Annotated in this window: 53 protein-coding genes, 1 tRNA gene, 1 pseudogene and 1 riboswitch (1 of these 56 running past the window's edge); of the genes and pseudogenes, 38 read left to right on the top strand and 17 right to left on the bottom strand. The window is 74.5% G+C overall.

Annotated elements, in window-relative coordinates; genetic code table 11:
- The 4 genes from KVS67_RS06535 to KVS67_RS06520 form a co-directional block, all read left to right on the top strand.
- On the top strand, positions 1-1430 hold the 3' end of the coding sequence (locus tag KVS67_RS06535; protein ID WP_217565141.1) for a bifunctional proline dehydrogenase/L-glutamate gamma-semialdehyde dehydrogenase. It extends 2221 nt beyond the left edge of the window; the window shows 1430 of its 3651 coding nt (coding positions 2222-3651); its start codon lies off the left edge, out of view; the stop codon is at positions 1428-1430.
- Positions 1431-1449: 19 nt separating this feature from the next.
- Entirely contained in the window at positions 1450-2031 is a 582-nt protein-coding gene (locus KVS67_RS06530) for a thioesterase family protein (protein ID WP_036316171.1), read from the top strand.
- Between the two features lie 31 nt (positions 2032-2062).
- Positions 2063-4057, top strand: coding sequence for an FMN-binding glutamate synthase family protein (locus tag KVS67_RS06525; protein ID WP_217565140.1), 1995 nt, complete (start codon positions 2063-2065; stop codon positions 4055-4057).
- A gap of 116 nt (positions 4058-4173) precedes the next feature.
- The gene (locus tag KVS67_RS06520) at positions 4174-5394 is read left to right on the top strand and encodes an MFS transporter (RefSeq protein ID WP_217565139.1); all 1221 of its coding nucleotides are present in this window, start codon (positions 4174-4176) and stop codon (positions 5392-5394) included.
- A gap of 210 nt (positions 5395-5604) precedes the next feature.
- Here KVS67_RS06520 and KVS67_RS06515 read toward each other — a convergent pair whose 3' ends face one another.
- Positions 5605-5808, bottom strand: a complete 204-nt coding sequence (locus KVS67_RS06515; protein ID WP_010080175.1) for a cold-shock protein — start codon at positions 5806-5808, stop codon at positions 5605-5607.
- Between the two features lie 238 nt (positions 5809-6046).
- On the bottom strand, positions 6047-6571 hold the full coding sequence (locus KVS67_RS06510; protein WP_217565138.1) for a flavin reductase family protein: 525 nt from the start codon (positions 6569-6571) through the stop codon (positions 6047-6049).
- Positions 6572-6644: 73 nt separating this feature from the next.
- Positions 6645-6764, bottom strand: a riboswitch (SAM riboswitch).
- A gap of 192 nt (positions 6765-6956) precedes the next feature.
- Here KVS67_RS06510 and KVS67_RS14030 point away from each other — a divergent pair.
- Positions 6957-7508 carry a hypothetical protein gene (locus KVS67_RS14030; protein WP_254629252.1) on the top strand — a complete coding sequence of 184 codons (552 nt, stop codon included), beginning with the start codon at positions 6957-6959 and terminating at the stop codon, positions 7506-7508.
- A 112-nt stretch (positions 7509-7620) separates the two neighbouring features.
- Here the strand turns inward: KVS67_RS14030 and KVS67_RS06500 are convergent, their stop codons facing one another.
- Both KVS67_RS06500 and hisD read right to left on the bottom strand, forming a co-directional pair.
- Entirely contained in the window at positions 7621-7989 is a 369-nt protein-coding gene (locus KVS67_RS06500; protein WP_002855797.1) for an RNA-binding S4 domain-containing protein, read from the bottom strand.
- Positions 7990-7999: 10 nt separating this feature from the next.
- Positions 8000-9316 (bottom strand): histidinol dehydrogenase, encoded by a 1317-nt coding sequence (hisD, locus tag KVS67_RS06495; RefSeq protein WP_217565137.1) that lies wholly within the window; start codon positions 9314-9316, stop codon positions 8000-8002.
- 134 nt (positions 9317-9450) lie between these two features.
- On the opposite strand from hisD, the gene KVS67_RS06490 reads away from it, so the two are divergent.
- Positions 9451-11028 (top strand): mechanosensitive ion channel family protein, encoded by a 1578-nt coding sequence (locus KVS67_RS06490; RefSeq protein WP_052001153.1) that lies wholly within the window; start codon positions 9451-9453, stop codon positions 11026-11028.
- A 16-nt stretch (positions 11029-11044) separates the two neighbouring features.
- On the opposite strand, the gene KVS67_RS06485 is transcribed toward KVS67_RS06490, so the two are convergent.
- The gene (locus KVS67_RS06485) at positions 11045-11581 is read right to left on the bottom strand and encodes a universal stress protein (RefSeq protein WP_036338766.1); all 537 of its coding nucleotides are present in this window, start codon (positions 11579-11581) and stop codon (positions 11045-11047) included.
- A 73-nt stretch (positions 11582-11654) separates the two neighbouring features.
- Positions 11655-12470 carry an MBL fold metallo-hydrolase gene (locus tag KVS67_RS06480; RefSeq protein WP_101967503.1) on the bottom strand — a complete coding sequence of 272 codons (816 nt, stop codon included), beginning with the start codon at positions 12468-12470 and terminating at the stop codon, positions 11655-11657.
- A gap of 12 nt (positions 12471-12482) precedes the next feature.
- On the opposite strand from KVS67_RS06480, the gene KVS67_RS06475 reads away from it, so the two are divergent.
- From KVS67_RS06475 to KVS67_RS06455, 5 genes are all read left to right on the top strand, one after another.
- A complete protein-coding gene (locus KVS67_RS06475) occupies positions 12483-13634 on the top strand; it encodes a glutathione S-transferase family protein (protein WP_217565136.1) in 1152 nt (383 codons plus the stop codon).
- Between the two features lie 200 nt (positions 13635-13834).
- Positions 13835-14602, top strand: coding sequence for a LamB/YcsF family protein (locus tag KVS67_RS06470; protein WP_217565135.1), 768 nt, complete (start codon positions 13835-13837; stop codon positions 14600-14602).
- Positions 14599-16359 (top strand): carboxyltransferase domain-containing protein, encoded by a 1761-nt coding sequence (locus KVS67_RS06465; protein ID WP_217565134.1) that lies wholly within the window; start codon positions 14599-14601, stop codon positions 16357-16359. The genes KVS67_RS06470 and KVS67_RS06465 overlap by 4 nt, the downstream gene beginning before the upstream one ends.
- Entirely contained in the window at positions 16356-18131 is a 1776-nt protein-coding gene (locus tag KVS67_RS06460) for a biotin carboxylase N-terminal domain-containing protein (protein ID WP_102708536.1), read from the top strand. Before KVS67_RS06465 ends, KVS67_RS06460 begins: the two co-directional genes overlap by 4 nt.
- Complete coding sequence (locus KVS67_RS06455; protein ID WP_036339766.1) at positions 18128-18835, top strand: GntR family transcriptional regulator; 708 nt, start codon at positions 18128-18130, stop codon at positions 18833-18835. The genes KVS67_RS06460 and KVS67_RS06455 overlap by 4 nt, the downstream gene beginning before the upstream one ends.
- Positions 18836-18857: 22 nt before the next feature.
- Here KVS67_RS06455 and KVS67_RS06450 read toward each other — a convergent pair whose 3' ends face one another.
- On the bottom strand, positions 18858-19670 hold the full coding sequence (locus KVS67_RS06450; protein ID WP_100058596.1) for a putative hydro-lyase: 813 nt from the start codon (positions 19668-19670) through the stop codon (positions 18858-18860).
- A complete protein-coding gene (locus tag KVS67_RS06445; RefSeq protein WP_217565133.1) occupies positions 19663-20946 on the bottom strand; it encodes an NRAMP family divalent metal transporter in 1284 nt (427 codons plus the stop codon). Before KVS67_RS06445 ends, KVS67_RS06450 begins: the two co-directional genes overlap by 8 nt.
- 168 nt (positions 20947-21114) lie before the next feature.
- Between KVS67_RS06445 and KVS67_RS06440 the strand changes: the two genes are divergently transcribed.
- The 15 genes from KVS67_RS06440 to KVS67_RS06370 all read left to right on the top strand — a co-directional run bounded on the left by KVS67_RS06440 (position 21115) and on the right by KVS67_RS06370 (position 34953).
- Positions 21115-21870 carry a VIT1/CCC1 transporter family protein gene (locus tag KVS67_RS06440; RefSeq protein WP_144918907.1) on the top strand — a complete coding sequence of 252 codons (756 nt, stop codon included), beginning with the start codon at positions 21115-21117 and terminating at the stop codon, positions 21868-21870.
- Positions 21871-22337: 467 nt separating this feature from the next.
- On the top strand, positions 22338-22574 hold the full coding sequence (gene rpmB, locus KVS67_RS06435) for a 50S ribosomal protein L28 (protein WP_002858335.1): 237 nt from the start codon (positions 22338-22340) through the stop codon (positions 22572-22574).
- A 1-nt stretch (position 22575) separates the two neighbouring features.
- Complete coding sequence (gene rpmG / locus KVS67_RS06430) at positions 22576-22743, top strand: 50S ribosomal protein L33 (RefSeq protein WP_002858336.1); 168 nt, start codon at positions 22576-22578, stop codon at positions 22741-22743.
- Between the two features lies 1 nt (position 22744).
- On the top strand, positions 22745-23050 hold the full coding sequence (gene rpsN / locus KVS67_RS06425; protein ID WP_002858338.1) for a 30S ribosomal protein S14: 306 nt from the start codon (positions 22745-22747) through the stop codon (positions 23048-23050).
- A 229-nt stretch (positions 23051-23279) separates the two neighbouring features.
- A complete protein-coding gene (locus KVS67_RS06420; protein WP_002858339.1) occupies positions 23280-23561 on the top strand; it encodes an HU family DNA-binding protein in 282 nt (93 codons plus the stop codon).
- 157 nt (positions 23562-23718) lie between these two features.
- Entirely contained in the window at positions 23719-24414 is a 696-nt protein-coding gene (locus tag KVS67_RS14280) for a hypothetical protein (protein WP_144861997.1), read from the top strand.
- 110 nt (positions 24415-24524) lie between these two features.
- Positions 24525-25208 carry a copper resistance CopC family protein gene (locus KVS67_RS06410; protein WP_063188853.1) on the top strand — a complete coding sequence of 228 codons (684 nt, stop codon included), beginning with the start codon at positions 24525-24527 and terminating at the stop codon, positions 25206-25208.
- 103 nt (positions 25209-25311) lie between these two features.
- A complete protein-coding gene (locus tag KVS67_RS06405) occupies positions 25312-25941 on the top strand; it encodes a copper chaperone PCu(A)C (RefSeq protein ID WP_036316813.1) in 630 nt (209 codons plus the stop codon).
- Positions 25928-27340 carry a Dyp-type peroxidase gene (locus KVS67_RS06400; protein WP_063188851.1) on the top strand — a complete coding sequence of 471 codons (1413 nt, stop codon included), beginning with the start codon at positions 25928-25930 and terminating at the stop codon, positions 27338-27340. Before KVS67_RS06405 ends, KVS67_RS06400 begins: the two co-directional genes overlap by 14 nt.
- A 73-nt stretch (positions 27341-27413) precedes the next feature.
- Positions 27414-29672, top strand: coding sequence for a cytochrome c oxidase assembly protein (locus KVS67_RS06395; protein ID WP_063188849.1), 2259 nt, complete (start codon positions 27414-27416; stop codon positions 29670-29672).
- Positions 29662-30516 carry a hypothetical protein gene (locus KVS67_RS06390; RefSeq protein ID WP_208011247.1) on the top strand — a complete coding sequence of 285 codons (855 nt, stop codon included), beginning with the start codon at positions 29662-29664 and terminating at the stop codon, positions 30514-30516. The genes KVS67_RS06395 and KVS67_RS06390 overlap by 11 nt, the downstream gene beginning before the upstream one ends.
- Before the next feature lie 95 nt (positions 30517-30611).
- Positions 30612-32711 carry an NHL domain-containing thioredoxin family protein gene (locus KVS67_RS06385; RefSeq protein WP_063188847.1) on the top strand — a complete coding sequence of 700 codons (2100 nt, stop codon included), beginning with the start codon at positions 30612-30614 and terminating at the stop codon, positions 32709-32711.
- Between the two features lie 40 nt (positions 32712-32751).
- A complete protein-coding gene (locus KVS67_RS06380; RefSeq protein WP_063188845.1) occupies positions 32752-33231 on the top strand; it encodes a flavodoxin domain-containing protein in 480 nt (159 codons plus the stop codon).
- Between the two features lie 124 nt (positions 33232-33355).
- Complete coding sequence (locus KVS67_RS06375; protein WP_063188843.1) at positions 33356-33949, top strand: hypothetical protein; 594 nt, start codon at positions 33356-33358, stop codon at positions 33947-33949.
- A 44-nt stretch (positions 33950-33993) separates the two neighbouring features.
- Positions 33994-34953: a diaminopimelate dehydrogenase gene (locus KVS67_RS06370; protein WP_036385002.1), complete on the top strand. Its 960-nt coding sequence runs from the start codon at positions 33994-33996 to the stop codon at positions 34951-34953.
- A gap of 55 nt (positions 34954-35008) precedes the next feature.
- Here the strand turns inward: KVS67_RS06370 and KVS67_RS06365 are convergent, their stop codons facing one another.
- Positions 35009-35989 carry an AEC family transporter gene (locus tag KVS67_RS06365; protein WP_060774885.1) on the bottom strand — a complete coding sequence of 327 codons (981 nt, stop codon included), beginning with the start codon at positions 35987-35989 and terminating at the stop codon, positions 35009-35011.
- A 259-nt stretch (positions 35990-36248) separates the two neighbouring features.
- Here KVS67_RS06365 and KVS67_RS06360 point away from each other — a divergent pair, with 259 nt between their 5' ends.
- Complete coding sequence (locus KVS67_RS06360; protein ID WP_036317141.1) at positions 36249-36695, top strand: DUF2087 domain-containing protein; 447 nt, start codon at positions 36249-36251, stop codon at positions 36693-36695.
- A gap of 167 nt (positions 36696-36862) precedes the next feature.
- Here KVS67_RS06360 and KVS67_RS06355 read toward each other — a convergent pair.
- A tRNA-Gly gene (locus KVS67_RS06355) sits at positions 36863-36936 on the bottom strand.
- 99 nt (positions 36937-37035) lie between these two features.
- Entirely contained in the window at positions 37036-37209 is a 174-nt protein-coding gene (locus KVS67_RS06350) for a hypothetical protein (protein ID WP_223247468.1), read from the bottom strand.
- Positions 37210-37345: 136 nt separating this feature from the next.
- Between KVS67_RS06350 and KVS67_RS06345 the strand changes: the two genes are divergently transcribed.
- The 10 genes and pseudogenes from KVS67_RS06345 (at position 37346) to mnhG (ending at position 47477) form a co-directional block, all read left to right on the top strand.
- On the top strand, positions 37346-38875 hold the full coding sequence (locus tag KVS67_RS06345) for a hypothetical protein (RefSeq protein ID WP_217565132.1): 1530 nt from the start codon (positions 37346-37348) through the stop codon (positions 38873-38875).
- A gap of 3 nt (positions 38876-38878) precedes the next feature.
- Positions 38879-39460: a dCTP deaminase gene (gene dcd / locus KVS67_RS06340; RefSeq protein ID WP_002858370.1), complete on the top strand. Its 582-nt coding sequence runs from the start codon at positions 38879-38881 to the stop codon at positions 39458-39460.
- Positions 39424-39894 (top strand): annotated as a pseudogene (locus KVS67_RS14400) (MFS transporter); the annotation flags it as partial. The gene dcd and the pseudogene KVS67_RS14400, both read left to right, overlap by 37 nt.
- Positions 39877-40779: an MFS transporter gene (locus KVS67_RS06335; protein ID WP_324287927.1), complete on the top strand. Its 903-nt coding sequence runs from the start codon at positions 39877-39879 to the stop codon at positions 40777-40779. The pseudogene KVS67_RS14400 and the gene KVS67_RS06335, both read left to right, overlap by 18 nt.
- A 68-nt stretch (positions 40780-40847) precedes the next feature.
- Positions 40848-43946, top strand: coding sequence for a Na+/H+ antiporter subunit A (locus KVS67_RS06330; protein ID WP_135040357.1), 3099 nt, complete (start codon positions 40848-40850; stop codon positions 43944-43946).
- Entirely contained in the window at positions 43943-44503 is a 561-nt protein-coding gene (locus KVS67_RS06325) for an NADH-quinone oxidoreductase subunit K (protein ID WP_078025521.1), read from the top strand. Before KVS67_RS06330 ends, KVS67_RS06325 begins: the two co-directional genes overlap by 4 nt.
- Positions 44500-46131: a Na+/H+ antiporter subunit D gene (locus tag KVS67_RS06320; RefSeq protein WP_036383641.1), complete on the top strand. Its 1632-nt coding sequence runs from the start codon at positions 44500-44502 to the stop codon at positions 46129-46131. Before KVS67_RS06325 ends, KVS67_RS06320 begins: the two co-directional genes overlap by 4 nt.
- On the top strand, positions 46118-46735 hold the full coding sequence (locus tag KVS67_RS06315) for a Na+/H+ antiporter subunit E (protein WP_036383643.1): 618 nt from the start codon (positions 46118-46120) through the stop codon (positions 46733-46735). Before KVS67_RS06320 ends, KVS67_RS06315 begins: the two co-directional genes overlap by 14 nt.
- Positions 46735-47073 (top strand): monovalent cation/H+ antiporter complex subunit F, encoded by a 339-nt coding sequence (locus KVS67_RS06310; protein ID WP_036383645.1) that lies wholly within the window; start codon positions 46735-46737, stop codon positions 47071-47073. Before KVS67_RS06315 ends, KVS67_RS06310 begins: the two co-directional genes overlap by 1 nt.
- Complete coding sequence (mnhG, locus tag KVS67_RS06305) at positions 47070-47477, top strand: monovalent cation/H(+) antiporter subunit G (RefSeq protein WP_036383647.1); 408 nt, start codon at positions 47070-47072, stop codon at positions 47475-47477. The genes KVS67_RS06310 and mnhG overlap by 4 nt, the downstream gene beginning before the upstream one ends.
- 78 nt (positions 47478-47555) lie before the next feature.
- On the opposite strand, the gene KVS67_RS06300 is transcribed toward mnhG, so the two are convergent.
- From KVS67_RS06300 to KVS67_RS06280, 5 genes are all read right to left on the bottom strand, one after another.
- Positions 47556-47834: a DUF4235 domain-containing protein gene (locus KVS67_RS06300; protein ID WP_036383649.1), complete on the bottom strand. Its 279-nt coding sequence runs from the start codon at positions 47832-47834 to the stop codon at positions 47556-47558.
- A gap of 77 nt (positions 47835-47911) precedes the next feature.
- Entirely contained in the window at positions 47912-48913 is a 1002-nt protein-coding gene (locus tag KVS67_RS06295; RefSeq protein WP_036383651.1) for an aminotransferase class IV, read from the bottom strand.
- A 64-nt stretch (positions 48914-48977) separates the two neighbouring features.
- Positions 48978-52259: an MMPL family transporter gene (locus KVS67_RS06290; RefSeq protein ID WP_041104530.1), complete on the bottom strand. Its 3282-nt coding sequence runs from the start codon at positions 52257-52259 to the stop codon at positions 48978-48980.
- Positions 52260-52369: 110 nt separating this feature from the next.
- Positions 52370-52882 carry a para-aminobenzoate synthase component I gene (locus KVS67_RS06285; protein ID WP_036383655.1) on the bottom strand — a complete coding sequence of 171 codons (513 nt, stop codon included), beginning with the start codon at positions 52880-52882 and terminating at the stop codon, positions 52370-52372.
- Complete coding sequence (locus KVS67_RS06280) at positions 52879-53355, bottom strand: MarR family winged helix-turn-helix transcriptional regulator (protein ID WP_036383657.1); 477 nt, start codon at positions 53353-53355, stop codon at positions 52879-52881. Before KVS67_RS06280 ends, KVS67_RS06285 begins: the two co-directional genes overlap by 4 nt.
- A 64-nt stretch (positions 53356-53419) precedes the next feature.
- Here KVS67_RS06280 and KVS67_RS06275 point away from each other — a divergent pair, with 64 nt between their 5' ends.
- Positions 53420-55711, top strand: a complete 2292-nt coding sequence (locus KVS67_RS06275) for an MMPL family transporter (protein ID WP_217565131.1) — start codon at positions 53420-53422, stop codon at positions 55709-55711.
- Positions 55712-55759: 48 nt separating this feature from the next.
- On the opposite strand, the gene KVS67_RS06270 is transcribed toward KVS67_RS06275, so the two are convergent.
- Positions 55760-56060 (bottom strand): hypothetical protein (locus KVS67_RS06270; protein WP_217565130.1); only part of this gene is annotated, 301 nt, incomplete at its 5' end.

Here is a 56060-nt window from a genome sequence, read left to right as displayed (position 1 = left end):
TCAAGGGGATGCGCCCCGACCTGCACCTGCTCGCCGAGACCTCCGGCAAGAACGCCGTGATCGTGACCCCGTCCGCGGATCTGGACCTGGCCACGAAGGACGTGGTCCAGTCCGCGTTCGGTCACGCCGGCCAGAAGTGCTCGGCGTCCTCCCTCGTGGTGCTCGTCGGCTCCGTGGCCACCTCCGAGCGCTTCCACCGGCAGCTGCTGGACGCCGCCTCGTCCCTGCACGTGGCGCACCCCGCGGACCCGCGCGCCGAGATGGGCCCCGTGATCGAGGCCCCCGGCGAGAAGCTGCGCCGCGGGCTCACCGAGCTCGGCCCGGGGGAGCGGTGGGCCCTGCGCCCGCGGCCGCTGGACGAGACGGGTCGCCTGTGGAGCCCGGGCATCCGCTCCGGCGTCCGCCCCGGCGCCGACGCCCACCTCACCGAGTACTTCGGCCCCGTGCTGGCCGTGATGACGGCCGAGACGCTCGAGGAGGCGATCGGGATCGTGAACGCCGTGGACTACGGCCTCACCTCCGGGCTGCACTCGCTGGACCGGGAGGAGATCGACGTGTGGCTGCGCGGCGTGCGCGCCGGCAACCTCTACGTGAACCGCGGCATCACCGGGGCCATCGTGCGCCGCCAGCCCTTCGGCGGCTGGAAGCGTTCCGTCGTCGGCCCCACCACGAAGGCCGGCGGGCCGCACTACCTGCACGGCCTCGTGGACTGGGAGGACGCGCCCACGTGGGCCGGGGGAGAGGGACGGCCCGGGGCCGAGGCCGACGGCGCGGGCGCATCCTGGCTCGAGACCGCCCGCGCCCTCGACACCCACGCGTGGACCACCGTGTTCGAGGTGGACACGGACGTCTCCGCGCTCGAGGCCGAGCGGAACGTGCTGCGTCACGTCCCCACCCCGGTCCTCGTGCGCCGGCACTCGGGGCCCGCCGACCACCTGCTGCGCATCGTCTCCGCCGGCCTGCGCGCCGGGGCGCCCATGACCGTGAGCCTGCGCCCGACCCCCACCGCGGAGGGGCCCGACGCGGACGGACTCTCGGCCGAGGCCGTGCGCGGCCGGGTGGAGGAGCTGGTCCGGTCCGCCCGCACGGAGGGTGCCGGCACGGCCGCGCCGGTGGACGTCGTCGTCGAGGACGACGCCGCGTTCCACGACCGCGCCCGGCGGCTGGCCCTCATCCCGCCCGCAGCGGAGGGCGGCGGCGACGCACGGATCCGGCTCGTCGCCGACTGGACCGGCGACCGGGAGGCGGCCGAGGCGGCGCGGAGCGCGCTCCACGCGGCGCTCGGCGACACCCCCGACGTGGCGGTCTACGCTGGCCCCGTGGTGAGCGCCGGCGAGGTGGAGCTGCTGCCGTTCCTGCACGAACAGGCCGTGTCCGTGACCGCCCACCGGTTCGGCACGCCGGACCATCTGACCGAGGGGGTCCTGTGACCCCGAGGAGGAACCTCCGATGCATCTGATCCCCCGCACGATCTGGGTCGTCGCCCGCGCCCGCCGCCGCCCGCGCGCCGGACTCTGGGAGCCGACGACGCTGCCGATGCGCGCCCTGCCCACGGACGTGGACATGGCCCTGCACGTCAACAACGGCCAGTACTTCGGGCTGTTCGACCTCGGCCGCTTCGACGCGATGGTCCGCACCGGCCTGTGGGACGAGATCCGCCGTCGCGGCTGGACGCCCGTGGTGCAGGCCGAGCAGATTGCGTTCCGCCGCTCGGTGACCCTGGGGCAGCGGTTCGACGTGGAGACGCGGATGATCGGCCTGGATGAGCGCGCGGTGTGGTTCGAGCAGCGCGTGGTGGTCGACGGCGACGTCGCGGTGCGCGCGTACATCTGCACGCGCCTGCGCAAGAAGGACGGCCGCCCCGTGGAGAACGACGAGGTCCGGGCGATCGCGGCGGCGGCCGGCCACGACCTCGCGGGGGAGCCGACGCTGCCGGAGTGGCTGCACGAGTGGCGGCGCAGCGTGGCCCTGCCGTCGGCCCGGACGCCCCTGCCCCACACGTGGGACCTCGACACAGTGCGGCGAGGATGAACGTTCGAGTGATATAGGGCACGATGGTCGGGTGAACAACAGACTCCTGATCGTCGCGACCCTCTCGCTGGCCGCGCTCGTCGTCGTGCTGGTGGCCGCCATCGGCGGCGGCGCGTGGTGGGTGCTGGCGGTGCTCCTGGTGGCGCTGCTCGTGCTCGCCGTGTGGGACATGACCCAGAAGCGGCACGCGATCCTCCGCAACTACCCCGTGCTCGGCCACATGCGGTATCTGCTGGAGTCGATCCGCCCCGAGATCCAGCAGTACTTCATCGAGCGCAACTTCGACGGCAAGCCGTTCGACCGGGACACCCGCTCGATCGTCTACGCCCGTGCGAAGGGCCTGGACAGCCACAAGGCGTTCGGCACCGAGCGGGACACCTCGGAGATCGGCTACGAGTTCCTGTTGCACTCCACCGCCCCGGTCAACCCGCCGGAGGAGCCCCCCACGGTGCGGATCGGCGGCCCGGACTGCCGCCGGCCCGTGGACATCTCGCTGATGAACATCTCGTCCATGTCCTTCGGCTCCCTCTCCGCCAACGCCGTGATCGCCATGAACAAGGGCGCCGGCCTGGGCGGGTTCATCCACGAGACCGGCGAGGGCGGCCTCACCAAGTACCACCGCGGCAACGGCGCGGACCTGTTCTGGGAGATCGGCTCCGGCTACTTCGGCTGCCGCAACGAGGACGGCACCTTCAGCCCGGAGAAGTTCGCCGAGAAGGCGCTGCTGCCCGAGGTCAAGGGCATCACCATCAAGATCTCCCAGGGCGCGAAGCCCGGCCTGGGCGGCATGCTGCCCAAGGAGAAGATCTCCCCCGAGATCGCCGAGGCCCGTGAGATCCCGATGGACAAGGACTGCCTGTCCCCGGCGTCCCACTCCGCGTTCCGCACCCCGCGCGAGATGGTCAAGTTCATCGAGCAGCTCCGTGAGCTCTCGGACGGCAAGCCGATCGGCATCAAGTTCTGCGTGGGCTCCCGCGTGGACGTGCTGGCCATGACCAAGGCCATCTGGGAGGAGCGGATCGCCCCCGACTTCATCATCGTGGACGGCTCCGAGGGCGGCACCGGCGCCGCCCCGCTCGAGTACTCGGACCGCGTGGGCACCCCGCTGACCGAGGGCCTCATGCTCGTGCACAACGCGCTCGTGGGCACCGGCCTGCGCCACATGATCAAGCTCGGCGCGGCCGGCAAGGTCGCCACCGGTTCGGACATCGTCAAGCGTCTGATCCAGGGCGCGGACTTCACCATGTCCGCCCGCGCGATGATGATGGCCACCGGGTGCATCCAGGCGCAGAAGTGCCACACGAACGAGTGCCCCGTGGGGGTGGCCACGCAGGACCCGCGTCTGATGCGCGCCCTCGACGTGGAGGACAAGGGCAACCGCGTCTTCAACTACCACCGCCTGACCGTGCGCGAGGCCGTGCAGATCATGGCGTCCATGGGCCTGACGCATCCGTCCCAGCTGAACACCCGCATGCTGCGCCGCCGCGTGGACCACCTGAGCACCCGCTCGTACGCGTCCATCTACCACTGGCTGCGCACGGACGAGCTGCTCAACGACCCGCCCGCCGGCTGGGCCATGGACTGGGAGGAGGCGGACGCGGACCACTTCGGCGAGCACGCCCGCGTGGACTACCTCACCGAGCGCGACCCCCAGTGGCGCTCCGAGCTGCTGATCCCGGGCCGCGCGGCGGCCGGCGCCCCCGTGCAGGGCTCCCCCATCTCCGGGACGGGCTCCACGCTCGTCGACGCCCGGCAGACCGAGTCCGTGCCGCTGACGACGTCGCCGATGCCGCGCGTCAGCTCGTTGGGTGAGGGTGAGTCGCTGTCCCCGCACGGCGGCCGTCGTCGGGCCCCGCAGGATCCGGCACCCGCCGCCACCGCCGGCGAGACGCCCACCGACGAGAACGAGGGCCTGCCGGCGGAGGCCGGCGAGCGGCCCGAGCGCCAGGACGGCGAGGAGGTCACCCAGCGGGGGACCACCGGCCGCGTCGAGGGCGAGCACCGCGGCGAGGGCCGCGTCGGCTGACCCGTCCCCGCAGTCACCACCGCTTTCGAGGCGGGAAATCCACCTCACGCGACGCCCCCGGGCGCCCATGAGAGAGATTTCCCGCCTCGTCGCGTGAGGGGTCGTAGCCTGGGGCCGTGACCCTGCCCGCCCCCGCCGCTCGCCGCCCCTCCACGGCCCTGCTGTGGGTGCTGCTGGCGGCCATGGGCGCCGGGCCCCTGTTCAACTACGGCGTCTCCGCCTCCTCCACGGTCGTGATGGAGCGGCTCGACGTCACCTCGGGCCAGCTCGGCACCGTGATGACGGTCGTGTTCGCGGCGGCCGCCGTCACCTCCCTCGGCCTCGGCCGGGCCGCCGACCGCCTGTCCGCCCGCGCGCAGCTGAGCATCATCTTCGGTGGCACCGCCGCGGCGCTCGTGCTCGGCGCCGTCGCCCCGTCCCTGCCCGTGCTGTACGCGGCGGCCGCCGTCGCGGGCGTCACGCAGGCCATCTCCAACCCCACCACGAACCGGATCATCCGGACCGTGGTGCCGCCGGAGAGGCGCATCGGGTGGGTCGGGGTGAAGCAGTCCGGCGTGCAGGCGGCCCAGCTGGTCGGCGGCCTGTTCTTCCCGGCCGCGTCCCTCGCCCTCGGCTGGACGGGCGCCGCGCTGGGGGCCGCGGTGCTCATCGGGGCGCTCTGGGTGCTCGCGCTGGTCGCCGCCCCGCCGCTGCCCGGGGCGCCGCCGCCGGCCACCGGCCCCGTCGGCGGGCGACGACGGCGGGACACCTCGCCCCTGCCGGCCACGGTCTGGTTCTTCGCGGCGATCGCGTTCCTCACCGGCCTGGGCATGCAGGCCACGAACACGTACCTGCCGCTGTTCGCCGTCGAGACGCTGGGGATGACGCTCGTGGCCGGCGGCGCCGCGGCGGCCGTGTCCGGGGTGGTGGGGGTGCTCTCCCGGATCGGGTGGAGCCGGCGGATGAGCTCCGGAGACCGGCCCACCACCCTGCTGGCCGTGATCTGCCTGGGTGCCGTGGCCGGCGTCGTGGTGTTCCTCGCCGCGGACCTGCTGGACCTGCCGGCCCTGCTGTGGGTGGGCGCCGCGGTGCACGGCCTGACGGTGCTGGGCGCCAACGTGGTGATCAACGCGGGCCTGCTGAGCGAGGTGCCGGCCGAGCGGCTCGGCCGTGCGACCGGGGCGAACTCGATGGGCATGTACGCCGGCTTCGCCCTGGGCCCGCTGCTGATGGGCCTGCTGCGCGACGTCACGGGCGACTTCCGGGCCGGCTTCGCGGTCGTCGCGGCCGGGTATCTGCTGGCCCTGGGCGTGGTGCTGCTGCTGCGTCGCCACGTGGGTCGGCGGGGCGCGGCCTGACGCGCAGGGCCAGGACGAGGCCCACCCCGGAGGACCGCGCCTCAGCGACATCACCGCAGTGCAGCCCTGCGGTGATGTCGCAGCGCCGCGGTCGAACGGGCGTACGGCGGAGTGCGGCGCAGTGCGCGGCGGGGCGTGGACGCCTGACACACGACGACGCCCCCGGTCCGTGTGGACCGGGGGCGTCGGAAGCCGTGCGTCAGGCGAAGATCAGAGCTTCGTCACGTTGGCGGCCTGGAGGCCCTTGGGGCCGTCCTGGGTCTCGAACTCGACGCGGTCGTTCTCCTGGAGCTCCTTGAAGCCGTTGCCCTGGATGGCGGAGAAGTGCACGAACACGTCCGCGGAGTTGTCCTCGGGGGCGATGAAGCCGTAGCCCTTCTCAGCGTTGAACCACTTGACAGTACCGACAGCCATGATGGTGTCCTTTCGATGTGCCCCCGCGGTGCGGTGGCGGTGTTGGACCGCGGCCCGGATGTGGGACGCGGGTGAAGCGGCGAGACTGAACCGCTTGCCCAACACTCATCGACGCCGGCGATGCCGGGCTGACGAGCAGTGAAGATGGCGGGATACAGCTTGATCAACTTCAGGCTCCATCATTGCACGGATCTCGCCGACCGGGAACCAGGGGCCTGATTGTTCACCTGGAGTTCGCTCAGAGCACGCGCAGGCCGTGGAAGAGGTTGCGGTGCAGGGCGGCCGGGGGAGCGGCGTCCGTGTGATCCGCGAAGGCCGTCACCTCCAGCAGCACCACCGTGTGGTCGCCCGCCGGGACCTCGGCGTGCACCCGCGTCTCGAGCCAGAGCGAGGAGCCCCCGATCAGCAGGGCGTCATGCGGGCTGCGGTGCACGTCCAGACCGGCGAAGCGGTCGCCCTCGCGGGAGGCCAGCTGACGGCACAGCGGCGTCTGGTCCGCCGCGAGCAGGGAGACGCCGATCGCCCCGGCCCGGCGCAGGCGCGGCCAGGTGCGGGAGCTGTTCTGTGCGGAGAAGGACACGAGGGCCGGCTCCCAGGAGATGCCCACGCCGAAGGACGAGGACACCATCACCTCGGGGACGTCGTCGGCGAGGCCCGCCAGCGCGACGACCCCGGTGGGGAATGCCGAGAGGCCGGAGCGGAGGTTGCCGAGGGACAGGTCGGTGTCCCACGCGGCGGTGTGGGGTTCGTGGGTCAGGGTCATGGCGCGCGTCCTCTTCCGATGACTGGCGCGGCTCCGCAGACGGCGGGAACGCGGATCGCCCGGATCCGCGGAGGCGCGGTACTTGCCCGTCGGGGTGTCCGAGGGGCCGAATCATCACCTGGAGCACCCCACTACTGCGTGAGAGGGTTGCCGTCCCGCCGGCCAGGGCCGTGAATGACGGGAACTCGTGATTCTGGGGATCAGCCTACGGAGGGGTCCGTGGGGTGGTCAAAGCGCGGCGGTCGCGCGGCGTCATCCGAGCTGCCCGATGTGATGCTTGACACACCGCGCATCGCCAGCCAGGATCAAGCCACTCGAGAGGGGGGCTCGAGACCGCAGCCCGCGGCCCCGCAATCGGTTCTCTGAGAGGGATCGGATCATGCGGATGGACATCGAGAAGAAGCGTGCGGCATTGTCGGCCGCCGTGGTCGTCGCGGCTCTCCTCGGTATCGCCATCTCGGGATGCTCCGCTTCCCCGGGCAGCGTCTCCTCCACCGCGAAGGCATCCACCGCTGCGGCGTCCTCCGTCACCGTGACGTCAGCGGCCCCCTCAGCAACCCGGTCGGCCTCCGCCACCGGTTCGTCCGCGTCGTCACCCGCCGGTGAAGAAGCACTCCCCGCCGCGCTGTTCGAGGAGGACGGGATGACGTTGGTCGAGTACACGCGCCGGCATCCGGATGCGGACCATCTCGACCCGGAGAAGGAGTCCGTCCTGGAGGAGGCGGTCGGGACGGGCACACAGCAGATCACCGTGGACGCCCAACAGGGTGCGGTCCTTCGGGTCATCGTGCTGTGTCCTTCGGATGCCACCGGTGAGACGGAGATCCTGACCTCACGGAGTGGCGGGGGAACGAAGACCTGGATGGCCGGGTCGGAGGCGCTGTGCGGCGGCTGGTCGGCGGCGACTCCCCCCCCGTGGATGAGGCGGGGCCGATGACGTTCACCGCCACGGTGGACAACGACAAGCCGTTCCGGATGGTGCTGACCGCACCCTCCGCATGAGGCCGCCATCACGACGGCGGATGACGGCGCGGGGAGGACTGAGTCGCTCAGCGTCGGTCGCGGCCGCGCAGCGCGTCCAGCTGCCGGCGGTCACGCTTGGTGGGCCGGCCCGCGCCGCGCTCGCGGTACGGCACCGCGAGCAGCTCACGCGGCACGGGCGGCGGGGAGTGGTCCACATACTGCTGCCGGGCCACGGGGGCACCCACCCGCTTGGCGATCAGCCCCGTGACCTCGAGGATCCGCTCACGTCCGTCCTGGCGCACCCGCACCCGGTTCCCGACGACGACGGGCGTCGCCGCCTTCACGGGCTCGCCGTCGATGCGCACGTGGCCCGCGCGCACGGCCGCCGTGGCCGCCGACCGGGTCTTGTACAGCCGCACGGCCCACAGCCACGCGTCGATGCGGACGCCGCTCACGCCCGCCCCCTCACGCGAAGCGGGCGCGGATCGCGGCGCCGTGCGCGGGCAGGCGCTCGTCCTCGGCCAGCACGCCGATCCCGTCCGCGACCTCCTCGAGCCCGGTCTCCGTGTAGCGGATGCGCTGCTGCAGGCGCAGGAACGTCACGGTGTTCAGACCGGAGGAGTGCCGGGCCGTCCCCGAGGTGGGGAGCACATGGTTGGACCCGGCCGAGTAGTCGCCCAGCGGCACGGGGGCGTACGGGCCCACGAACACGGCGCCAGCGTTGCGGATGCGCCCCACGAGGGCCTCGGGGTCGCGCGTCTGGATCTCGAGGTGTTCGGTGGCGTAGCGGTCGGAGACCTCCACGGCCTGGTCCATGTCCCGCACCAGCAGCACGCCGGACTGGGGGCCGGTGAGGGCCTCGCGGATCTGATCCTCGTGGAACGCCCCGGGCACCTGCGCCTCGATCGCCGCCTGCACGTCCCGGAGCAGGTCCTCGGAATCGGTGATGAGCACGGAGGCGGCCAGCGGGTCGTGCTCGGACTGGCTGATCAGGTCCGCGGCCACCCAGTCGGCGCGGGCGGTGCCGTCCGCGATCACGGCGATCTCGCTCGGCCCGGCCTCGGCGTCCACGCCGATCACGCCCTGCAGGGCGCGCTTCGCGGCGGCCACGTACACGTTGCCGGGCCCCGTCACCAGGTCGACGGGCGCGCAGAGCCACCCGCCGTCGTCGTCCTGGACGCCGTGCGCCAGCATGGCCACGGCCTGGGCGCCGCCGGCCGCGTAGACCTCGTCCACGCCGAGCAGCGCGCACGCGGCGAGCACGGTGGGGTGGGGCAGGCCGCCGTGGTCCCGCTGCGGGGGTGAGGTCACCGCGAGGCTCCCCACGCCGGCGGCCTGCGCGGGCACCACGTTCATCACCACCGAGGAGGGGTACACGGCGCGGCCGCCGGGCACGTACAGGCCCACGCGGCCCACGGGGATCCAGTGGTTCTCCACGACGGCGCCCGCGCCGAGCTCGACCGTGGAGTCCTGGGGGTGCTGGGCGGCGTGCACGAGCCGGGCCCGGCGGATCGACTCCTCCAGGGCGGCACGCACCCGCGGGTCGAGCCCGGCCAGGGCGGCCTCGAGCGCCTCCCCGGGCACGCGCAGGGCGGGCGGACGGACGCCGTCGAACCGCTCGGCCAGGTCCAGCAGGGTCTGCTCACCGCCGTGGCGGACCTGCTCGATGATCGGGGCGATCACCGGCACCACGGAGGACACGTCCACGTTCGCCCGCGGGATGATGCGGGACAGGTCCGCGGTGGCGGTGTCGAGCGGGCGCAGGTCGGTGACGGAGAGCACGGATTCCTCCAGAGGGGCGGTGGCGGGCCGGCGGGACGGGGCACGACGACGGCCGGGCCCGGACCGCGCGGACGGTCAGGCTCCATTGTGCTCTTCTCCGGGGTGCGTCCGGGGGCGGGTGTCAGACTGTCGTCATGGTCCTCCCCGTCCTGCCCGCCCTCGCGACCCCGCCCCTGCTGACCGCCCTGGACCGCCTCCTGGCGGGCGAGACCGTGCCGTCCGGGGTGGAGGGGGACATCCAGGACGGGGCGGCCGCCACCACCCGGGCCTTCGGCGTGGAATGGGGGACGCTGCTGACCGTGCTGATGGCGTTCGCGATCGGCGCGGCGGTCGTGTACCTGGCCCTGCAGGTGGCACGCGTCGTGCTCGTGCGCCGCCCCGCGTTCCAGCACGGCGCCGCACGGCTGAGCCTGCCGGCCGCCGTCGCCGCCGGCCTGCTGGCCTCCCGGATCTGGCTCGGGGTCATGGCCGAGGAGCAGGCCTGGTACCGGCCGGCGTCGTTCCTCTTGCTCATCGCCGTGGCCGCCGCGGGCGCGTGGGCCGCGTGGCGCCTGGTCGGCGTGATCGAGGCGGGGATCCTCGGCCGCTACCAGGAGACCGGCGTCGAGCACCGCCGCGAGCGACGCATCCGCACGCAGACCATCCTGATCCGGCGCATCCTCAACGCGGTGATCGTGGTGGTGGTCGTCGCCGTGGTCCTGCTGGGGGTGCCCGAGGTGCGCTCGCTCGGGGCCGGCCTGCTCGCCTCCGCCGGTGTGATCTCGGTGATCGCCGGCCTGGCCGTGCAGTCCACGCTGACCAACGTGTTCGCCGGCTTCCAGCTCGCCTTCACGGACGCGATCCGGGTGGGCGACGTGGTGGACATGGAGGGCGTGTTCGGCACCGTCGAGGAGATCACCCTGTCCAACGTGGTGCTCAAGCTCTGGGACGGCCGCCGCATGGTCTACCCGTCCTCGCACTTCACCACCCGGCCGTTCGAGAACTGGACGCGGGTGGGCGCCGAGGTCTCCGGCGTCGTGGAGCTGGACGTGGACTGGCGCGTGCCCATGGACGCGCTGCGCGCACGACTCACCCAGCTGCTCGAGTCCACGGACCTGTGGGACGGACGCGAGCACGCGCTGCAGGTGACCGACGCGACCGGCGGCATCGTGCGCATCCGCGCCGTGGTCTCCGCCCGCAACTCCGGCGACCTCTGGGACCTGCGCTGCCTCGTGCGCGAGGACCTCGTGTCCTTCCTGCGCCACGAGCACCCCGAGGGCATCGTGGTGCAGCGCATGGTGGTCCGGCACCCCGCCCACGGCGACGCGTCACCCGCCTCCGAAGGCTCCGACGCGGAGGCCCGCGGTGGCGACCGGACGGGTGAGCCGGGCCCGGACGGCTCCGGGGTGGCGGCCCGCGAGCCGCGCCCGCGCACCGCGCCGCTGCCGCGCGTCGACGGCGCCGATCCGCGCCCGGACACCCTCACCACACCGCTGACCCGCGTGGGCGACCACTCCGGCCTGTACACCGGCTCGATGACGGCGGTGCAGCGCAACCGCGAACTCGCCGGCCCGGGCGAGGAGGCGTTCGCCGAGCGGCGCGCGCAGCAGGCCAAGCAGGCGGCGGAGGCCGCGGCGGCGGACGAGGCCGGACGGCGCAGCGGCGCCGGCTCCCACACGGACGGCCTCCTCGACGACGCCGTCACGCGCCGCCGTCAGGACGACGAGGACTGAGGCCCGGCGGGAGCGCTCAGCGCTCGAGCGTCGGGTCCCCGGGATCGACGGGCGTGAGCCGACGCCGCTCGGCCATCGGCTCGGACGCGGGCAGGCCGTGGGTGGCCGGGTCCGTCTCGGCGACGTGGCTCACGGCCTCGGGCGTGTGGTCCCCGTACTGCCGGTACTCCTTCACGCACAGCACGGGCTGATCGATCTCCTGCAGCAGCTCGTCCGAGACCGATCCCATGACGAACCGGCCGAAGCCGCCGCGGCGGCGCACGCCGATGACCACGATGGACGGGTCCAGCTCCGCGGCCACGTCCTTCATCTCCTCCACCGTGGACCGGCCGCGCGCGTACTGGCGGAACTCGGCCGTCACGCCGGAGGCGTCCAACCGGGCCTGCACGCCGCGCTGCTGCTCCTCCGTGACGAGGGACTTGGTGCGGTGCTCGCCGCCGGGGCCCGCATTGACCACCACCACGTGCTCGCCGGTGGAGCGGGCGATGTCCAGGGCGGTGTCCAGAGCGGCGTCCGCGGACTTCGAGGGGGCGTAGCCGACGAGGATGGTCATGGGGTGCCTCCGCGGGGTCGAGGGGACGGGTCTGAGGTCAGCGTAGTGCGGGCCGGGCCCGCGGCGGAGGGGCTCAGCCCTCGCGCAGGTGGCGCAGGTGCGCGGCCACCGTCTGGACGGCCACGCGGGCCACGGTGCCGGTGAGGCCGGGGTAGATGCGCGGGGCCAGGTCCTCGGGCGTGATCGTCGCCGCCTCGGTCTCGGGCAGCGCGGCCAGGGCGGCGCGGATCTGCTCCAGGCGGCCCTCGCGGTGGTGCCGGTAGTCGCGGGCGACGACGTCCAGCGGCTCCGGCACGGGCCCGTGCGCGGGCAGCACCGTGAGCGGGCCCGCCGCCTCGAGGCGGCGCAGGCTGGCCAGATAGTCGGTGAGAGTGCCGTCCGGGTGGTCGAGCATGGTGGTGCCCGAGCCGAGGATGGTGTCGCCCGTGATGACCGCGCCGTGCGCGCCCGCGTCCGGGACGGCGAACGAGTAGGAGTCTGAGGTGTGGCCCGGGGTGTGCCACGCCAGCACCGGGGTGCCGGCGACGTCGATCCGCTCGTCCGGCGTCAGGACGGCGGCCCCGCCGCGGCACCAGTCCGGGTCCGCGGCGCGCACGGGCGCGCCCGTGGCCGCGTGGAACGCGTCCACCCCGCCGGTGTGGTCGGCGTGCCGGTGCGTCACCAGGATGAGCGCGATCCGGCGCCCCTCGGCCGCCGCACGCACGCGCTCGAGGTGGGCGGCGACGTCGTCCTCCGGGCCCGGGTCCACCACGACGGCCGCGTCCGAGTCCGGTGCGGCGACCACGTACGTGTTGGTGCCCGCGAGGGTCATCGGGGAGGGGTTCTGGGCGGTCACGCAGCGCACCAGCGGGGCGGGCGTGGGGCCGGGCGTGGCGGTGGTCGTCGTCATAGGCTCGAGTGTATGGAGAACCAGCAGACCGGCCAGGCCGCGGACCGCGGCACCATCGACACGCGCGAGGGGCTCACGGGCAACTACGTGCAGTCCGGGGCGGAGTTCACGCGGGACACGAACTACATCGCGGACCGGATCGTGGCGGATCCGGAGGCCGTGCGGGCCCTGCCCGTGGCCGAGCCGTCCACGGTCGGCCGCGTGGGCGGCGGGCTCACCGAGGGGGCCGAGGCGTGGCCCGTCGAGGCGGGCCGCTACCGGCTCGTGGCGGCGCGGGCGTGCCCGTGGGCGAACCGGACGATCATCGTGCGGCGCCTGCTCGGCCTGGAGGACGCGATCTCGCTGGGCACCCCGGGGCCGACCCACGACGAGCGGTCCTGGACCTTCGACCTCGACGAGGGCGGGAAGGACCCCGTGCTGGGCACCGAGCGGCTCCAGGAGAACTACTTCACGCGGTTCCCGGACTACCCGCGGGGCATCACGGTGCCGGCGATCGTGGACGTGCCGACGGGCGGCGTCGTGACCAACGACTACCCGCAGATCACCCTCGACCTCTCGACGGAGTGGACCGCGTTCCACCGCGACGGCGCCCCGCAGCTGATCCCCGACGCCGGGCCGGAGCGGGACGAGATGTTCGAGGTGATCGAGCGCGTGTTCACCGAGGTGAACAACGGCGTGTACCGGTGCGGCTTCGCGGGGTCCCAGGAGGCGTACGACGCCGCGTACGAGCGGCTGTGGACCGCGATGGACTGGCTCGAGGAGCGCCTGACGACGCGCCGCTTTCTGATGGGGGAGCGGATCACCGAGGCCGACGTGCGGCTGTTCACCACGCTGGTGCGGTTCGACCCCGTGTACCACGGGCACTTCAAGTGCAACCGGAACAAGCTGACCGAGATGCCGGCGCTGTGGGGCTACGCGCGCGACCTGTTCCAGACCCCGGGCTTCGGCGACACGATCGACTTCGCGCAGATCAAGGAGCACTACTACGTGGTCCACGAGGACATCAACCCGACGGGCATCGTGCCCGCGGGCCCGGAGCTGGCGAGCTGGCTGAGCGAGCACGGGCGCGAGGAGTTCGGCGGTGACCCGTGGGGTGGCGGCACCGCACCCGGGCCCGTGCGCGAGGACGAGCGCGTGGACCCGGAGCACACGCCGCTGCGGTGAGGTCGCCCGGCCCGGCCCGCAACGCGGGTTGAGTTGTCGCGGGTTCTGGGCCGGGACACCCGTGAGAACTCAACCCGCGTTGGCGTGCGGACCGGGTGAGCGCCAGGGAGGCGCGCCGGGGATTGTTGAACAATCATCCTTCATGCCTCAAGATTGTGTGACCGGCACCTCAGCCGGGCCCGATCCGAGAGGACTGCACCGTGTCTCACGCGCCGCAGATCGACCTGAACTCCGACGTCGGCGAGTCCTTCGGCTCGTGGACGATGGGGGACGACGCCGCCATCATGCCCTCCGTCTCCTCCGCCAACGTCGCGTGCGGCTTCCACGCGGGCGATCCCTCGGGGATCGCCCAGACCTGCCGTGACGCGGTCGCCGCCGGCGTCACGATCGGCGCGCACGTCGGCTACCGCGACCTCGCCGGCTTCGGCCGCCGCTTCCTGGACTGCACGCCCACCGAGCTGGCCGATGACGTCCTCTACCAGATCGGCGCCCTCGACGCGCTCGCCCGCGCGGCCGGCGGCCAGGTCCGCTACGTGAAGCCGCACGGCGCCCTCTACAACACGATCGTCCGTCACGAGGCGCACGCCCAGGCCGTCGTCGACGGCGTCAGGGCGTTCGGCTCCGACCTCCCGCTGCTGCTCCTGCCCGGCTCCGTCGCCCTGGACAAGGCGGCCGCCGCGGGGTTGCGCGGCGTCGCCGAGGCCTTCGCGGACCGCGGCTACAACCCGGACGGCACGCTCGTCTCCCGCCGCGAGCCCGGCGCGGTCCTCCACGACGAGGACGCCGTCGCCGCCCGCATGGTGCGCCTGGCCACCGAGGGCGTCGTCGCAGCGGTGGACGGCACGGACGTGCGCGTCGACGCCGAGAGCATCTGCCTGCACGGCGACACGCCCGGCGCCGTGGCCATGGCCGCGGCCGTGCGCCGTGCGCTCGAGGGCGCGGGCGTGTCCATCAAGGCCTTCGCATGAGCGCCCCACATCACCCCGCCGCCACACCGCCGGCCCGCCCGATCCGCTGGGTCGGCACCCAGGGCTTCCTCGTCGAGTGCGCCTCGCTCGAGGACGTCATGGCCGTCCACGCCCACCTCACGGCCCACCCGGAGCGCGGCCAGCGCCAGGTCATGGCCGCCGCCGCGACCGTCCTGGTGACCTTCACCTCGCAGGCCGCCGCCGAGCACGCCGCACCGCGGGTCAGCACTCTCACCCCCGACGCCGGTGAGGTGACGGGGGGTCGGATCGTCGAGATCCCCGTGGTCTACGACGGCGAAGACCTCGCCGAGGTCGGTCGGCTCACCGGGCTCGGCGTCGACGGCGTCATCCGGGCCCACAGCGAGGCCGACTGGTTCGCCGCGTTCGGCGGCTTCGCGCCGGGGTTCATGTACTGCGCCTCCGAGGCGGCCCCGTTCGAGGCGCCCCGCCGCAGCTCGCCCCGCACGGCCGTCCCCGCGGGCGCCGTCGCCGTCGCCGGGGCCTTCTCCGCCGTCTACCCGCGCACCTCGCCCGGCGGCTGGCAGCTGCTCGGGCACACCACCGCGGCCCTGTGGGACCTCGGCCGCGAGCAGCCCGCCCTGCTGCAGCCCGGCGACCGTGTCCGCTACGTCCCCGTGCGCCCGACGGCGTCCGTCACCTCCGGCACGGACGCGGCGGTCGACGCCACCCCGCCCGCCGACGCCGCGGCCGGCCTCCCGTCCGTGGCCGGCCGCCGCGGCGTCACCGTCGTGGACCCGGGGCTCCTGACCCTGGTCCAGGACCTGGGCCGCCCGGGCCTGGGCGACCTCGGCGTCGTCGTGTCCGGCGCGGCCGATCGGGACGCGGCGCGCCAGGCGAACCGGCTCGTGGGCAACCGCTCACGCGAGGCGGTGCTGGAGACCGCCCTGGGCGGCCTCACCCTCACCGCGCACGGCCACCAGGTGATGGCCCTGGCCGGCGCCGAGGCCGGCGGGACGATCACCGCGGCCGACGGCGCCACGCGCCGGGTGCCCGCCCGCACGCCGTTCGTCGTGCTGGACGGCCAGACGCTGACGGTGGACGAGCCGGTCGGCGGCCTGCGCGTGTACGTGGGCCTCCGGGGCGGGCTCGACGTGCCGCCCGTGCTCGGCAGCCGCTCGACCGACACCCTGTCCGGGCTCGGCCCCGCCCCGCTGACGGCGGGGGACCGCCTCGCCCGCCGCGTCGGCCCGGATGCGAGGGGCGCCGCCGGCGCCTCCGCCGCGAGACCGACCGCCGCCGGCGCCCCCGCCTCGGCGGAGGCCGGCGTCGTGATGGTGGGGGACCCGGAGACCGCGCTGCGCCCCATGCCCGCGCCCGGCCAGGTGGCCGTGCTGCGCGTGGTCCCCGGCCCCCGCGACGACTGGTTCGGCGAGGCGGGCCTGGAGCGCCTGTTCACGCAGGACTGGGACGTGAGCCAGCAGACCGACCGGATCGGGGTGCGCCTCACGGCCCCCGACGACGGCGCGCCGCTCGAGCGCGTGCGGGAGGGCGAGCTGAAGTCCGAGGGCGCCGTGCGCGGCGCGCTGCAGGTGCCGCCCTCGGGTGAGCCCGTCCTGTTCCTCTCCGACCATCCGGTCACCGGCGGCTACCCGGTGATCGGCGTCGTGGCCCGCGCGGACCTCAGCCTGGCGGCCCAGCTGCCGCCGGGCGCCCGCGTCCGCTTCGTCCCCCATCCCCGCCCCGGCGCCGAGACCGTCGTCGACTCCGCATCGCCCTCCGAGGAGACCCCCGCATGACCACCACCCCCGCCGCCCGCCCCGTCACGCGGGTGCTCATCGCCAACCGCGGCGAGATCGCCGTGCGCGTGGCCCGCGCCGCCCGCGACCACGGCATCGCCTCGATCGCCGTCTACTCGGATCCGGACGCCGACGCCCTGCACGTGGCCGTCGCGGACGAGGCCTTCCACCTGCCGGGCGCGTCCTCGGCGGACACCTACCTGAAGATCGACGCGGTCCTCGACGTCGCCCGCCGCGCCGGCGCCGACGCCGTGCACCCGGGCTACGGCTTCCTCTCCGAGAACGCCGACTTCGCGCAGGCCGTGATCGACGCCGGGATGACCTGGATCGGCCCGTCGCCGGACGCCATCCGCGCCCTCGGCGACAAGATCACCGCCCGCTCCCTCGCCCAGCAGGCGGGCGCCCCGCTCGTGCCGGGTTCGGACGGCCCCGTGCCGGACGCCGCCGCCGCGCGCGCGTTCGCCGAGGAGCACGGCCTGCCGATCGCCATCAAGGCGGCCTTCGGCGGCGGCGGCCGCGGCATCCGCGTGGTGCGCGAGCTCGGCGACGTCGAGGACGCGTTCGAGGCGACCGTCCGCGAGGCCGTCGCCGCGTTCGGCCGCGGCGAGTGCTTCGTGGAGCGCTTCCTGGACCGCCCCCGCCACGTGGAGGCCCAGGTCCTCGCCGACGAGCACGGCCACGTGGCCGTGCTCGGCACCCGCGACTGCTCCCTGCAGCGCCGCAACCAGAAGCTCGTGGAGGAGGCCCCGGCGCCGTTCCTCACGGACAAGCAGCGCGAGCGCATCCACACCTCCGCCCGCGAGATCTGCCGCGCCGCCGGGTACACCGGGGCCGGCACGGTCGAGTACCTCGTGGCCCCGGACGGCCTCATCAGCTTCCTGGAGGTGAACACCCGCCTGCAGGTGGAGCATCCGGTCACCGAGGAGGTCTTCGGCGTGGACCTGGTGCGCGAGCAGTTCCGCGTCGCCGCCGGCGAGCCGCTGAGCATCCCCGAGGACCCGACGCCGCGCGGCCACGCCCTCGAGTTCCGCCTCAACGCCGAGGACCCGGCGTACGGCTTCCTGCCCGTGCCCGGCCCGATCGACGCGTTCGAGGCCCCCACCGGCCCCGGGGTCCGCATGGACTCCGGCGTCCGCACCGGCTCCGTGGTGCCGGGCGAGTACGACTCCCTGCTCGCCAAGCTCATCGTGTGGGGCGAGGACCGCGCCCAGGCCGTCGCCCGCGCCCGCGACGCCCTGGCCGAGCTGCGCATCGACGGCGTGCCCACCGTGGTGCCGTTCCACCGCGCCGTGCTCGAGCAGGACGCCTTCACCTCGGGGGACCGCCTCGGCGTCTACACCACGTGGATCGAGTCCGAGTTCGCCGAGCCGCTGGCCGAGTCCCCCTACCTGAGCGCCGAGGTGCCCGCCGGCGGCCGCACCGCCGTCACCGTCGAGCTGGACGGCCGCGCCGTGCGCCTGGGCCTGCCCGCCGATCTCTACGCGGCCCTCCTCGGAGGCGGCGGCGCGGGTGCCGCGGCCCCGGCCGGCGCTGCCGGCGCCGGGAAGCCCGACGACGACGGCGCCGTGGCCTCGCCGGTCACCGGCACCCTGGCCTCGTGGAAGGTCGAGGACGGCGCCGAGGTGGTCGAGGGTGACACGGTCGCGATCGTCGAGGCGATGAAGATGGAGACGCCGATCCGTGCCCCGCGTGCGGGCCGGATCCAGCTCCTCGTGGCCGAGACCCCGGCCTCGGTGACGCGCGGCCAGGCGATCGCCCGGCTGGGGGCGTGAGGGTGCCGGCGCGCGGCGGTGTCACCGGGGAAGGCCTCGCGCCCGGCGTCGGCGGCGGCGAGTCCGCCCCGGCTCCGGCTCCCGTGGCCGCGGCCGCACAGCTGCGGCAGCGGATCGCGGCGGCCGGGCTCGTGCCGGGGGAGCGACTGGGAGAGGTGGCGCTGGCCGCCGAGCTCCAGGTCAGCCGCAACAGCCTGCGCGAGGCGTTCACCATGCTGGCCTCGGAGGGCCTCGTGGAGCGCCGGCCGCACCGCGGGGTGTTCGTGGCGGCGCCGGGTCCGGAGGACGTGCGTGGGCTGTACCGCACGCGTCGGGTGATCCAGCTCGGCGCCCTCGAACACGGCGAGCTCACCCCCGGTGCGGCGCGCCAGCTGCGCTGTGCCCAGGACCTGCTCTCGGGCGGCCCGGACACCCCCGCGCGGGTCCTGGGCGACGCCAACCATCGCGTCCACGTCGGCATCGTGGACCTGGCCGGCGCCCCCGAGCTCACGCGGCTCATGGCGTCGGTGCAGGCCCGCGTGCGCCTGGCGTTCCACCCCATGGACGAGCAGACGCGCCTGCACGTGCAGTTCGCGGACCGCAACCGGTGGATCGTGGAGCGGCTGCTGGCCGGCGACCTCCCCGCGGTGCACGCCATGTTCGGCGACTACCTGGACGAGGCGGAGCAGTTCGTCCTGGCGCACCTCGCCGCCGTGGGGGACTGACCGCCTCCCCGGGCCCCGACGGTCACGGGACCTGGAACATCCGGTCCGGCAGGTCCGTGATGAGCATGTGCCCGGGCGCGTGCGTGATGGCCAGCGGCGGGCGGGACTCCATGATCGCCGCCTGCGGCGTCACCCCGCACGCCCAGAACACGGGCAGGTGGCCCTGCGGGACCTCGACGGCGTCGCCGAAGTCCGGTGCCGCCAGGTCCGTGATCCCGAGGCCGGCCGGGTCGCCCACGTGCACGGGCGCGCCGTGCACCGCGGGGTAGCGGGAGGTGATGCGCACGGCGTCGGCCACGCGGTCGGCGGGGATGGGGCGCATCGAGACCACGAGCGGGCCCGAGAGGCGGCCCGCCGAGGCGCAACGCCGCGTGGTGCGGTACATCGGCACGTTCACGCCGGCGTCCTGGTGGGCCATCCGGATGCCCTCGGCCACCAGGGCGGACTCGAAGGTGAACGAGCAGCCGATCACGAACGTCACGAGGTCGTCCCGCCACACGTCGAGCAGATCCGTGGGGCGGTCCGTCTCGACGCCGTCGCGGTACACCACGTACTGCGGCACGTCCGTGCGGACGTCGCCGTCCAGCGCGGGGCCGTTGACCTCGCCGGCCTCGAAGACGCCGAGCAGCGGCACGGCCTGGGGGTTGCGCTGGGCGAAGAGCAGGACGTCGTAGGCGTGGTCCTGCGGGATCGAGACGAGGTTCGCCTGCGCGTAGCCGTCGGCGATCCCCGAGGTCGGCCGCACGAGCCCCGCGCGGAAGCGCTCGCGGGCCTGCGCGGGGGTCGTGGCGCCGTCCAGCGGCGGCAGCGGTTTCGTCGTGGTCATCTCAGGCACCGGTGATCATCTCGACCATGGGGATGAACCCGCGCACCGCGATGAACACGGAGACGATCCACGCGAGCGCGCCGATCACGAGCAGCCACCCGGGGTAGCGGTAGCCGTGCAGCAGGTCGCGGCGGCGCCAGGCCACGTACAGGAGGGCGGCGAAGCCGACCGGCAGGATCATGCCGTTGAACGCGCCGGCGAACACGAGCAGCGTCTGCGGTGCCTGGCGCAGCGCCAGGTAGAGGGCGGTGCAGACCACGATGAAGGCGACCGTCAGCAGGTTGCGGGTGCGGGCGCTGGTGGTGGAGCGGGTGACGAAGCTGATCGAGGTGTACGACGCACCGATCACGGAGGTGACGGCGGCGGCCCACAGGACGATGCCGAACATGCGCAGGCCGATGTCGCCGGCGGCGGCCTGGAAGGCGGAGGCGGCCAGGTTGTCCTTGGACAGCACCGCCCCCGAGGCGACGACGCCGAGGATCGCCAGGAACAGGAGGGCACGCATCAGGCCGGTCACGAGGATCGAGGCCACGGAGCTGCGGGTGATGTCCTGGACGTCGTCCACGCCCTTCACTCCGGAGTCGATCATGCGGTGGGCGCCCGCGTAGGTGATGTACCCGCCGATGGTGCCGCCCACGAGGGTGACGATCACGAAGAAGTCGACCTCCTCCGGCATCACGGACTGGCGCAGGGCCTCGCCCACGGGCGGGGCGGAGGTGATGGCCACGTACAGCATCAGCAGGATCATGACGGCGCCGAGCACCACCACGATCCGGTCCAGGGCCACACCGGCGCGCTTGGAGAGGAAGATCAGCAGCGCGATGAGGGCGGAGACGGCGCCGCCGATCAGGGGGTCGACGCCGAGCATGGCGTTCGCGCCGAGGCCGGTGCCGGCGATGTTGCCGATGTTGAAGACCATGCCGCCGAGGAACACGAGCGCGGCGAGGACCCAGCCGAGGCCAGGCAGGACGCTGTTGGCCAGCTCCTGGGCGCGCATGCCGGAGACGCCGATGACGCGCCACACGTTCATCTGGACGGCGACGTCGATGAGGATCGAGACCAGGATGGCGAACGCGAACGCGGCGCCCATCTGGACGGTGAACGTGGCGGTCTGCGTGATGAAGCCGGGGCCGATGGCCGAGGTGGCCATGAGGAACATGGCGCCGAGCAGTGCGGTGCGCCGGGTGGCGCTCGCGGCGCGGGAGTCGGTCTTCGGCGCGGTGCCCGAGGGGGTCGAGCCGTCCGGTCCGGCGTGGGGGATGTCTGCGTGGGACACGGTGGTCACCTTCGTCGAGGGCGCCAGGCGAGGTGACGGGCGTCACGAGGCGCTGGGGAGACGGTAGCTGTTGTTGAACAATCCTGGCAACAGCACCAGCGAGTCTCGTGGCATCCCCGTCCGAAGGAACGCCTCACCTGCCTGGCGCACCCCGCCCCGCGCCGCGACCATGGAGACATGTCGCACACGTCTGAACAGTCCTCGCCCCTCGCCGATCAGGTCCCGCCGGGCGGTCCCGACGAACCGCACGCCGCCGAAGGCGTGCATGCCCGCCTCAACTGGCTCCGCGCGGGCGTGCTCGGCGCCAACGACGGCATCGTGTCCGTCGCCGCCACCGTCGTCGGAGTCGCCGGTGCGACGACGGCGCTCACCCCGGTCCTGCTGGCCGGTGCCGCCGCCGTGGTCGGCGGCGCCTTCTCCATGGCGCTGGGCGAGTACGTGTCCGTCTCCTCGTCCTCCGACTCGCAGAAGTCGCTGATCGCCAAGGAGCGCCGCGAGCTCGAGGAGGATCCCGAGGGCGAGCTGGAGGAGCTCGTGCAGCTCTACGAGGCGGACGGCCTGAGCCGGGCCACGGCCGAGGCCGCTGCGCGGGAGCTCACCGAGAAGGACGCGCTCGCCGCGCATCTGCGCATGGAGCTGGGCATGGCGGAGGAGGACGTCGTCAGCCCCTGGGCTGCCGCCGGGGCCTCCTTCCTCGCGTTCCTCGTGGGCGCGCTGCTGCCCTTCCTGACGGTCGTCCTGGCGCCGGTGGACTTCCGTATCCCGCTCACGTTCGGGGTCACCCTCGTGGCCCTCGCTGTGACCGGCTGGGTCGGGGCCCGGCTCGGCGACGCGCCCGCGCTGCGGGCGGCCGTGCGCGTCGTCCTCGGCGGTGCCCTGGCGCTCGGCCTGACCTTGGCGGTGGGCTCGCTGCTGGGGGCGTCGGTCGCCTGATCCGCGCCGCAGGGGTGGGCCGGCCCAGCGCCCGTGGCCGCGCCGAGCCGTGGCGAGCGGAGCGGCCCTGGGGGCCGAGGACCGTGCGCATACCACAGGCGCCCCCCGTCGAGTTGAAGCGACGCCCACGGTTCGCGTAAGGTGGGACGGCGCACGCCGCGTTGTTCTCGTCGTTCCATCGGTCAGGTGACCGGGGGGCGGCGGGTCGGAAAAGCAACGCGCTCCCGCAGACCGGATCCCGGGACGTCCTCAGGGCGGACCGGGGCTCACCGTCCACACCAGCGATCCCATAAGGAACTTCGGTTGGCTCTCACCCAGCCTGGTCCCCCTTTTCGAGAAGTCGCAGTAAGAGTGCGGTGTCCACACCCGGGGCGGGGCTCACAACAGGTGTCCGCGGACAGGTCCGCGGCTCGCCGCCATGCGGGTTCCGCCCGTCCTTTTACTACTACTTGCCACGAGGAGTGATCATGGCAGCTCACTGCCAGGTAACCGGGGCTGGGCCGGGATTCGGCCACAGCATCTCCCACTCGCACCGTCGCACCAAGCGCCGGTTCGACCCGAACATCCAGAAGAAGACCTACTGGGTCCCCTCCCTGCGCCGCAACGTCACCCTGACGCTGTCCGCCAAGGGCATCAAGACCATCGACGTGCGCGGTATCGACGCCGTCGTGGCGGACCTGATCGCGAAGGGAGTGAAGCTCTGACATGGCCAAGGACAAGGACGTTCGTCCGATCATCAAGCTGAAGTCCACCGCCGGCACCGGGTTCACCTACGTGACCCGCAAGAACCGCCGGAACAACCCGGACCGCATCACCCTGAAGAAGTACGACCCGGTGGTCCGCAAGCACGTCGACTTCCGAGAGGAGCGCTGAGATGGCCAAGAAGTCCAAGATCGCCAAGAACGAGCAGCGCAAGGCCATCGTGGCCCGTTACGCCGAGAAGCGTCTCGAGCTGCGCAAGACCCTCGTGGACCCGAACGCGTCGGACGAGGCCCGCGAGGCCGCCCGCCTGGGCCTGCAGAAGCTGCCCCGCGACGCCTCCCCGGTCCGCGTGCGCAACCGCGACGCCATCGACGGTCGCCCCCGCGGCACCTTCCAGCGCTTCGGCATCTCCCGCGTGCGCTTCCGCGACATGGCGCACCGTGGCGAGCTGCCCGGCGTGACCAAGTCCTCCTGGTGACCTGAGGCCCGGCCTCCGGGCGCTCGGCACCACCGCGACGGCGGCGTCCCTCCTGAGGAGGGGCGCCGCCGTCGTCGTGCCCCGGGGATGAGGGCCGCCCGGGTCACGGGAAATCGCGGATTCTCGCGGTTCAGGGGGCGATTCGCCCGCGGAGAGATGGTACGTTCACAACTGGCAGCCCGGTCCCAACGGCCCGGGAACCGTAACCGACGTCCCATAGGGAGGACCCATGGCCATGAACCGCAAGGAACTCGTCGCCGCCGTCGCCGAGCGCTCCGGCAACACCCAGGCCGCCGTCAGCGATGTGCTGGACGCCCTCTTCGAGGTGTTCACCGCCCAGGTCAAGAAGGGCGAGAAGGTCTCGATCCCGGGCTGGCTGGCCGTGGAGCGCACCGAGCGCAAGGAGCGCACCGGCCGCAACCCGCGCACCGGCGAGGAGATCACCATCCCGGCCGGCCACTCCGTGAAGGTGACCGCCGGCTCCAAGCTCAAGGCCGCCGCCTCCGAGTGATCCCGGCCGCGGTGCGCGTCTCCGGACCCGCGCCGTACGCCGCAGGACGGGCGTCCCACCCTCGGGTGGGGCGCCCGTCGTCGTCCCCGGCCGCGTAGGATGGGCGGACGATCGTCCGGCCGACGTGGACCGGGGCCGTGAGGAGAGGAGTCGTGGCATGCGCAGCGCCGTCGCCGCCGCTCCGTGGGCCCCGTCCGGCCTCGAGGACCCCCGTCCGCGCGTCGTGCGTGGACCGGCCCGTCTGGCCCGGGGCTGGGCCGGGGCCCTGGCGATGACCGCCCTGGCCGCGCTGTTCCACACCGCTGCCGAGCCCGGTCACGGGTTCCCCGAGGTCGGCGTGGTCGCCTTCGCGGCCGTCCTCGCCGCCCCGCTCTGCACCGCCCTGGCGGGCCGCGCCCTCTCGCTGTGGCGCACCGCCGCCGCCGTCGCGATCGCCCAGGGGCTGTTCCACATGCTCTACGGGCTCGCCGCCGGCGGCCACGCCGTGGCGCCGGTCGCCGGCGTCGACCCCGCCCACCTCGGCCACGCCCGTCCCGGCGCCGGGGCCCTCCTGGCGCCGGGGGAGGCCCTGTCCGGCGCCCCCGCCGGCCACCTGACCGACCTGCGCATGCTCGCGGCCCACGTGATCGCCGCGGTCCTCACCGTGCTGGTGCTGCGGCGCGGTGAGGTCCTCGTGCTCGCCATCGCCGAACGCGTGGTGGCCGTCGTCTGCCCGCCGCCGGCCGCGCACGGCCCCCTGCCGGCGCCGGCCCGCCTCCGTGTCCCCGTCCCGCCGGTGCTCCGGCCGGCGACGTCCCTCGCCCTCCTCGGCTCTCCGGGGCGGCGCGGCCCGCCGTTCGCCCTCGCGGCCTGAGGACGCCGGCTCCGTCCGCGTCTCGAGGCCCGACCGCGCCCGACGACCCTTCGGAACGGTCCGCCCGCGACTCCCGTCCGGGACCGCGGCAGACCCGTGAGGACACCACCATGCATCACCAGACCACCCCTGTCCGCCGCGCCGCTCGCGCCGCCGCCGGACTCACCCTGCTGCCCGCCCTCGTCGTCGCCGGAGCCGCCCCCGCGGCCGCGCACGACGAGCTCATCCGCACCGCCCCCGCGGTCGGCGAGACGGCCACGACGGCGCCGTCGGAGGTCTCACTGACCTTCAGTGGCGAGCTGATCGACGGCGAGGGCATCCAGAACCTCCTGCAGGTCCGCGACGCCGACGGCAACCAGTGGCAGTCCGCTGCCGGCACCGTGGACGGCCCCACCTTCTCCGCGCCGCTGTGCGAGGGGCTGCCCAACGGCGACTACGAGGTCGCCTACCGCGTCGTCTACTCGGACGGGCACTCCGAGGAGCGCTCGTTCGACTTCGCGGTGGACGACCCGGCCGCACCGGCCGCCGGCACCGCGCCCCAGGGCTGCGGCACCGCCGTCGCCGGGGCCTCGACCGCCGCCTCCCCGGAGGCCACGGCAGGTCAGGGCGACGCCGCCTCGGCCGAGGCGACCGCGCAGGCGGACGGCTCCGACGCCGCGCAGCCCGCGGACACCGACGCGCTGCCCGCCTGGGTGTGGGTCGCCGGCATCGCCGGCCTGGCCGTGCTCGTCGTGGCCTTCCTCCTGATGGGCCGCCGCGCCCGCGCACTCGGCCACCTCGACGACGGCCGCTGACCTCTGATCCCCGGTCGGCCCCCTGAGGGGGCCGGCCCCGCCCTCGCGCGCCCGAACGCCCCGCGCGTCGTCGCGCGCCCGCCTGACAAGGAACCCCACAGACGTGACCACCACCTCCCCCCGCGCCCCTCGCCGCCTCGGCGCCGCCGCCGTGCTCGCCGTCGCCGCCCTCGGCCTGACGGCCTGCGCCGGAGACGACGCCGGCTCCGCCCCGAGCGCGTCGGACGCCTCGAGCGTCGCGCCGGCCACGGACGCCGCCCCGGCCTCGGATGCCTCGCCGGCCGCGTCCACCGCGGACGGCCAGGCCGCCGGCCTCACGATCACCGACCCCTGGACGAAGGCCACCGAGGAGGGCATGACCGGCTCCTTCGGCATGCTCGAGAACTCCTCGGACCAGGACCTGCACATCGTCGGCGTCCGCTCGGAGCTGGGCGAGACGGTCGAGCTCCACGAGATGGTCTCCGGCGAGGACGGCCAGATGGTGATGCAGGAGAGCCCCGACGGCTTCACCGTGCCCGCGGGCGGGAGCCTCGAGCTCGCCCCGGGCGGCAACCACGTGATGTTCATGGGCCTGACCGACCCGATCGAGCCGGGTGAGGACGTGACCTACGACCTCGAGCTGGAGGACGGCTCCACCCTCGAGGTCACCTCCGTGGTCCGGCCCTTCACCGGCGCCAACGAGTCGTACCACGGCGGCGAGTCCCACGAATCGGAGGACCATGCCGACCACTGACCCCGCCGTCCGGCCGGACGACCACCACGGGTCGGGCGGGCGCGAGGGCGCCCGCCCGGCCCCGGGGGGCCCCTCCCGCCGCGGCCTGCTCCTCGGGGCGGGCGCGGTGGGCGGCGGCCTGCTGGGCACGGCGCTCGGCTACGGCGCCGGCCACGCGTCGGCCTCGACCGCCCCGGGCGCGTCCGCCGCGCCCGGGGCGGGGGCCTCACCCTCCGAGGTCATGGGCGACACCGGCATCGAGGGCGACGTCGGCCGGGCCGGCTGGGCCGAGCCCGGCGGCCAGGCCGCCCGGGTGGCCGTCAGCTCGCCCGTGGGCACGGACACCGTGCCGTTCCACGGGCCGCGCCAGGCCGGCGTCGACACCCCCGCCCAGGCCCACGCCGTCTTCCTCGCCCTCGACCTGCGCGAGGACGCGGACCGGGTGCGCATCGAGCGGATGCTGCGCCTGCTCACCGACGACGCGGCGCGTCTGACCCAGGGCCGCGCCACGATCGCCGACACCGAGCCGGAGCTCGCCGCCGCCCCCGCGCGGCTCACCGTGACGTTCGGCTTCGGCCCGGAGCTCGTCCGCCGCGTGGCCCCGGACCGGGCCCCGGCCTGGCTGCGCCCGCTGCCGGCGTTCGAGCAGATCGACCGCCTGGACCCCGCGTTCAGCGACGGCGACCTGCTGCTGCAGATCTGCGGCGACGACCGGATGTCCGTGGCCCACGCCCGGCGCATGCTCCTCAAGGCGGCCCGGCCGTTCGCCACCGAGCGCTGGGTGCAGGAGGGCTTCCGCTCCGCCCGCGGCGCCCACCCCACCGGCACCACGATGCGCAACCTCTTCGGGCAGGTGGACGGCACCGGCAACCCGGCGGCGGGCACCCCGCACCTCGACCGCGTGGTGTGGGGCGTGGGCGCCGAGCAGGTGGGTGTCACCCCGTGGATCGCGGACGGCACGTCCGTGGTGATCCGGCGCATCGAGATGCTCATGGACACGTGGGACGAGCTCGACCGCCCGGCCAAGGAGAAGGTCATCGGCCGTCGCCTCGGCACCGGCGCCCCCCTCACGGGGGAGCAGGAGCACGATGAGCCGGACTTCGACGCCGTCGGCCCCACGGGCTTCCCGGTCATCTCGGACATCGCGCACCTGCGGCGGGCCCGCGGGGAGGAGCCCGAGTACGGGATGCTGCGCCGCGGCTACAACTACGACGACCCGCGCGGGGCGCTGGAGGCGGGCTCCGGCCTGATCTTCGCCGCCTACCAGGCGGACGTGGACCGCCAGTTCGTCCCCGTCCAGGCCCGGCTCGCGGAGTCGGACCACCTGAACCTGTGGACCGTGCCCGTCGGCTCGGCGGTCTTCGCGATCCCGCCCGGCTGCGCCGAGGGCGGGTTCGTGGGCGACGCCCTGTTCGCCTGACCCGGGGGCCCGACGACGGCGAGGTCGGCCCCACCGTCGTCGGGCGTCCGCATGCTTTGAGAGGATGGACCCCATGTCCGCCGCCACCGCCCCCGCCCGGGGCAGCCATCCCGCCGAGAACGACGACGCCGCCCGCCCCGGTCCGTCGGGGCCGGTCGGAGTGCCCCGGTGGATCTGGGTGCTCGTGGCCGCCGCGGGAGCCGCCGGCCTCGCCGCCGCCGGCTGGCTGACCGGCGTCACCGCCGCGCGCCAGCTCTCCGACCCGGGGTGGATCACCCGCTGGGGCGTGCCCGTGGGGGAGCTCGTCTCCAACGTGGCGATGTCCCTGACCATCGCCGCGCTGATCTTCGCGGCCGGGGTCCTGCCGCCCCACGCGGCGGGCACGGAACGGTGGCACCGCTCCGCCCGGCAGCGGCGCGAGGACGCGGACGCCGCACCGCTGCCCGAGCACCCCGCGTTCACCCGCGTGATGCGGATCGCCGCCGTCAGCGCCGGCGTGTGGACGGTGGCCGCGCTGGCCGTCGGCGTGCTGTCCTACTCGGACCTCGCCGGCATCCCCGTCACGGCGGGGCAGGGCTTCACGGACGGCCTGGCGGCCTACGTGGTCGGCATCTCGGTGGGCCAGGCGTGGTTCTGGGTCACCGTGATCGCCGCCGTCGTGACCACGTTGGCGATCGCCGTCCGCTCCCACAACGGCCTGTTCTGGACCGGCATCCTGGCGATGCTCGCCCTCGTGCCCCTGGCCCTGATCGGGCACGCGGCGGGCGGTGACGACCACAACGGCGCCGTGAACTCGATCGGCCTGCACCTGCTCGGCGTCGTCGTGTGGGTGGGCGGGCTGCTCGTGCTCGTCGCGATCTCGGACACCCTCGTGGGGCCCAACGGGGCGCAGGGGCGGGGCCGCAGCCTGCGCCGGCAGGGCCCGGCGCCCCTGCTGCACACGGTCCTGACCCGCTACTCCGTGCTCGCCGGGCTGGGCCTGGTGACGGTGGCGCTGTCCGGCGTGGTCAACGCGTCGATCCGCATGGACGATCCGGCCCAGCTGCTGAGCCCCTACGGCATCCTCGTGTCGGCCAAGTTCCTGGCGGCCCTGGGCCTCGGCCTGATCGGCCTGCTGCACCGCCGGTGGGTGATCCCCCGCCTCGACGCCGGCCCGGACCGTCCCAGCCCCGCCCCCGCGCGTCGCCTGCTGTGGCAGCTCATCGCCGTGGAGGCCGTGATCATGGGCGCCGTCATGGGCGTCTCCTCCGTGCTCTCCCGGACCGCCCCGCCTGTGCCGGAGGAGCTCGCGCCGGACGCCTCCCCGGCCCGCATCCTCACCGGCTACGAGCTGCCGCCGGCCCTCGAAGGAGCCCGGTGGATCACGATGTGGCGGTTCGACTGGCTGTGGGTCGCGATCATCGCGTTCCTGTCCCTGTGGTACCTGCGCTCCGTGTGGCAGCTGCACCGCCGCGGCGACCGGTGGCCCGTGCTGCGCACCGTCGCGTGGCTCGCGGGCCTGGCCGTGCTGCTGTGGGCGACCTCCGGGTCCCCGGCCGTGTACGGCCGCGTCCTGTTCAGCGCGCACATGGTGGGCCACATGACGCTGACGATGCTCAGCCCCGTCTTCCTCGTCCTGGGCGCGCCGATCACCCTGGCGCTGCGGGCCCTGCCGTCCCGCACGGACGGGACGCGCGGCCCGCGCGAGTGGATCCTGTGGATCGTGCACTCCCCGTGGGGCCGGTTCATCACGAACCCGATCGTGGCGGGGGTCAACTTCGCCGGCTCGATCCTGGTGTTCTACTACACGGACTTCTTCCGGTTCTCGCTGCAGACCCACGTGGGCCACGAGTTCATGAACGTCCACTTCCTGCTGACCGGGTTCCTGTTCGCGCTGGTCATGATCGGCTCGGATCCGCTGCCGCGCCGGCCCCCGTACGCCCTGCGGCTCGTGCTGCTGATGGCCACGATGATCTTCCACGCCTTCATCGGCGTCGCCATGACCACCTCCACCGGCCTGATGCAGGCGTCCTGGTTCGGCAACATGGGCCGCGACTGGGGCCCCACCGCCCTCGAGGACCAGCGCATCGGCGGCGCGGTGATGTGGGGCATCGGCGAGTTCCCCACCGTGATGATGGCGGTGATGGTGGCCGTGCTCTGGTATCGCAGCGACCGCAAGAACGCGGTCCGGCTGGACCGGCAGGCCGACCGCGACGGCGACGCGGAGCTGCGCCGCTGGAACGAGATGTACGCCCGCATGCACGGCACCCCCGCCACCGACGCCCCGAGCGGCGCCGAGCCCATGGCCCGCGACTCCTCCACCGGCCCCGAGGAGGCCCGCGATGTCCGCTGACCGTCTCCCTCCCCTCGGCCGCCCGGCCGCGCCCCGGCGTGGTCGGCTGCGTCTCGTGGCCGCCGTCGCCGCCGGTCTGCTCGCCCTGACGGGCTGCGGGGCCGGGGACGGCGATCCGGCCGCCGCGTCCGCGCCCGCGGACGGAGTCCACGGCGACGCCGGCACCGCGGCGCCCACGGAGTCGGCGGCCCCGGAGGGGCTCGGCCTGGGCGACCGTCAGGACGAGCGCATGGCGCAGGCCGCGGCCGAGCGTGCGGCCACGTTCGGCTTCGTCCGGCAGCGGGCCGCCACGGCGGAGGAGATCGACGCGGCCCGCGAGGACTCCCGGGACCGGCGCGCGGACGCGGACCGGACCACCGTGCAGCCGGCGCAGTGCAAGGCGCCGCTGACCGCCCTGGACTTCTCCCCGATCGCCCTCGACGAGGCCGAGGCCACGCGCGTGGACGTCGGCGCCGACACCTTCACGGGCACGGGCACCGTGGAGGTCGCCCGGCTCACGCGCCAGGGCCGCCAGGACGTCGAGCGGCACATCCAGACCGTCAACGCCCTGCGCGCCGACTGCCGCGAGATGACCATGACCGTGCAGGAGGGGGACGCGACCGTCGACTACCGCCTCGAGGTCTCCGACGCGCCGCTGTCCGACGGCACGCCTGCGCAGTCCGCCCTCGTGTGGGAGCGGACCGTGGCCTCGGAGTCCGAGCCCCAGCTCACGGCCCAGGTGCTCACCGCCGTCACCTCCGACGCCGTGGTGATGGTCTCCTTCGTGGGCCGGCCCGAGGCCGGGCGCAAGGAGTTCACCCTCATCGCCGAGGAGATGCTGGCCGCCGCCCTGGCCGCCGACTGAGCCGGACCCGCCCGGCGGCGTCGTCTTTCCCCCTGTGACGCCGCCGGCGTCCGCTCACGGCTGACGCGTCCGGGGCGTGCGTCATGATGGTGGACATGACCGCACCGCAGACCCCGAACCCCGCCCCGTCCGCTGACGCCCCCGCCGCCGTGCCGCGCGCGGCCACCCGGGTGCGCGCGTCCGAGCTCGTGGGCCGCGGCTGGCTGAACACCGGCGGCGAGCAGGTGGCCCTCGAGGACCTGCGCGGCAAGGTCGTGCTCCTCGACTTCTGGACGTTCTGCTGCATCAACTGCCTGCACGTCCTGGACGAGCTGCGCCCGCTCGAGGAGGAGTTCGCGGACGTGCTCGTCACGGTGGGCGTGCACTCGCCCAAGTTCGAGCACGAGGCGGACCCGGACGCGCTCGCGGCCGCCGTCGAGCGCTACGCCATCGAGCACCCCGTGCTGGACGACCCCGAGCTGACCACGTGGCAGGCGTACTCGGCGCGCGCGTGGCCCACCCTCGTGGTGGTGGACCCGGAGGGCTACATCGCCGCGCACCTGTCCGGCGAGGGGCACGTGGCCGGGCTCTACGGGCTCGTGCGCGAGCTCGTGGCCGAGCACGAGGCCAAGGGCACGCTGCACCGCGGCTCCGGCCCCTACGTCCCGCCCGCGCCCGTGGCCCGGGACCTGTCGTTCCCCGGCAAGGCCGTGTCGCTCGGCGGCCGCGGCTCCCGCCCGGGCTCGTTCCTCGTCTCGGACACCGGCCACCACCGCCTCCTGGAGGTCGCCGAGGACCTGACCACGGTGCTCCGCGCGTTCGGCGGCGGGGACCCCGCCACGGCGGACGCGGGCCAGGCCGAGCTCGCATTCCCCACGCCCGGGGAGAAGGGCCACGCGGACGGCGGGCCGGACGAGGCGCTGTTCAACGAGCCCCAGGGCCTGGCGCTGCTGCCCGAGGACGTCGCCCAGCGCGTCGGCTACGACGTCGTCGTGGCGGACTCCGTCAACCACCGGCTGCGGGGCCTGCGCCTGTCGGACGGGCACGTCAGCACCCTCGCCGGCAACGGCGTGCAGAAGCTCATCGACTCCGAGCGCGCCAAGGAGGCCGCCGCCGTCGACGACGAGGGGGACGTCGCCGTCGACCTCGCGGACCTGCCCGGGGAGCCGACCGCGATCTCGCTGTCCTCCCCGTGGGACGTCGTGTGGCACCCCGCCCTGGGGCGTGTGGTGATCGCGATGGCCGGCACGCACCAGCTCTTCGACTTCGACCCCGTCACGGGCGCGCTCGCGGTGCACGCGGGCACGGCGCTCGAGGGCCTGCTGGACGGCGACGCCGGACGGGCCTGGTTTGCGCAGCCCTCGGGGCTGTCCGTGGGCGCGGACGGCACGCTGTGGGTCGCGGACTCGGAGACCTCCGCGGTGCGCTGGGTGCGGACCGGGGAGGACGGGCGCCGCGAGGTCGGGACCGCCGTCGGGGCGGGCCTGTTCGACTTCGGCCACGTGGACGGGGAGGCGGACCGCGCGCGCCTGCAGCACGCGCTGGGCGTCACGGCCCTGCCGGACGGCTCCGTGCTGATCGCCGACACGTACAACGGCGCGATCCGCCGGTACGCGCCGGCCGGCGAGGACGCCGCGGGCCGGGCGGTCCCGGCCACGGTGACCACGGTGGCGCGCGGGCTGCTCGAGCCCTCGGACGTGCTCGTGGAGCACGACGCGGACGGGAACGACACCGCGATCGTGGTGGTCGAGTCCAACGCCCACCGGCTCACGCGGCTGGCGGTGCCGGAGGAGTTCCTCACCGTGGACGAGAGCGCGCGGCAGACGCAGCGTCCCCGCACCCCGGTGGTGGCCGGCGACCTGGACCTGACGATCGGCTTCGCCGCGCCCACGGGGCAGAAGCTGGACGACCGCTGGGGCGATCCCACGCAGCTGAAGGTCTCCTCGTCCCCGGAGGAGCTGCTGCTCGAGGGCGCCGGCACGTCCACGGGGCTGCACCGGACGCTGCGGCTGAACCCCGAGGTCGAGGAGGGCGTCCTGCACATCACCGCCCGGGCCGCCGCGTGTGACGGGGAGAAGGGGCAGCCCATCCCGGACCACGCCGCCTGCCACCTGTACCAGCAGGACTGGGGCATCCCGGTCACGGTGCACACCCCGGACCGGGCCCCGGAGGGCGCCGAGACCCGCCTGGACCTGGACCTGCGCGGGATACACTGAGCGCGTCGTCCGCCCCCGACCCCGAAGGCTGCGCCCCACCATGACCACGCTCATCGTCACCTCGTCCGCCCACGGATCCACGCGAGAGATCGCCGAGCGGGTCGCGGAGGTGCTGCGCACGTCGCAGGCCGTCCCGACCGTGGTGGAGGACGTCGAGGGCGCCGCCGCGTGGCTGACCACGGCGGACGCGGTGATCGTCGCGGCCCCGGTCTACACGGGCTCGCTCGCCGCCGACGCGCGGGCGTTCCTCGACACCCGTCGGGCCGAGCTGGCGGACCTGCCGCTCGTGATCCTGGCCTCCGGCGGCGCGCCCGAGCTGGCGCGGCCGGTGCGGGAGAAGCTCGAGTCCTACGGTCCGCGCGAGGTGGCGTACTTCCGCGGGGCGCTCGTCGAGGAGCGCCTGGGCCGGCTGGAGAAGCTCAAGCTCAAGCTCTCCCGCAACGAGCACTACGGCGACTACCGCGACTGGGACGCCATCGAGGCCTGGGCCAAGACCCTCTCCGGCGCCGGCGTCCGCTGACCTCACCCACCGCGCTCGTCGACGAGACGGCGGGGGCGCAGGAGCCTCCACAGCCGCTTTCGTTGACGAAACGGCGCCGGAGGCTCTCGTGTCCGCAGCGGAGGCGAGCGGTTAGCCTGGCCGCATGTCCCCTTCCGCCCGTCGCCCCGCCGCGTCCTCCCGCCCCGCCCGGCCCCGCCCGACGACGGCGCCCTTCGCCCTGCCCGACCGGCCCGGGTGGGTGCGGCTCGCCGCGGGTGCGGTGGTCCCGGGCGTCATCGCCGCCGCCGCGGCGCTCGCGGCCCTGCAGGTGTTCGTCCTCAACCCGTTGGCCGCCGCGCCCGGCGACCGCGGCCTCGGGAGGATCTACGCGGACCTGAGCGCGGCGGGCCAGCTCGGCGTCCCCTTCGTCCTCTCGGCCGTGATCCTGGCGGCCGGGCTCGGCGTGGCCGCCGTCCTGTGGTTCCTCACGTGGCGTCGCGAGGAGGTCGACCCGCTGGCGGTCCTCGCCCTGGGCCTCGCCTCGCTCGTCGCCGCGTCCCCGGCCTACTTCATGGCCTCGTTCGGGCCGGGCATGGCGCTCGCGGACACCTACGGCATCGGCGGGGGAGACCACAGCCCGTGGGCCTGGCCGATCTACGTGGTCAGCGTGCTGGCGTTGGCGGGGCTGGTCGCCGTCGTCGTGCTCCTGCTGCGCGGTCCGGCCGGCGGACTCGGCGCCCCGCGGCGCCGGGCCTAGGCTGGCGGGACCGACCTGACCACGACCCCTCCAGGAGGACGCACATGACCATCCGCGCCGGCATCGTCGGATACGGGAACCTCGGCCGCAGTGTGGAGAAGCTCGTGAAGCTCCAGCCGGACATGGAGCTGGTGGGCATCTTCTCGCGCCGCACCGGCCTGGACACGGACACGCCCGTGCTCCCGGCGGAGCGGGCCGCCGAGCACGCCGGGGAGATCGACGTGCTGTTCCTCTGCCTCGGCAGCGCCACGGACATCCCCGAGCAGGCGGCCGGCTACGCGCGGCACTTCACCACCGTGGACACCTACGACAACCACCAGCTCATCCCGCGGCACCGCGCCGAGATGGACGCCGCGGCCCGGGAGGGCGGGCACGTGGCGATGATCTCCACCGGCTGGGACCCGGGCCTGTTCTCGGTGAATCGGGTGCTGGGCGCGGCGCTGTTCCCGCAGCCGCAGCAGAACACGTTCTGGGGCAAGGGCCTCTCGCAGGGCCATTCCGACGCCGTCCGGCGGGTCCCCGGCGTCCGGCGCGGCGTGCAGTACACGATCCCCAGCGAGGAGGCGATCGCCGAGGCCCGCGCCGGTCGGGGCGCCGAGATCACCGGCGCCTCCGCGCACGTGCGTGAGTGCTACGTGGTGGCCGACGAGGCCGACCACGCGGCCATCACCGAGGCCATCACCACGATGCCGGACTACTTCGCCCCGTACGAGACCACCGTGCACTTCATCTCCGAGGAGGAGTTCGAGCGCGACCACCAGGGCATGCCGCACGGCGGCCACGTCGTCACCTCGGGCGACCTCGGCGGCTCGCGCAGCGCGGTCGAGTTCGTGCTGGAGCTGGAGTCCAACCCCGACTTCACCGCCGCCGCGCAGGTCGCCTACGGCCGTGCCGCCGCGCGCCTGAAGGCCCAGGGGGAGACGGGGGCGCGCACCGTGCTCGAGGTCGCTCCGTACCTGCTCTCGCCCACGGGGCTGGACGAGCTGATCCGCCGGGACGTCTGAGCCGCGGCGAGGCGCCCGGCGCGTGGCACCGGGCCGGGCGCCGCCGTCGTCGGCCTCAGGCCAGCAGCAGGGCGACGGCGATCATCGCCGGGATCGCGACGATCGTGGTGACCAGGATCGTGTCCTTCGAGACGCGCAGGCCCGTGTCGTAGCGGACGGCGGTGACGAACACGTTCTGTGCGGTGGGCAGGGAGGCCAGGACGACGGCGACGAACACGTGCCGCGCATCCAGACCGAACACGAACTGCGCGAGCAGCCAGGCCAGCAGCGGATGCACCACCAGCTTCACCGCCGAGGCGAGCAGCACGTCCGCGCGTCGCCCGCCGGCCCGCTCGAGCGGCCGCGAGCCGACCAGCGACATGCCGAACGCCAGGAGCATCGCCGGGATGGACAGTCCGCCGATGAGCTCCACGGACTCCATGAGGGGGCCCTGCAACGACCAGCCGGTGAGGGAGAAGACCAGGCCGGCCACCGAGCCCAGGATCAGGGGGTTGGTGACCGTGTGGCGGACCTGGTCGGCCACGGCGCGCCCGGGGGAGCGGCGCACCGCCCGGCGCCGGCCCGCCGTCGTGCGTCGTCGGGCCTCGCGCGCGGTGGCGGCGTCCATCGCGGCCACGTAGAGCGGCGTGTAGATCGCCAGCTGGAAGATGAGCGCCGGGGCGGCCAGGGCGGCGTCGCCGAGGACGTAGGCCGCGATGGGGATGCCGAGGTTCGCCGAGTTCACGAGCGAGGCGCTGAGCGCGGACATGATCCGCTCCGAGGCCGACCTGCCCTTCAGCAGCGGGACCGTCACCGCGAGGTACAGTGCGGCCGCGGTGAACGCGGACAGCGTGGCCACCCACAGCTGGGGGCCCAGCACGGCGCCCACGTCCGCGCGGGAGAGCGTGACGAACAGCAGGGCCGGGTTGCCGATGAAGAACGCCGCACGGGAGAGCACGGTGCGGCCGTGCTCGCCGAGCACCCCCGTGCGCCCCACCAGGACGCCCACGAGGATGATCACCCACACGACCGCGAAGCCGGAGAGCACCTGGGTCACGGACGGGCCTCCACGGGTCGGGGTGGGGCGGTCCGCGGCGGGGTCAGGTGCATGGCGCGATCCTACGCGGCGGGCTTCGGCTAGCCTGGATCACGACGGCGGCGCCCACCGCCGAGCGCGCCACGCGGCCCGGCCCCGCGCGGCAGGGCCCGGCGGCCCGGCGCGAAGGGGAGCGGATCCTCGGGCCCACCGCACGCGACGGACGTCGTCCCCGACCCGCGGCGCGGCATGGCCGGGAGCGCGCCGGCGAGGATGCACCATGACCCGTCAGTCCGACCTCAAGACCCTGATCCGTGCCCGCATGGCCGTCACCGGTGAGCGGTACACCGCCGCGGCGGCGGCCCTCGCTGACGAGTGGCAGTCCGCCGAGCGCTACCACGCGACCGTGCTTGCCCGCTTCTTCGACGGGGACCGGCTGCGCTCCATCCCTGCGCGTCGCAAGCCGCGGGTGGCCGTCCTTCTCGAGCTGTTGCGTCGCTTCAGAGCGGGCCGCGCCTACGCGGAGGCCGAGGTCAACGACCTGCTGCGCCCCGCCCACGAGGACGTGGCCACGCTGCGTCGCGAACTCGTGGACTACGGGTTCCTCGCCCGCGCCGACGGCGTCTACCGACTGGCGGACGCCGGGCCCGACCTCGACCCGCGCTTCGCCGCGGACCTGCCGGTCGACCTGGAACGCCGGCTGCGCGAGATCCGCGCGGGCCGTTGAGGGGAGCGGGACCCCGCACGTCGACCTGGAACGCCAGCGGTCGCCATGACGCCGGAATGTGGCCGTATTCCGACGTCTTGCGTTCCCGGTGCGGCCGTGGCGGGGCGACGTGGACCGACACGGCCCCGGGTCCCTCGCGTGAGGGGCCCGGGGCCGTCGTCGTGGTGTGGAGCGGGCGACGGGAATCGAACCCGCGTATCTTGCTTGGGAAGCAAGCGCTCTACCATTGAGCTACGCCCGCGCAACCGCTCAGCTTCCGCCTGCGGCGCGGGCACCACCATACACCAGCCCGGCCGGTGCACCGGCCCCGCGTCGTCATCGAGCCCCGCGGACCCGTACGTCAGTGCACCGGGTCCGCTGCGGCGACCTCGCGCGCCCGCACCCGCCGCGTCGCCGCCCGGGCGCGCGAGCGACCGAACGCGTCCGCGTACCGCGTGAGCACCGGCCCGGCGATCACGATGGAGAACTCCCCGCGGATGGTCAGGGCCGCACCCGCGCGCCAGCGGCCGGCCACGCCGTTTCCCGAACGAAAGCGCACCAGGGGCCGCCGTTTCCCGAACGAAAGCGCGCCAGGGGCCGCTGGTAGAGTCCGAACCGCGCCCGGCCGCGGCCGGACGCGTCCGGCAGCCCCCGTCCCGGAAGGACGTCCCATGCGCGACACCGCGGCCGACGCGGCCCAGGTCCCCGCCCGCCCCGACGACACGGCGGTGTACCGCTACCTCGCGTTCGGGGAGACGGACCGCCCCTTCCTTGTGGGCGGTCCCCGGCCCGCACCGCCCGCCCCCGCCGCGACGCCGTCCCCGGTCGCCGACCTCGAGTCGCTCCGCGCCGCGATCCGCGCCCACGGCGGCCCCCTGGCCTCGACCGCGCACATGCGCGGCCGCCCCGCCCCGACGCCTCCGTCCGCCCACGCGTCCCGTGGCCTGCGCGGCGCCGCGCGCACCCTGACCGCGACCCGCCGCGACGTCGCCGCCCGCCTGGCCGACTCCCGCGAGCGCGCCGACGTGCCCGTCGAGGCGCTGCTGAACTCCGCGTTCGTCGACGCCCGCGCGCACGAGCGCCCCGCCGAGCGCGGCGTGCCGCGCGGGCGTCTCGCCGGTCTCGTGGACGCCGTCCTCCCGCCGGCCCGTCCCGCGGGCGACGCCGCCGCGGCCGGCCTGCTGCTCACCCTGCGCGAGCCGGTCCGCGAGGTGTTCGCCTCGGACTCGTTCGCCGCCCGCCCGTACGTCGACGCGCCCACCGTCCGCGCGCTCTTCGAGGACTTCCTCGCCCACCCGCGCCGGCACGACCCCGAGCGCTTCTGGCGCCTGCTCAACCTCGAGCTCTGGCTGCGCGACGCGGTGGACGCGGACGCCGCCCCGGCCGGCCCCGCCACCGCGGTCGACGAGGCCGCGGGCGCCCCGGCGCCGGCCAAGCCGGACCACGAGCCGAACCCGGGCAAGGAGCTCGACCTGGTCTCCGCCGAGGACGGCCGCCGCTACCGCCGCTTCCCCGTGCAGACCGGCCTCGTGGACCGGGACACGGAGCTGCAGGCCTACCTGCGCGGCGAGATCGAGGACTTCTTCCGCGACCTGCCCGCGGACGCGATGCCGCAGGACGCCCCGTGGCACTTCTCCGTCTCCGAGAAGATCGTGGCCATCACCCAGGGCCGCTCCTACTACACCTGGGAGGTCCGCCCCTCCGTGGCCGCCCGCGTCCTCTCCCGGCTGGTCACCCGTACGCCCGCGGGCATCGGACTGGGCGACCCCACCACCATGCAGCTGGCCATCCAGGAGGCCGGCCTGCCGCGCATCGTGCTCTCCGCGGCCGCCGGCGCCGCCGGCAAGGTCGCCGGCAAACGCGGTGTGTTCTACAACGTGGTGGGCGGCAACGTCCGCGCGATCGACGGGCCCACCACCTACTCCACGTTCCCGGCCAACGTCTCCGCCAAGCTGCCCCCGGCCGAGCCGGACCGGGTGGCCGCCGAGGTCTCGGCGATGATCCGGGCGGCGGACATCCCAGCCTGGGCGAAGGCATCCTTCGCCGGCACCGTCGTGATGGACGCCAACGACATCGGCCGCAACGCCCTCGGCCGGGACACGGAGGCCTCCGCCGCCGTCCTCGAGGCCGCCTTCGCGGACAACCCGCTGGGCCAGGGCCGCGAGCGCACCCCGCTGGCCGTCGTCGTGCGAATGGACTGAGCCGTGCTGCTCTCCGACCGCGACATCCGCGCCGAGCTCGACTCCGGGCGCGTGGGCCTGGACCCCCTCGACCCGGCGATGGTCCAGCCCGCGTCCGTGGACGTGCGCCTGGACCGGTTCTTCCGGCTCTTCGACAACCACCGGTACGCGCACATCGACCCGCGCCAGGAGCAGGACGAGCTGACCCGGCTGGTGGAGGTGGACCCGGACGAGGCGTTCATCCTGCATCCGGGGGAGTTCGTGCTCGGCTCCACCTATGAGCAGGTCACGCTGCCGGACGACCTCGCCGCCCGCCTCGAGGGCAAGTCCTCGCTGGGGCGGCTGGGCCTGCTGACGCACTCGACCGCCGGGTTCATCGACCCCGGGTTCTCCGGGCACGTCACGCTCGAGCTGTCCAACGTGGCCACGCTGCCCATCACGCTGTGGCCGGGGATGAAGATCGGCCAGCTGTGCTTCTTCCGGCTCTCCTCGTCGGCCCAGTCGCCGTACGGCACCGGGGCCAACCAGAACCGGTACCAGGGTCAGCGCGGGCCCACGGCCTCCCGGGCGCACCGGGACTTCCACCTCACCCGCATCGAGCGATGACCGACGTCGCGCTCCCGCCGGTCGCCTCCGCCGCCCCGCGCCGCCAGGTGGCCGCGTGGGCGCTGTGGGACTGGGGCTCGGCCGCGTTCAACGCGGTCATGGTCACCTTCGTGTTCGGCACCTACCTGGCCTCGGACGCGTTCGGGCCGGACGAGCGGGGCACGGCCTGGCTCTCGACGGCGATGGCGGTGGCCGGCGTCGTCATCGCGGTCACCGCGCCCGTGCTGGGGCGTCGGGCGGACGGCGCGGGACGGCGCCGCCTCTGGCTGGCGCTGACCACGGGCGCCGTGATCGCGTGCACCGCAGCTTGCTTCTGGGTCACCCCGGAGGAGTCCTCCCTGCTGCTGGGCGTCACCCTGATCGCCCTGGGCACGGTGTTCTTCGAGTTCGCGGAGGTGCAGGTCAACGCGATCCTCGTGCACATCTCGACGCCGGCCACGATCGGCCGGATCTCGGGCATCGGCTGGGGCGCGGGGTATCTCGGCGGCATCCTGCTGCTGCTGATCGTGTTCGTGGGCTTCGTCTCGGGGGACGCGCACTGGTTCGGCGTCACGGAGGACGCGGCGCTGAACATCCGGGTGGTCGCGCTCGTGGCCGCCGCGTGGTTCCTCGTGTTCGCGATCCCCGTGCTGGTGGCCGTGCCGGACCCGGCCCCCGCCCCGGCGGCGGACGGCGGGCCGCGCCGTGAGTCGGTGCTGGGCTCCTACCGCGAGCTGGGGGCCACGCTGGCCCGGATGTGGCGCGAGGACCGGAACACGCTGTGGTTCCTCGTGGCCTCGGCGGTGTTCCGCGACGGCGTGGGCGCGGTGTTCGTCTACGGCGCCATCCTGGGCACCACGGTCTACGGGCTGGCGGCCTCGGACGTGATCCTGTTCGCGATCGCGGCCAACGTGGTGGCCGCCCTGGGCGCCTTCGTGGGCGGGCGGCTCGACGACGCGGTCGGTCCGCGCCGGGTGATCCTCGGTTCGCTGGCCGCCATGGTCCTCGTGGCCGGGGCGCTCTTCTTCGCCTCGGGCACCCTCGCGTTCTGGGTCGGCGGGCTGGCGCTGTGCCTGTTCGTGGGCCCGGTGCAGTCGGCCTCGCGCGCGTTCCTGGGCCGGCTCACCACGCCGCGGACGGCTGGCGAGGTGTTCGGGCTGTACGCCACCACGGGCCGCGCGGTCGGGTTCATCACGCCCGCGCTCGTCACGCTCGCGCTCGCCCTGCACCCGGACAACCGGGTGGTCATCCCCGTGATCGCCGTCGTGCTCGTGGCCGGTGGGCTGCTGTTCGCCCGGGTCACGGAGCCGATCACGCGGAGCGCGGAATCGGTCCGCTGACCCCGGGTGGGGCGCATCCCTCCGTTAGGCTGGACCGGACCCTCGCCCGTGCCTGACGAAGGGACCGCATGCTCGTCATCCTGACCGCGCTCTTCGTCGTCGCGCTCGCCGCCCCGGTGCTCTTCCGGTGGACGGGACGTCAGGGGTTCTATCTGCTCGCCGCCGCTCCCGCGGCGGGCTTCGTTTGGCTGCTCACTCAGCTGCCGCACGTGTTCGCGCTGCAGGAGGCGCTCGACGCCGGCCGGCCGGTCCCGGCCTCGGCGGCGCGCCTGGACCGCGCCGTGCCGTGGGTGCCGTACCTCGAGACCGAGCTCGCGTTCCGCATGGACGTGCTGGCCGCGTTCATGTCCCTGATCGTGCTGGGAGTCGGCGCGCTGGTCCTGGCCTACTGCGCCCGCTACTTCCGGGAGCACGAGCCGCGCAACGCGGTGTTCGGCGGGCAGCTGCTGGCGTTCGCCGGCGCGATGTTCGGGCTCGTCACCACGGACGACCTGATGGTGCTCTACACCTTCTGGGAGATCACGTCCGTCCTGTCCTTCCTGCTGATCGGCTACTCGGGCCACCGCATCTTCGCCCGCCGCTCCGCCATCACCGCCCTGATCGTCACCACGTTCGGCGGCCTGGCCATGCTCGCGGGCCTGATCATGCTGGCCCACTTCGCCGGGTCCTGGCGGATCTCCGGGGTCCTCGAGGCCGCCCCCGCCCTCATGGCCGACGCCGGGCTGCGCGGGCTGCTCGAGGTCGCCGTCGCCCTGGTGCTGATCGGCGCCCTCACGAAGTCCGCCCAGGCCCCCTTCCACTTCTGGCTGCCGGGCGCGATGGCCGCGCCGACCCCCGTGTCCGCGTACCTGCACGCGGCGGCCATGGTGAAGGCCGGCGTCTTCCTCGTGGCCCGCCTGGCCCCGGAGTTCCACGGCCTCGCCATGTGGCAGGTCCTCGTGATCGGCGTGGGTCTGTGGACCCTGCTGCTCGGCGGCTGGCGCGCCCTGCGGCAGACAGACATCAAGCTCGTCCTCGCGTATGGCACGGTCTCCCAGCTCGGCTTCCTCATGGTGGCCAACGGGCTGGGCACCCGCGACGCCGCCATGGCCGGCCTCGCCATGCTCCTGGCCCACGCGGTGTTCAAGGCCCCCCTGTTCATGGTGGTCGGCATCATCGACCACGAGGCCGGCACGCGCGATCTGCGCCAGCTCTCCGGGATCGGCCGCCGCCACCCGGCCCTGGCCGCCGTCGCCGTGGTGGCGGGCCTGTCCATGGCCGGCCTGCCTCCGCTGTTCGGCTTCGTGGCCAAGGAGTCCGTCCTGGAGGGCCTGGCCGCCCACGGCGTGGCGCACGCGGACGTGTGGGGCTGGACGCCGCTCGTGCTCATGACCGTGGGCTCGGTGCTCACCTTCGCCTACACGTGGCGGTTCCTGTGGGGCTCGTTCGCCGCCAAGCGGGACGAGGAGGGGGCCGCGGTCCCCGTCACGCGCTTCCACACCCGCGTCACCACCCTCGAGCTGGCCCCGGCCGCGCTGCTCGCGCTCGCCGGCCTGGTGCTCGCCTTCCTGCCCGGCCCGGTGGAGGGGATCATCACCGCCCACACGGGCTCCCTGCCGCCGCTGGACCCGGAGGAGGCGCCGGCCTACCTGGCCCTGTGGCACGGCTGGACGCCCATCCTCGCCCTCTCCGCGGGGGTCTGGGTGCTCGGCGCGCTGCTCGCCCTCGGCCGGCCGGGAGTCGAGGCGTTCCAGCGCCGCGTCGAGTTCCCGGTCGACGCCCTGCGCACGTACCGGAAGATCACCGGCGCCCTCGACGAGGTCGCCATCTGGGTCACGGGGCGCACCCAGACCGGCTCCCTGCGCCGCTACCTGGGCATCATCCTGGCCACCGCGTTCCTGCTGCCGGCCGCGTTCCTGCTCTTCCCCGTGGGGCGCAGCGAGCGCACGCTGGCCACCTCGTTCCTCTCCGCTGACGTCGCGTGGTTCCAGACCCCGGCGCAGCTGGTCGTGGTGCTGATGATCGCCGTCGCCACCGTGTTCGCCGTCCGCGCCCGCCGCCGCTTCAAGGCGATCATGCTGGTGTCCGTGACCGGCTACGGCGCCGCCGCCCTGTTCGCCCTGCGCGGCGCCCCGGACCTCGCGATCACCCAGGTCCTCGTGGAGACCATCATCCTGGTCACCCTCATCCTGGGCCTGCGCGTGCTGCCGCCGGACTGGCACGACCGCCGGACCGGCTCGCGGCGGATCGCCCGCATGGCGGTCGCCGGCGGCTTCGCCCTGACCATGATGTGGATCGCCGCCACCGCGCTCGCCGCCCGCACGGCGGAGCGGATCTCCCTGCCCATGCCGGAGCTGGCCTACACGGACGGCTACGGCACGAACGCCGTGAACGTCACCCTCGTGGACATCCGCGCGTGGGACACCTGGGGCGAGATCAGCGTGCTGGCCGCCGCGGCCACCGGCGTCGCCTCCCTGATCTTCCTGCAGCACCGCGACGGGCGCACCCGCAGCATCGACGACGTCGCCCCCGGCTCCGTCGGCGACTTCGGCACCGACTCGGCGCTGGGCACCCGGGAGCTCTCGGTGGTGCGCAGCTTCGCCGTGGACGACCGGGACGGGCAGTGGCTCGTGGCCGGGCACACCATGGCCCCGGAGCGGCGCTCGATCATCCTCGAGGTCGTCACGCGCTTCATGTTCCCGATCATGATGCTGTTCTCCGTCTACCTGCTGCTGGCCGGGCACAACACCCCCGGCGGCGGCTTCGCCGGCGGCCTGCTCGCGGGCCTGGCCCTGACCCTGCGGTTCCTGGCCGGCGGCCGGTACGAGCTGCAGGAGGCCTCCGTGATCCCGGCCGGGCCGATGATCGGCCTCGGCCTGGCCGTCGCGACGCTCACGGGCATCGCCCCGCTCTTCTTCGGCGGCCAGATCCTGCAGTCCTACGTGGTGGAGTTCACCGACCTGCCGCTGTTCGGCGACTCCCTCAAGCTGGTCTCGGCCACGGCGTTCGACATTGGCGTGTACCTCGTGGTGGTCGGCCTCGTGATCGACGTGCTGCGCTCGCTCGGCGGCGAGGTGGACCGCCGGGGCGAGGAGGCCCGCCGCGCCCGCCTGCGCGCCGCGGCCCGCCGTCGCCATCCGCGCATGCCCACCCCGTCCACTCCGTCCACCCAGGAGGCCGCCCGATGATGACCGTCGACCTGGCCCTGCTCCTGGCCATGGGCGTGATGTTCGCCGGGGGCATCTACCTCGTGCTCGAGCGCAGCCTGACGCGCATCCTGCTCGGCATCGTGCTGATCAACAACGGCGCCATCATGCTGCTGTTCCTCTCCTCGGGCGGCACGGGCCTGGCCCCGCTGTTCGTGCGCGGACGGGACCCGCACGAGTACGCGGACACGCTGCCGCAGGCGCTGATCCTCACCGCGATCGTGATCGGCTTCGCCGTGATCGCGTTCCTGACCGCCATGATCTACCGCTCGTGGCTGCTCGTCCGCGAGGACGAGGTCGAGGTGGACGCGGAGGACGTCAAGATCGCCCGGATGCCCGCCTGGGACGCGGAGGACGACGCGGAGCTCGTGGAGGAGTCCTCGGAGTTCCTGGACGACGCCGCGGACCCCAACGCCCACTACGAGCACGCCACGGAGTCCCGACCCCACGTGCGCCACGCCTCACCCACGCCGCCCGCCCATCCCGGCCCGGCGTCCGCCGTCCGTGCCCACCGCGCCGACGGGGGGCCGCGCCCGTGAGCATCGGCACCCTCCCCCTGACCGACCTGGCCCCGCTGGCCGTCATGCTGCCCGTGCTGGGCGCGGCCGTGACCTTCATGCTCGTGCGCCGCCCCCGCGCGCAGATCACCGTCACGGTCTCCGCGCTCGTGCTCACCCTCGTGCTGGACGCGCTGCTGCTGGCCGCGGTCTGGGACACCGGGGTCGCGGCCGTCCACCTCGGCGGCTGGCCGGCCCCGCTGGGCATCAGCCTCGTGGTGGATCGGCTCTCGGCCCTCATGCTCGTGGTGTCGGCGCTGATCACCCTGGCGGTGCTGCTGTACGCCTCGGCGCAGGGGCTGATCAACCGGGACGAGGGTGGGCCGGTCTCGATCTTCCACCCCACGTTCCTGATCCTCGTGGCGGGCGTGTCCAACGCGTTCCTCGCCGGCGACCTGTTCAACCTCTACGTGGGCTTCGAGATCCTCCTGACGTCCTCCTACGTGCTGCTGACCATGGGGGGCACCGCCCAGCGCATCCGCGCGGGCGTCACCTACGTGGTGGTCTCCGTGCTCTCCTCGGTGGTGTTCCTGATCGCGATCGCGATGATCTACGCGGCCACCGGCACCGTGAACATGGCGGACCTGGCCGTGAAGCTGGGCGAGCTGCCCACCGACGTGCAGATGGTCCTGCACGTGCTGCTCCTGGTGGGCTTCGGCATCAAGGCGGCCGTGTTCCCGCTGTCCTTCTGGCTGCCGGACTCGTACCCCACCGCGCCCGCCCCGGTGACCGCGGTGTTCGCGGGCCTGCTCACCAAGGTGGGCGTGTACGCGATGATCCGCACCGAGACGCTGCTCTTCCCGGGGGAGCACGTCAACGCGCTCCTGCTCGTGGTGGCCGCGCTGACCATGGTGGTGGGCATCCTCGGCGCGCTGGCCCAGACGGACATCAAGCGCATCCTGTCCTTCATCCTCGTCTCCCACATCGGCTACATGATCTTCGGCCTGGGCCTGGCCACGGAGGCGGGGCTGGCGGCCACCGTGTACTACGTGGCCCATCACATCACCGTGCAGACCGCGCTCTTCCTCGTCACGGGCCTGATCGAGAACCGCGCCGGCACAGCGAACATCGACCGCCTCGGGTCCCTGGCGAAGGTCTCCCCGTTCGTGAGCGTCCTGTTCCTCGTGCCCGCGCTCAACCTCGGCGGCATCCCGCCGTTCTCCGGCTTCCTCGGCAAGGTCGGCCTGCTGCGCGGCGGCGTCGAGCAGGCCACGCCCCTGGCCTACACGCTGGTGGGCGTGTCCCTGCTCGTGTCCCTGCTGACCCTGCTCGTGGTGGTGCGCGTGTGGACCCGCGCGTTCTGGCGCCGCGTCGAGGACGTGGAGCACCCGCCCGCCCAGCTCGTGGCCGCCTACGAGCGGGCCGTCGCCCGTGGCGAGCGCCCCCGCCCGCTCGAGCCGGGCCTCGTGCTGCCCACCACGGCGCTCGTGGGCCTGACGCTGGTGTTCACGGTGGCCGCCGGTCCGCTGTTCGCGCTGGCCGACGAGGCCGCCACGGACATGCTCGACCGCTCGCCCTACATCGCGGCGGTGCTCGACGACGCCGCGGCCGAGCGGGCCGCGGCCACCCTCAGCGTCGACCCGACGGAGGTGCACGATGCCCGGAAGTGACTCCGCCCGCCGCGGCGTGGTGCGCCCCGACCGGATCCGGGGCATCGTGGCCCAGTGGCCGCTGATCCTCGTGATGGTGGCCGTGTGGTGCGCCCTGTGGCAGGACTTCGCTCCGCACGTGGCCCTGACCGGCCTCGCCTTCGCGCTGCTGATCATCGGGCTCTTCCCGATGCCGAGCATCCCGTTCAGCGGCCGTCTGAACCCCTGGTGGTCCCTCGTGTTCACGGTGCGGTTCCTCGTCGACGTCGTGCGCGCCTCAGTCAACGTGGCCGGGACGGTGCTGCTGCGTGGCCGCCGCGCCCGCGGCTCGATCGTGGGCGTCCCGCTGCGCAGCCACGACGACCTCATCATCACGCTCGTCAGCCACGCCCTGGCCCTGGTGCCGGGCTCGATCGTGCTGGACGTGGACCGGGTCCGCTCCGTCCTGTACCTGCACGTGCTCGACGCGACCACGGACGAGGACGTGGCGGGCTTCCGCGCCAAGGCCCTCGACGTGGAGGCGGGCATCATCCGCGCCGTCGGCACGCGTGAGGACCTCGAGCTGGTCCGCCGCTTCCCGAGTTCGGCGCCCCCCGCCGCCCGCCCCCCGAAGGAGGAGGCCTGATGGACCCCATGGACCTGGCCACGTGGGCCGGCGGGGCGCTGCTCGTGGTCGGCGCCGTCGGTGCGCTCTACCGGATCGTGCGCGGCCCCTCGCTGCTGGACCGGGCGGTCGCCACGGACGTGCTGCTCGTGGTGTTCTCCGGGATGCTCGTCCTGGAGATGGCCGTGCACCGCCACACCCACCACGTGGTCCTCGTGGTGCTGGCCGCCACCGTCGGCTTCGTCGGCTCGGTGACGGTGGCGCGCTTCGCGGAGGACCGGCGCCCGGACCACTCGCTCGAGGACCAGGCGCGCGTGCCCGGCACCACGGACGTGCCGGGCGGGGAGGAGGGCCGATGACCGACACCGCCACGCTCCTGGACTGGCTGGCCGCGTTCCTGCTCGTCAGCGGTGCCTTCTTCTCCCTGGTGGCCGGCGTGGGCCTGTTCGTGCTCCCGGACCTGCTGGCCCGCATGCACGCCGCCGCCAAGCCGCAGGTCCTCGGCCTGCTGCTCATGCTCGCCGGGCTGGCGATCGAGTGGCGGTCGTGGGTGTGGCTGCCCGTGCTGTTGCTGGCGTGGGTCACCCAGATGGTCACGGCCCCGGTGGCCTCCCACCTGGTGGGCCGTACGGGCTACCGCACCAAGCACGCCCGCCGTGAGCTGTTGCACCGGGACGAGCTGGCCGCCGTCGTCCGTCGCGCCGAGCCCCCGGCGGACCCCGGGCCGCGCCGCGCCGGCGCCCGGCCGCGCGGGCGCCGCTGACACCACCCCGCATAGCACGACGGCCGCCGTCCGGATCCCTCCGGGCGGCGGCCGTCGTCGTGGTGGTGGCGGGGCGGCTCAGACCTCGTGGTCCACGCGGTGCGCGGTGGACTCGGACACCTTGCGGATCGCGGCGCCGGCGCCGCGCTGGCCGGCGACCTTCAGCAGCGCCGCGACGCCCGCGGAGATGAACGCGAAGGACAGGGCCTCGATGAGGGGCAGCGTCTCGTCGGCCGCGTCGTTCGGGGCGCTGTGGCCGGTGACGAGCCGCCAGCCGCCCGCCACCACGCGGGAGCCGACGATGCCGCCGACCAGCGTGATGCCGGCGGACAGGGCCTTCTGGGCGAGCGTGTTCATGGTGCGCCTTCCGTGGTCGGGGATCTCACGTGCGGTTGCGGCCGCGGCCGACGACGCCGGACGGGCCGGTCCCCAGCCTAGCCCGCGGTGGGCACCGGGTCGCCGCTGACGTGCCGGCCGGGGTCGCCGTCGGCGTCCAGATGGGCCTGCAGCATGCCGGTGAGCTCGTGGTCCACGGGGATCTCGACGCCGTCGACGGCGCGCACCGGCAGGACGCCGCGCACCGAGGAGACGAGCCAGACGCCCTCGGCGCCCTGGAGGTCCGCCGGGACGAGCGGGCCGTAGCCGAGCTCCCAGCCGTCCGCGTGGGCGGCCGCGAAGATCACGGCCTGCGACGTGCCGGCGAGGATGCCCTTCTGGCGCAGCGGGGTGAGGAGGCGGCGGACGCCGTCCTCCCCGGTGCGCACGATCAGCACCGTGGAGGTGGGGCCCTCGAGCAGGTAGCCGTCCGCGCTGGTGAAGACGACGTCGTCGGCGCCGTGCGCGCGGGCGTAGCGCAGGGCGGCCATGTTCACGGCGTAGGAGAGGGTCTTCGCGCCGGTGAGCAGCCACGGGGAGCGCTCGGGGGCCTGCGAGTCGATGCCGCGGTCCAGCAGCAGCACCCGCAGCCCCCGCTGCCGCTCCTCGTCCTGGATCGCCGGGGCCGGGCTCAGCAGCGCCCACGCGGTGGGCGTGGGCACCGCGCCGGGAGCCGCGTCCGGGCCGCGGGTGACGGTCAGGCGCACGGCGAGACGGTCCCCGGGCGCGACGTCGTTGGCCTCGGTGAACGCCCGCAGGCCGAGCGCGACGGCGGCCTCCCACGCCGCCGCCTCGGGGGCGGCCAGCTGCAGGGCGGCGGCGGACGCGGCCAGCCGGCCGAGGTGGGCTCCGAGCTTGCGCATGCGCAGGGTCCCGAGCCCGTCGGCGACGGCGAGCGCCGTCTCGAAGATGCCGTCGCCGCGCGTGACCCCCTGGTCCGTGACGCTCAGGTGCGGGACGGCCGGGTCCGCGAGCCGCGGGGCGGGGGCGCCGTCCGCGTCCGTCTCGAGCAGGACGAGGACGGGCGAGCCGGCGGCGGGGGAGAAGGCGGTGGGACGCATCCGCCCAGGATAGACGCCCGCCCCCGGCCGATCGGGGCCGGGGGCGGGCATCAGTCGGGGGCGGTCAGGCCCGGTGGGCGCCGCCGTCCGGGGCGGGGACGGAGGGCTGCGCCGGGGCGTGGGCGCGCTCGAGCTGGGCGCCCTCCACGTCCACGTCCGGCATGATCCGGTCGAGCCAGCGCGGCAGCCACCACGCCTTCTCGCCGAGCAGGTGCATCAGCGCCGGCATCAGGAGCAGGCGCACCACGAACGCGTCCAGCAGCACGCCGAAGGCCAGGCCGAAGCCCATCGGGCGGATCATCGCGTCGTGGGCGAAGATGAACCCGCCGAACACGGAGATCATGATGATCGCCGCGGCGATCACGACGGCCCGGCCCGAGCGCAGGCCGGTCAGCACGGCCTGGCGGGCGGGCAGGCCGTGGGCGTAGGCCTCGCGCATGCCGGAGGCGATGAACAGCTGGTAGTCCATGGCCAGGCCGAACAGCACGCCGATCATGATGGTCGGCAGGAAGCTGAGCACGGGGCCGGGGTTGTGGACCCCGAACACCGAGCCGAGCCAGCCCCACTGGTAGATGGCCACCACGCCGCCCATGGCGGCGAACATGGAGAGCACGAACCCGCCGGTGGCGATCAGCGGCACCAGGATCGAGCGGAACACCAGCACCATGATCAGCAGGGACAGGCCCACCACCACGCCCAGGTAGAGGGGCAGGGCGTCGGAGAGCTTCTCCGAGACGTCGATGAACCCGCTGGTCATGCCGGCCACGCCGAGGTTGGAGGCCTCGCCGGCCGGCTCGGTGGCGCGCAGGTCGCGCACCAGCTCCTCGGTGGAGACGGCGTTCGGGCCCTCCTCGGGCAGCACCTGGAACATGGTGACGGTGCGGTCCTCGTTGAAGCCCGCGGGCACCACGGCGTGCGCGTGCTCGAGGCCGGCGAGCTGCTCGCCCACCGCCAGGCGGGCGTCCTCGGCCGCGTCCTCGTCCAGGCCGGCGGGCAGGTCCACGGTCACCACGAGCGGGCCGTTGTAGCCCTCGCCGAACTTCTCGGCGGTGAGCTCGTACGCAACCTGCGAGTCGGAGCCCTCCGGCTCGGACCCGCCGTCCGGCAGGCCCAGGCGCATCGAGCCGACCGGCAGGGCCACGAGCACCAGCAGGGCGACGGCCGCCAGGGCCGAGGCGATCGCGGCCGGGGTGGACATGGTCGAGCGGCGCCCGGCGCGGCGCACGGCGGCGGAGCCCTCGGCGACGGAGGCGGGACCCTCGTCGGCGAGGCGGGCCCGCTCCTTCTTCGAGAGGATCCGCATCCCGGCCAGGGAGAGCAGGGCCGGGGTCAGGGTGACGGCCACCAGCACGGCCACGGCCACGCAGACCGCGCCCACGGTGCCCATCAGGCCCAGGAACGGGATGCCGGTGACGTTCAGGCCCACGAGGGCGACGATCACGGTGATGCCGGCAAACACCACGGCGTTGCCGGAGGTGCCGTTGGCCAGCGCGATCGACTCGTGCAGGCCCGTGCCGCGACGCAGCTCCTGGCGGTGCCGGTTGACGATGAACAGCGCGTAGTCGATGCCCACGGCCAGGCCCAGCATCACCCCGAGCACCGGGGTCACGGAGATCATCTCCACGGCGGAGGAGAACGCGAGCGCCCCGGCGGCGCCCACGCCCACGCCCACCAGCGCGTTGACCAGCGGCAGACCCGCGCCCACGAGGGTGCCGAGCATGACCACCAGCACGATCGCGGCGACCACGAGGCCCACGACCTCGCCCGGGCCGAGCAGGGAGGACACGGTGGCGTTGAGCTCCTGGGAGGGATGCACGGCGACGCCGTCGATGTCCGCGCCGGTGAGGGCGCCGGTGACCGCCTCCTTGTCCTCGGCGGTGACGTCCGGGGTCGGCGTGGTGAAGGTGACGATCCCGACGGCGGTGCTGCCGTCCTCGGACACGGTGCGGAAGTCCTCCGCGAGGGCCAGGGTGCGCTCGCCGCGCTCGGCCTCGACGCGGCCGTCGTCCAGCTCGGCGCGGCCGTCGGCGAGGTCGGCCTCGGCCTGGTCCAGGCGCTCCGCGCCGGCGGCCAGCTGGGCCCGGCCGTCCTCGAGCTCGGCGACGCCGCGCTCGTACTCGGCCCGGCCCTCGTCGATCTTCTGCTGCTGCGCGTCGAGCTCGGCCTCGGCCGCGTCCAGGGCCTGCTGCCGTCCCGCGGCCACCTGCTCGCGGCCGGCCTCGAGCTCGGCCTCGGACTCCTGCAGCTGCTGCCGGCCGGCGGCGAGTCGGGCGGCGCCGTCGTCGGCCTCCGCCTGGGCGGCCGCGAGCTGTTCGGCGCCCGCGTCGGCCTCGGCCTGGGCGGCCTCCAGCTGCGCGCGGGCGGCGTCGGCCTGGTCCTGACCGGCCGCCAGCTGTGCCTCGCCGGCGGCGAGCTGCGCCTCCTGGTCGGCGAACTGCGCGGCGACCTGCTCCGCCGGGACGCCGGCGGCCTCGGCCTCGGCCAGGGCGGCGTCCCGGGCCTGCTCGAGCTCGGTGCGGCCCGCGGCCAGCTGCTCGGCCCGGGCGTCGAGCTCGGCCTGCCCGGCCTCGAGCTCGGCCCACCGGGCGTCGAGCTCGGCCTGCGCGGCCTCGAGCTCCTGACGCTGTGCGTCGAGCTTGGCCTGGCCGGCCTCGAGGCGCTCCGCCTGCTCCTCGAGCTCGGCGCGGCCGGCGTCGAGCTGCTCCTGGCCTTCGGCCACCTGCTGCTCGGCCTCCCGGAGCGGGGCCAGGGCCTCGGCCGGCAGGGCGTCCAGGCCACGCTCCTCGAGGTCGGCGCGCGCGGCGTCGAGCTTCGCCTGCCCCTCCTCCAGCTGGGCGGCGGCCTCGGCCAGGCGCTGCTCGCCCGCGTCGGCCTCGGCCGTGCGACGCTCGAGCTCGGCCCGGCCGTCCTCGATCTCCTGGCGTCCGTCCGCGAGGCGCTGCTCGCCGTCGGCCAGCTCGGTGCGGCCCTCGTCCAGCCGGGTGCGGGCGTCGTCCTGCTGGGCCTGGGCCTCGAACGGGTCCACGACGCCCTCCACGGCCGGCTGCTCGGCGACGTCGTCCAGCAGGGCGGTGATCTGCTCGCGCTGGGCGTCGGTCAGGGGGGAGCCGTCCTCGGTGGTGAACACGACCTGGCCCCTGCCGCGGGAGGCTTCGGGGAACTCCTCCTTGAGACGGTCCGTGACCTGGGCGGTGGGGGTGCCGGGGATGGTGACGGTGGAGGAGAGCGTGCCGCCGAAGGCGAGGAACCCGCCGACGGCGAGGGCCAGGGCGAGCACCCAGGCGAGGATCACGAGGAGGGGGCGGCGGGCGGCGCCGAGGCCGAGACGGTAGAGCAGTGTCGCCATGGGAAGGGGAGGTCTCCTTGCGCTGGGGTGGGACGCGGCCGGACGCGGCGCGCCGCCTCCGATGCTACACCTAAGCGGAGCGAACCGCTCCGGTCCGGGCGGCGCCGCCGTCAGGTGGAGGGCAGGCGCAGGATCAGGTCCGCCGCGGCGCGCGGGGCGTGCCGGGCCAGGTAGTCCTCCTCCTGTGCGGCCCAGCGGTCCCAGTGCGGGGCGAAGGTCTCGCCGTCCCGGGCCAGCGCCCGCGTGCGCCGGGCGGGGGTCTCGAGCTCGAGCCACACCGCCAGGTCGAGCAGCGGTCGGGCGGCGGAGCTGAGCGCGCCCACGCCCTCGCACACCACGACGTCGGCCGGCGCGGTCCACCGCGGCGGGCCGGGGGCGGCGCGGTGCCAGTCCCACGTGGTCCAGGTCGCCGTGCCCCGCTCCCGCAGCGCGCGGACGGCGGCCGGATAGGGGCCGTCGTCGCCCACCGCCGCGGCCAGCCCGTCCCAGCCCCGGTACATGGACTCGATCTCGATCACCTCGACCCGCGCGAACGGTGCGATCCGGGCCGCGAGCGCGGCGGCGAGGACGGTCTTGCCCGACCCCGAGCGGCCGTCCAGGCCGATGAGCGCCGGTCGGGTCACGGGTCCTCCGGGGCGGGGTCCGTCAGTGCGGCGGTGGCCGCCTCGAGCACCCGCACCGCGGCCCGCAGCTCCGCGGCGGAGAATCCCTCGAGGGCGGCGCTCAGCCGCTGGGACATCGGTTCGAACGCGCGCTGTCCGTCGCGGCGGGCCGTGTCCGTGTGCTCCACCAGCACGCGCCGCCGGTCGCCCTCGTCCCGGCGGCGGCGGACGTGGCCCGCGGCGGCCAGGCGGTCCACGAGGGCGGTGGCCGAGGCCCGGGTGAGGTGCAGGTGGGCGCCGAGGTCCGAGGCCGTGACGGGCTCACCGGCCTCCGCGCGGGCCATCAGGAGCGCGAGGGCTCTGAGGTCCGTGCGGTGCAGGCCGACGCCGCGGCCGGCCTCGTCGACGGCGTGCTCCGCGCTCTCGCTGAAGACGCGCAGCGCGTGGACCACGGCGAGGTGCTCCGCGGGGGCGGAGGGGGGCTGCGTGGTCATGGCCGGGAGTCTAGCCAGCCCCCATGGTTGTTTGATCATCGAACCATCCCCTACGCTCGGTGGCATGCCCACCCCGCCTGACCTCTCCGCCTTCCGCACCCCCGCCGCGCCGGGGCGTCCCCCTCGGGGGCTGCGGCTGGGCCTGGCCGCGGCGCTCGCCGTGGTCTGGTTCGCCGTGCTCGGCCTGGGCGGCCCCGTGTTCGGCAAGATCGGCGACGTCTCCTCGAACGACCAGGCCACCTTCCTGCCGGCGTCGGCCGAGTCCACCCGCGCGGGGGAGGAGGCGGCGGCGTTCCAGGACGGCGAGGCCGTGCCCGCCGTCGTCGTGGGTCCGGCGAGCACCGCGGACCCCGCGGCCGCCTTCCCCGCGCTCGCGGACCTCGCGGGCCGGCTGGGCGAGGTGCCGGGCGTGGCCGACGTCGCCGGCCCGATCCCCTCCGACGACGGCGCGGCGGTGCAGTTCCTGGCCTTCGTCGACTCCTCGGCCGGGGCCGAGCGGCCCGTGGCCGACGTGGTGGCCGACCTGCGGGAGGTCGTGGCGGACCCGGCGGCCGCCGAGCCCGCCCTCGCCGGGACCGTGGCCGCGGACACCGAGTGGCACGTGGGCGGTCCGGCGGGCCTGGTCGCGGAGCTGGGCGGCGCGTTCGCGGGGATCGACGGGCTGCTGCTCGTGGCGCTCGTGGTGGTGTTCGTGATCCTCGTGGCGGTCTACCGCTCCGTCCTGCTGCCGGTCCTCGTGCTCCTGACGGCCGTGGCCGCGCTCTGCGGCGCGATCGTGGCCGTCTACGGGATGGCCGTGGCGGGCTGGATCCAGCTCAACGGCCAATCCCAGGGCATCCTCTCGATCCTCGTGATCGGCGCGGCCACGGACTACTGCCTCCTGCTCGTGGCCCGGCACCGCGAGGAGCTGCTGGTCCGGGCGGACGTCGGGGAGGCGCTGCGGGCCGCCGTGCGCGGGTCCTTCGGCGCGATCACCGCGTCCGCCTCGACCGTGGCCCTCGCCCTGCTGATCCTGATGGCCTCGGACCTCAACTCGACGCGTTCCCTCGGCCCCGTGGCCGCCACGGGTGTGGCGTTCGCGTGGCTCGCCGCCCTGACCCTGCTGCCGGCGCTGCTGCGGCTGACCGGGCGGGCCGCCTTCTGGCCCACGATCCCGTCCCCCGAGCGCGCCCGCCGTCGCGCGGAGCGCCATGCCGCCCGGGGCCGGGCCTTCACCCCGCCGTTCGACGGCGCGGGCCGACCCGTCGCCGGCCTCGAGGAGGACCACGGGGTGTGGACGCGGGTGGGCGCCGTCGTCGCGCGCCGGCCCCGCCCCGTCTGGGTCGCCACGACGGTCGGGCTCCTCGCCCTCTGCGGCGGTCTGCTGCAGCTGCGCGCGGACGGCGTCGCCCAGGAGGACGTGCTGCTCGGCGACTCCGACGCCCGGCAGGCCCAGGCCCTGCTGAGCGAGCACTTCGACGCCGGCGCGGGCGCTCCCGCCCAGATCCTCGCGCCGGCCGGGGACGCCGAGGCGGTGCTCGCCGCCGTCGCGGAGGACCCCGGCGTGGCCGAGGCGGAGGTCACCGCGGACGCCCCCGGGACCGCCGCGGTCCCGCCCCCGAGCGCGCTCGAGGCGGAGGGCGGGACGGGCGCCGCGTCCGCGCCGGAGCCGCAGCCTCGCGTGGTGGACGGCCGCGTGCTGGTCTCGGCCACCCTGGCGGACCCGGGCGAGTCCCTCGCCGCGCAGCAGACCGTGGCCCGCCTGCGCGACCGGCTCGCGGATCTCCCCACCTCGGGCGAGATCCTCGTGGGCGGCCCGGCGGCCCAGGCGTTGGACACGAACGTCACCACGCAGCGCGACCTGCGGGTCGTCATCCCGCTGATCCTCGCGATGCTGCTGGTCATCCTCGCGGTGCTGCTGCGCTCGCTCCTGGCGCCCGTGCTGCTCGTGGCGGCCACCGTGGTCAGCTTCGGTGCGGCCCTGGGCGTCTCGGCCCTCGTGTTCCGGCACGTGTTCGGCTTCGAGGACGCCGACCCCACCGTGCCGCTGTACGGCTTCGTCTTCCTCGTGGCCCTCGGGATCGACTACACGATCTTCCTGATGACCCGGGCGCGGGAGGAGACGCCGCGGCACGGCACGCGGGCGGGCGTGCTGCGCGCCCTCACCGTCACGGGCGGGGTCATCACCTCGGCCGGCGTCGTGCTGGCGGCCACCTTCGCCGCGCTCGCGGTGATCCCGCTGATGTTCATGGTGCAGCTGGCGTTCATCGTGGCCTTCGGCGTGCTGCTGGACACCCTGGTGGTGCGCACGCTGCTGATCCCGGCCCTCGTGTGGGACATCGGCCCGAAGGTCTGGTGGCCGGCCAAGGCCGCCTGACCTGGTCGGTCCCGGACCCTTCCCGACACGGCGGGCGTGGGGCGTCGGTCAGTCGCCGAGGGTGAAGTCCACCATCAGCAGGTGGGACAGCGCCACGGAGTGACCGGAGTGGGAGTGGAAGGGCTTGCCCAGCGCGCGCAGGGCCTCCACTGTGCGGTCTGTGCGCGCCATGGCACGGCCCATGATGAAGCGACGCACCTCCGGGCGGGCGGCGGCCCGGTCGATGTCCTGCAGCCAGCGCTGGAAGCCGGCGGACAGGGGATCGTCCGGGTCGGCTGTCTCGACCGTGTCGTCGCCGTAGGCCGGGCCGGCGGCGGGCCGGGGGGGGTCGGCGGCCCAGGGGGGGGGG

This window comes from Micrococcus sp. GbtcB5, from assembly GCF_019091605.1.
Taxonomy (GTDB): Bacteria; Actinomycetota; Actinomycetes; order Actinomycetales; family Micrococcaceae; genus Micrococcus; species Micrococcus luteus.
This window is presented reverse-complemented; position numbering and strand designations above follow the sequence as displayed.

Excerpts from the sequence above, each read along its gene's own strand:
- KVS67_RS06390 (WP_208011247.1), top strand. The coding sequence starts at position 29,662 with ATGTCCGCTGACCGTCTCCCTCCCCTCGGCCGCCCGGCCGCGCCCCGG.
- KVS67_RS06465 (WP_217565134.1), top strand. The coding sequence starts at position 14,599 with ATGAGCGCCCCACATCACCCCGCCGCCACACCGCCGGCCCGCCCGATC.
- KVS67_RS06310 (WP_036383645.1), top strand. The coding sequence starts at position 46,735 with ATGGACCCCATGGACCTGGCCACGTGGGCCGGCGGGGCGCTGCTCGTG.
- KVS67_RS06395 (WP_063188849.1), top strand. The coding sequence starts at position 27,414 with ATGTCCGCCGCCACCGCCCCCGCCCGGGGCAGCCATCCCGCCGAGAAC.
- rpmG (WP_002858336.1), top strand. The coding sequence starts at position 22,576 with ATGGCCAAGGACAAGGACGTTCGTCCGATCATCAAGCTGAAGTCCACC.
- KVS67_RS06420 (WP_002858339.1), top strand. The coding sequence starts at position 23,280 with ATGGCCATGAACCGCAAGGAACTCGTCGCCGCCGTCGCCGAGCGCTCC.
- KVS67_RS06325 (WP_078025521.1), top strand. The coding sequence starts at position 43,943 with ATGATGACCGTCGACCTGGCCCTGCTCCTGGCCATGGGCGTGATGTTC.
- KVS67_RS06295 (WP_036383651.1), bottom strand. The coding sequence starts at position 48,913 with ATGCGTCCCACCGCCTTCTCCCCCGCCGCCGGCTCGCCCGTCCTCGTC.
- KVS67_RS06300 (WP_036383649.1), bottom strand. The coding sequence starts at position 47,834 with ATGAACACGCTCGCCCAGAAGGCCCTGTCCGCCGGCATCACGCTGGTC.
- KVS67_RS06515 (WP_010080175.1), bottom strand. The coding sequence starts at position 5,808 with ATGGCTGTCGGTACTGTCAAGTGGTTCAACGCTGAGAAGGGCTACGGC.
- KVS67_RS06345 (WP_217565132.1), top strand. The coding sequence starts at position 37,346 with ATGCGCGACACCGCGGCCGACGCGGCCCAGGTCCCCGCCCGCCCCGAC.
- KVS67_RS06480 (WP_101967503.1), bottom strand. The coding sequence starts at position 12,470 with ATGACGACGACCACCGCCACGCCCGGCCCCACGCCCGCCCCGCTGGTG.
- KVS67_RS06315 (WP_036383643.1), top strand. The coding sequence starts at position 46,118 with ATGCCCGGAAGTGACTCCGCCCGCCGCGGCGTGGTGCGCCCCGACCGG.
- KVS67_RS14030 (WP_254629252.1), top strand. The coding sequence starts at position 6,957 with ATGGACATCGAGAAGAAGCGTGCGGCATTGTCGGCCGCCGTGGTCGTC.
- KVS67_RS06475 (WP_217565136.1), top strand. The coding sequence starts at position 12,483 with ATGGAGAACCAGCAGACCGGCCAGGCCGCGGACCGCGGCACCATCGAC.
- KVS67_RS06375 (WP_063188843.1), top strand. The coding sequence starts at position 33,356 with ATGTCCCCTTCCGCCCGTCGCCCCGCCGCGTCCTCCCGCCCCGCCCGG.
- KVS67_RS06330 (WP_135040357.1), top strand. The coding sequence starts at position 40,848 with ATGCTCGTCATCCTGACCGCGCTCTTCGTCGTCGCGCTCGCCGCCCCG.
- KVS67_RS06370 (WP_036385002.1), top strand. The coding sequence starts at position 33,994 with ATGACCATCCGCGCCGGCATCGTCGGATACGGGAACCTCGGCCGCAGT.
- KVS67_RS06490 (WP_052001153.1), top strand. The coding sequence starts at position 9,451 with ATGGTCCTCCCCGTCCTGCCCGCCCTCGCGACCCCGCCCCTGCTGACC.
- KVS67_RS06280 (WP_036383657.1), bottom strand. The coding sequence starts at position 53,355 with ATGACCACGCAGCCCCCCTCCGCCCCCGCGGAGCACCTCGCCGTGGTC.
- rpsN (WP_002858338.1), top strand. The coding sequence starts at position 22,745 with ATGGCCAAGAAGTCCAAGATCGCCAAGAACGAGCAGCGCAAGGCCATC.
- KVS67_RS06440 (WP_144918907.1), top strand. The coding sequence starts at position 21,115 with ATGTCGCACACGTCTGAACAGTCCTCGCCCCTCGCCGATCAGGTCCCG.
- KVS67_RS06385 (WP_063188847.1), top strand. The coding sequence starts at position 30,612 with ATGACCGCACCGCAGACCCCGAACCCCGCCCCGTCCGCTGACGCCCCC.
- KVS67_RS06400 (WP_063188851.1), top strand. The coding sequence starts at position 25,928 with ATGCCGACCACTGACCCCGCCGTCCGGCCGGACGACCACCACGGGTCG.
- KVS67_RS06510 (WP_217565138.1), bottom strand. The coding sequence starts at position 6,571 with ATGACCCTGACCCACGAACCCCACACCGCCGCGTGGGACACCGACCTG.
- KVS67_RS14280 (WP_144861997.1), top strand. The coding sequence starts at position 23,719 with ATGCGCAGCGCCGTCGCCGCCGCTCCGTGGGCCCCGTCCGGCCTCGAG.
- KVS67_RS06530 (WP_036316171.1), top strand. The coding sequence starts at position 1,450 with ATGCATCTGATCCCCCGCACGATCTGGGTCGTCGCCCGCGCCCGCCGC.
- KVS67_RS06275 (WP_217565131.1), top strand. The coding sequence starts at position 53,420 with ATGCCCACCCCGCCTGACCTCTCCGCCTTCCGCACCCCCGCCGCGCCG.
- KVS67_RS06460 (WP_102708536.1), top strand. The coding sequence starts at position 16,356 with ATGACCACCACCCCCGCCGCCCGCCCCGTCACGCGGGTGCTCATCGCC.
- KVS67_RS06380 (WP_063188845.1), top strand. The coding sequence starts at position 32,752 with ATGACCACGCTCATCGTCACCTCGTCCGCCCACGGATCCACGCGAGAG.
- rpmB (WP_002858335.1), top strand. The coding sequence starts at position 22,338 with ATGGCAGCTCACTGCCAGGTAACCGGGGCTGGGCCGGGATTCGGCCAC.
- KVS67_RS06410 (WP_063188853.1), top strand. The coding sequence starts at position 24,525 with ATGCATCACCAGACCACCCCTGTCCGCCGCGCCGCTCGCGCCGCCGCC.
- KVS67_RS06360 (WP_036317141.1), top strand. The coding sequence starts at position 36,249 with ATGACCCGTCAGTCCGACCTCAAGACCCTGATCCGTGCCCGCATGGCC.
- mnhG (WP_036383647.1), top strand. The coding sequence starts at position 47,070 with ATGACCGACACCGCCACGCTCCTGGACTGGCTGGCCGCGTTCCTGCTC.
- KVS67_RS06485 (WP_036338766.1), bottom strand. The coding sequence starts at position 11,581 with ATGACCATCCTCGTCGGCTACGCCCCCTCGAAGTCCGCGGACGCCGCT.
- KVS67_RS06290 (WP_041104530.1), bottom strand. The coding sequence starts at position 52,259 with ATGGCGACACTGCTCTACCGTCTCGGCCTCGGCGCCGCCCGCCGCCCC.